Below are 53,437 nucleotides of genomic sequence, written 5' to 3'. Positions count from 1 at the left end.
GAAGTAACGTGTAAACTTTGGAACCGCCGTATACCGAACGGTATGTACGGTGGTGTGGGAGGTCGGCTACTCAATTAATGATTAGCCTCCTACCCGATTAAAATATCTTTTTATTTGTCTATGATTTTAGACTTTCTTGAACCCGCTCCTAATGGAGCAGGTTTCACTTGGAATTTTTACATTTTGCGGAAACTCAAATGCTTTGCAGGGTGGCCTTTTTCTTACTTGCATACTATAATTTTACTCTAACAGTTTTTAATTCACCTCTAATGTAAATTCTTGCCTCGCCCCAATCAAATTCACATACATCTCCATAATCATATTCAGCTTTTATATAGGCCTCAGCCCCCTTGTTTAATAAATCTCTTATTGTATTACAAACAGTTGTATAACTGATATCATATCCCTGTTGTTCCAAAGCCTCATATATATCAATTTTTTTCTTTTGCTGCTTTGCCTGTCCAATAGCCCTCTTTTTTTCATTCTCATTCAAGTAGAATTTAATCTTCTCAATTATTTCATCTGTTAATTTATATTTTTTTCTATTAGAAATATCATATTTTGGTGTTTGGACAATATCATCTATCAACTCTCTTTCATCAAGGAGTTCGTTCCCATCACTGTTTGTCAAGGAGTTTCTGGCTTCTAAATATTTCCCCACATATTTTCTAATTGTTTTTCTATCAATTCCTGTATCCTTTGCAATTTGTCTTTGCGATTTCCCTTCAAGGAAAGCGGCGATTATTATTTCTTGCTTTTGATACAATTTAATCATCCCCCATGTCCTCCTCCTATGTATGTACATAAGAAGAGTTTACTTTTAAGTGGAGGAGTTTTCAATTAAAATTGTGGGGCACTTTTAGATTAACATAAACAATTGTGCCACTATTATTCATTTTTTAAAACTTATTATAAAAGTTATAAAAATATGGTTGATGTGCTATAATAATAATCGCAGACAAAATAGGGATCACCTTTCTTCTTTATAATTTATTATCAATGATTGGAGGAAAAAAATGGACTTAAAATCAATTAGCGATAATGTTTCAAAAGCAATTGAAGAGCTGTTTTCTATAGCCCCTGTAAAACCCGGCCAGATTCTTGTTATAGGCTGCAGCACAAGCGAGATTATGGGCGGGAGAATAGGTAAATATTCCAGCATGGAAGCTGCAGAAGCTGTTGTGGAAGGTATAGCAAATGTCATACCAAAATATGATGTCAGACTTGCCGCTCAGTGCTGCGAACATCTGAATCGCGCACTGGTTGTAGAGGAAAAAGTAGCGGAACAATATAATTTAGAAGTAGTCACAGTAAAACCTGTAATGCATGCCGGAGGCGCTTTTGCAACTACGGTTTTCGAGAAAATGGAGCACCCTGCGGTAGTGGAATACATAAAAGGACACTTCGGTCTCGATATAGGCGATACATTGATAGGAATGCACATAAAGCATGTAGCTGTTCCGGTAAGACTCAGCATTAATAAAATAGGACAAGCCAATCTTGTAGCGGCTCGTTACCGCCCTAAGCTCATCGGCGGTGCTCGGGCGGTAATCCCTGAGACGTGGGATAAAACAGGTCAAAAATAAAAAATTTCATAGGGCAATACTTTTAACAAAATCACCGGTTTCAATATTGATAAGGGATAGATTTGATTTTTCAAAAATAGCAAAAGATGGTATGCCGTCTTTTGGCAGCGCACAAGAACCCGGATTTAAAAGTATAAGCCCTTCTTTTTTTTCTAAAACTTTTACATGAGTATGCCCGGTTATTAAAATATCAATTTTCCATTTTTTAGCAAGAGAAACAAGTTCCTCTTCTGTGCTCTGGTGACCATGTGTAACAAGAATTTTACAGCCATCAATTATCAGCAGGGCATAAGGAGACTGAATCGGTACTGAAAGCACAACCTGATCAATGGGTGCATCACAGTTACCTGCTGCTGCAATAAATGGCACATCTATCTTATTTATAGCCTTTGCAAGCTCTGAAGGATTGTAAGCTGGCGGCAAGGGATTTCTCGGACCGTGATACAGTATATCTCCCGCATGAATAATATAGTCATATGGTTTTGCTATTTCCAAAACTTTATTAAAAGCATCTAAGCTTCCGTGGGTATCGCTTAATATTGCAATTCTCACTCTAGACCCCTCCTGTCAAATTTTAAAGTTATAATCTTATTTTACATCTACCTTAAAAAAATCTTTTTGTCAATCATATACTGAAAAAAATCCAAAAGAATTTTTTGAATAGCCGGGGAATATAAAGTATAATGGAAGCAATTCGAAATCAATAATAAAGGGGAACATGAAATGAAACTTGGAGTATGTCAGATGTCTGTTTCTGAAAAACTTGAGGTTAACAAGAATAAAATCATCAGCTTCATAAAAGAAGCCTCTGATCAAAATATGGATTTTATTGGTTTTCCGGAAATGGCGCTTACCGGTTATACGCCGGAAATTTTATCAGATAAAAATTTAAATGAATTGGTACAAAATGCCTCAGATGAAATTAGAAAAACCTGCAAAACGTCAAAAGTTGGAGTCGCAGTAGGACATCCTTATACTAAAGAAGGCAAACTTTACAACAGTGTATCTGTATTTTTACCCAATGGGATAGTATATAGCTATGACAAAAAATATCCTACAAAAGCAGAACTGGAATATTTTGAAGTAGGTAAAAAAGATCCTCTTTTCTTTACATACCAAAACAAAACAATTGGCATTATGATATGCAGAGACCAAAACTATCCAAATCTTGCCAAAGAACTTAAAAATAAGGGAGTGGAATTTATATATATTCTATCAGCTCATTTTTATAATCCTAAAGAGGCCCGCTGGAAGTTGGAAAAAAATAGGGCGATTCCTATAACAAGAGCGGTTGAAAACCAAGTTCATGTCCTGCTTTCAAATTTTGTAGGTTCACATCTTGGGATGGTAAGTTTGGGAAATAGCCTGATTGTTGATCCGGAAGGGGCGGTGGTGGTTTCGACTGGAGAAAGCGAAGAAACCTTAATTTCAATTTCGGTTTTACTATAAACTTCAAGTATTATGTACACATGCTTAATTAGCGTTCCGATATTAAGATTCCATGGTAAAATATATTCAGCAGAATAGTCTATGGTGCACGCATATCCCTTGCGGTAGGGATACAGGTAGTAACTTTTGCTGCAGTTATAGGAGTGATATTAGGGGGGATTAGCGGATATTTTGGCCCTAAAGGAATTGGAATATGTGGAGGCCGCAAAAGCGATTGGCAATCCGCTGAATGGGGTGCTATGATTTCAACCGGCCGTCAGCATATATTAAGTCATTGGTGGTATCCCACTTTTCCGGGTATAGCAATCCTTATAACGGTTTTAGGTTTTAATCTTATAGGAGACGGACTTAGAGATTTTTTAGATCCCAAAACAAAAAAATAATTTAAGATAAAAGTTACGTTATTTTGTAATTATTTTGGTTAGGTCTTGACAGATTCAACTGAAAATTGTTAAAATGAAAATGTCAGATGTCAGACTTTTAATAGAGGAGGGTGTTGCTCACATAATCCAAATACATATCTTGTAAGCAGTTTACAAAAAAATAATAGGGGGAGTTTGCGTGAAGATTCGCAAGTTGTTAGCTTTAAGCTTGGTTTTTCTACTGGTTTTAGGTCTTGTGACAGGGTGCGGTCAAAGTTCTGAGCCGCCAAAGGAAGAAGAAAAGTCAGGAGGCGAAGAATCCAAGGAAAAGAAAATCAAGGTAGGTTTGGTATATGATATCGGCGGTCGTGGTGATCTTTCGTTTAATGATAGTGCTTATGCCGGCCTAAAAAGAGCTGAAGAGGAGTTTGGTATTGAAGTTACTGATTTGGAACCTTCAAGCGGCGGCGAAGATCGTGAACAGCTTTTGAGGCTTTTGGCTGAGGACGGATATGATTTAATTTTTGGTGTTGGCTTTATGTTCACAGATCACATCGCAAAAGTTGCCGAAGAATTCCCTGATGTAAAATTTGGCTTAATCGATGGCGCTGTAGAGGATATTGATAGCAATTCTAATATTACGTGCCTATTATTCAAAGAACATGAAGGCTCATTTTTAGTCGGCGCAGCAGCAGCCCTAAAGTCCAAGAACGGTAAAGTGGGTTTTATTGGCGGTATGAAGTCGCCTCTTATTGAGCGATTTGAGTATGGCTATCTTGCAGGAGCGAAATACATAAATCCCGATATCGAAACATTTTCGGATTATGTGGGAACTACCGGAGAAGCTTTTAAAGATCCGGTAAAGGCTAAAGAGTTGGCGTTAAAGCAAATTAAATCCGGCGCTGACGTAATTTATCATGCTTCAGGAGCTTCAGGCGTGGGCATGCTTGAAGCAGCAGCAGCTAATAAAATACTGGCTATCGGCGTAGACTCGGATCAGTCTTTAACTGCAACAGATGAGCAAAAACCTTACATATTGACAAGTATGCTGAAACGGGTAGATAATTCAGTTTATTTTACGATAAAAGACTTTATCGAAGGCAAATTTCAAGGCGGATATAGAATATTTGGATTAAGCGATGATGGTGTAGGTTATGCAGTTAATGAATACAATAAAGATCTTATCAGCGATATACAGCCAAAGTTAGAAGAGCTTAAAGAAAAAGTTGTAAATGGCGAAATAAAGGTACCCGCAGACAAAACTGAATATGAAGAATTTTTAAAAACTTTAAAGTAAAATTTATAGGCGGGGCGACGCTGGTTTAGTCACCCCGCTGTTTTTTAAGAGAACCCCAAAGGAGGGAGAAATCTTGGAGAAAGCCGTCGTTTTAAAAAACATAACTAAAACCTTCCCTGGAATTGTAGCAAACGATAAAGTAAATCTAGAAGTACAAAAAGGAGAAATCCATGCAATTGTCGGAGAAAACGGTGCAGGTAAAAGCACCTTAATGAAAATTTTGACAGGTCTTTATCAGCCCGACGAAGGCGAGATCTATATCTTTGGGAAAAAAGAAAAAATTTCTTCACCAAATAAAGCCATTGAACTTAAAATTGGAATGGTTCACCAGCACTTCATGCTAATTGACCGTTTTACTGTTTTAGAAAATATTATCCTGGGAGCCGAAAAAAAGAAAGGAATTGCAATTGATAAAAAGACCTGTAGAGAAATCATTAAAAAGCTTATAGACTTATATAATTTTAACCTTGATCTAGATGCCAAAATAGAGGATATCTCTGTAGGACATGCTCAGCGTGTAGAGATAATTAAGGTACTATACAGAGGCGCGGATATATTAGTGCTGGATGAACCAACAGCAGTGTTGGCTCCACAAGAAGTCGAGGAGCTTTTTGTAAATCTGCGCAGGCTAAAAGAAGAAGGCAAGACCATCATTTTTATTAGCCACAAACTTGATGAAGTACTTAATATAGCTGATAATATAACGGTTCTGCGCAGGGGTCAAGTAATCGGGACTGTTTGTACAGACTCAGTTACAAAAGAAGAACTGGCTAAAATGATGGTAGGAAAACCTGTTTTGATGAAGCTTGATAAAGAACCCATACAAAAGAGCGATGTCAAGCTATTGCTAAAAAATATCACGATAGAGAAGAACAAAGGAAATAGCGGGAAAAACCCGCTAAACCATATTTCACTTGAAATTCGAGGTGGAGAAATTTACGGTATTGCGGGAGTAGAAGGTAATGGCCAAAAAGAACTGGCTGAAGTAATTATCGGCCTTAGACAAGATTATCAAGGAGAAATAAAGGTTTGCGGCAAGTCGATTTATGGTTTGTCAATAAAGCAGGTAAGGGATTCAGGATTAGCATTTATCCCAGAAGATCGACATCGCCAAGGGCTAATTTTGCCTATGAAAGTTTGGGAAAACAATATATTAGGTTTTCATAGAAAAAAAAGGTTCACTAAAGGGGTATTTCTCGATATTAAAGAGGCAGAAGAATTTACGTTAAATAATGTTAAGGACTTTTCTATAATGGTAAGTTCGATTCATCAAGAAATTGAAGGGCTTTCCGGGGGAAATCAGCAAAAGATAATTTTAAGCAGAGAACTTTCCCAAGAACCGGAAGTTATTTTAGCTGCCCAACCCACCAGAGGCCTGGACATAGGCGCTATGGAATTTGTGCATAGACAGCTTTTAAAAAAACGTCAGGAAGGCAAAGCTATTCTTCTAATATCAGCTGATTTGGAAGAGGTTTTGTCGCTTTCGGACAGAGTCGGCATAATTTTCGAAGGCGAGATTGTAGCTGAGTTTGAACCGGAAGAAAAGACATTAGAAGATATCGGGGTATATATGCTTGGAGCACATAAGAAAGCAGGTGAAAGCGCATGAAAAAAGACCACAATTATAAAATACTGGCTTTAAAAATACTTGCGCCCATTATAGCTATGATTTTAGCGACACTCATCAGTTCACTAATCATTTTAGCTATTGATAAAAACCCGCTTCAAGTATTCTATACTATGTTCAAGTTCAGTTTTAGCCGTATCGACAGTGTAGCAATTATCTTTTTTAATGCAACACCCTTGATATTTTCTGCTTTAGCTGTATCTATAGGGTTTAAAATGGGGCTCTTTAATATAGGCATCGAAGGACAATATCTAATAGGAACTTTTTTAGCTGCATTAGTCGGTTTTTCATTTAAAGGGCTGCCTGCCGTAATCCATTTGCCGCTGGTGATTCTCGCAGGTATTATCGGAGGCATGATGTGGTCTTTTATTCCAATTTTTCTCAAAGTGAAGCGCGGCGTTCATGAAGTAATAAGCACGATAATGCTCAACTATGTGGCCTATTCACTAATACATTACCTCATCGCTGATGTGTTCAAGGATAAACAGCAGTCAACTATTGAAGGATTAGGCAGCGTACTTGTAAGAACACCTAAGCTTCCGGAAAGTGCTCTTATACCAAAAATGCATGGGTTTTTGTCTATTTTTGGCATACAATTACCGAAACATGTATATCTTAATTGGTTTTTTCCCATTGGTATTTTGCTGGCAATTGGAATTTATTACTTAATTATACGCACCCCTTTTGGCTATGAACTGCGTGCAGTTGGTCATAATCCCGAAGCTTCTAAAATTGCAGGAATTAAACCCAATTCAGTTTACTTAAAAGGTTTTTTGCTAAGCGGAGCTGTTGCAGGTTTAGTTGGGTTATCTGACCTTTTGGGATACTTTAAATATATGGATATGGATTTTCCTCAAGGGTATGGATTTGACGGTATAGCAGTAGCGTTAATAGCCCAAAACAACCCCTTTGGAATTATAGCATCGGCAACACTTTTTGGATTTTTGAAACGCGGTTCAGAGGGGATACAAGCCCTTTTAAAAGTTCCTATGGACACGATCGTAATTTTACAATCGCTTATGATTATATTCATCGTGGTTATAACTAAAATTATAAATGATTACATAAAGCGTTTAGAAAAAAAGGAGGCGGCATAAATGTTTACAGCCGAGCTTCTATCGTCAAGCCTTAGAATGGCTGTTCCTATATTACTTACGGCTATTGGTGCCGTCTATACTGAAAGATCAGGTATAGTAAATATAGGTCTTGAAGGGATGATGATCGTAGGTTCGTTTTGGGCAAGCGTAGGAGCGTACTTCTACGGTCCTTTTGCCGGGATACTCTTTGCCATGGCGGCAGGAGCGTTTCTAGCTTTGATACATTCCGTAACAACAGTAACTTTTGGTGTCAACCAGGTAGTAAGCGGTGTTGCACTGAATATTTTAGCATATGGCGCTTCCAGGTTTTTAAGTTTAATGATATTTGGCAAAGCTACTACTTCCCACCATGTAACAGGATTTAATACCATAGATGTCCCTTTATTGTCCAAGATACCTTTTATAAAACTATTATTTACAGATATATCACCTGTCGTGCTGCTGGCACTAATTTTAGTACCGATATCAAAGTATATTATTGATAACACGGTATTTGGTTTACGGTTGCGGTCAGTAGGAGAAAATCCTTTGGCTGCAGATACTTTGGGAATAAACGTATTTGCAATGAGATACGCCGGAGTAATTATAAGCGGGATGCTGGCAGGAATAGCAGGAGCATACCTTACAATGGAGCACACAGGCATGTATGTCGAAGGCATGACCCAAGGCAAAGGTTATATAGCCATGGCTGCTATGATATTCGGAAATTGGACGCCAACCGGGGCATTTTGGGCTTCACTGCTTTTTGGTTTTGCAGAAGCTATAAGTCTGAGAGCCGGGGAGGGCAGTATTATTCCATATCAATTCATAAAAATGATTCCATATTTACTGACACTAGCGGTTTTGACCGGCATAGTGAAGAAAGCCACACCTCCGGCGGCTAGCGGTGAACCCTATGATCGAAGAACGGGATAAGGAGATTGATAAAACAATGAAAATAAACATAATAAAATTAATGTCTACACTTCATGGCGAAGAAAATGTCATAAATAGCTTAAGACCCACTATGAATTTTTTAGAAGATAATTTTGATGTAAACTATCAATGCCAAGACAGCTCAGAAGAAATTACAGTGGTTTGGGTTATGACCGGTGGAGTGGAAGGAAAATTTAAAGAAATATATCCATGGCTCAAAAAACCAATAATTCTATTGGCTGAAGACATAAACAATTCGCTGCCTGCGGCTCTAGAAATATTGGCATATGTACGTGAACAAAACGAAAAAGCCTATATTTTACACGGCAACTTTGACGAGATAAAACGAGACTTGGAAAAATTTTGTCTTATGCAAGATGCCGTAAAGAGAATAGAAAATGCTCGGATAGCTAGCATTGGCGGACCTTCTGACTGGCTTATAGCAAGCCATGTGGATTTTCATAAAGCTGCCGATAGATGGGGCTGCAAGTTTATCTATATTCCCATAGAAGATTTACTAAAATCAATCAAGGAAATCGAATGCGAAACCTGTGATGATTATTTTAACAAACCTGCTGAAACGGTTGGAATTTCGAAAAAAGATGTACAGGAGTCCGCCAAGATCTATTATGCTTTAAAAAAGCTTGTGAGAGAAAAGAACATTACAGCCTTAACATTAAAATGCTTTGATCTTTTAGACCCTTTTAAAAACACAGGGTGTCTGCCTCTTGCCCGCTTAAACGATGAGGGAATTATCGCCGGATGCGAGGGAGATATGCCATCGCTGGTTACTATGTTTTTAGCATATATTCTTACAGGCAAACCTTCTTTTATGGCAAATCCCTCTAAAATTGATATAAAGGCAAATACTATTTTATTGGCACATTGCACAGTACCTGCCAGCATTGTAGAAGAATATTCTTTAAAAACCCATTTTGAATCAGGCATCGGCGTAGCAGTAGCAGGTAAGTTTGCAAAGCAGCCTGTAACCTTAGTTAAACTGGGCGGTAAAAACCTGGATAAGCTTTATGTTGCCGAAGGTTCAATTGTAGGTAATACCGATGATGAGAATAGATGTAGGACGCAGATAAAAGTTCAGGTGGAATATGGTTTAGATTCCTTGCTGGAAAACCCGCTAGGAAACCATCTGATTATAGTGCCCGGCAAAGTTGAAAAGCTATTTAGAGATTTTATGAGTTATATGGAAATAAAGCAATAAGCGTACGTAAGGAAGTGCAAATATGGTTTCTGTGTCTAGATATGAAATAGTTGTAAAAAAAATAAAGGAAATGATAGAAGCCGGTGAACTCTTACAAGGTAAAAAATTGCCTTCGGAAATCGAAATGGCAAAAAGGTTAAATGTCAGCAGAGCCACCTTAAGAGAAGCCTATAGGATATTGGAAGATGAAGGCATAATAAACCGGTATCATGGCATAGGTACCTTTATTGCCAAAACCCCCATCATAAAAAGTGGTATGGAAGAGTTGATAAGCATAACAAAGCTTATTGAAAAACAGGGTATGAAGCCCGGCACAAAAGATAAAGCAATATCATTATTGCAACCAAGCGAAAAAGAAGCAGCAATGTTAAAGCTTTCGCCAAACGAAAAGATATATCGCATTGAGAGAGTAAGAACCGCTGACGGACAACCGGTTTTGCTTTGTATTGATAGAATTCCGGAGAAGTATATCCATGGTGATTTTAAATTTGATGAAGAGTCCCTTTTCGAGTATCTTCATAGGGATTTAGGTATCTTTATATCTTATGCTATATCGGATGTAATACCTGTAAAGGCGCAAGTAGCTGATGTTTATAGAAAATTAAAGATGAAGTCGAAATCAAGTGTTGCCTTGCTCCTAGAACAACTTCATTATGATGATAAGGACGATCCTATATTTTACTCGTCAAACTATTTTTCATCTGAAAAGTTCCGATTTTATATTGTCAGAAAGCGAATTTAATGATATTTGGAGGTGAGTAACTATATGCCGCTGGATAAAAAAGAACTAGTCAAAAAAGCCTTATCTGCCATGGAAAATGCATATGTGCCTTATTCTAAGTTTCCCGTGGGAGCTTGCGCGGCTACTGCAGACGGGGAAACGATCTTAGGCTGCAATATTGAAAATGCATCATATGGGCTTACCGTATGTGCTGAAAGAGTAACGCTTTTTAAGGCTTATTCAGAAGGAAAAAAGAATATAGTGGCCTTAGCTGTCGCTGCAAATGTAGATGAACCGGTTTCTCCTTGCGGAGCCTGCAGACAGGTTATAGCTGAGCTTGCACCTTCTGCTGTTATTTATCTTTCAAATAAAGACGGCTCCAAAATAAAAACAATGACCGTAGAGGAACTTTTACCTTATGCATTTCGTCTGTGATTTTTGGCGTAAAATCAGCTTAATAAGTAGTGCAGGAAATTAAATAAATTTTTGGATGGGCGGTGATATCGTGTTTTTTATGACAGATATTATTGAAAAAAAGAAGCGGGGATTAAAACTTTCAAAAGAGGAGATACAGTTTGTAATTGACGGCTATGTAAACGGCAGCATTCCTGATTATCAGATATCGGCTCTGCTTATGGCAATTTATTTTAAAGGAATGGACGAAGATGAGACAACAAATCTTACTATGGCTATGGCTTACTCAGGTGAGACAGTAGATTTATCTGAAATCAAAGGCATTAAAGTGGATAAACATTCTACAGGAGGTATTGCAGACACCACTACGTTGGTTTTAGTTCCCCTTGCTTCTTCTGTAGGAGTAAAGATCGCAAAAATGTCCGGACGAGGTTTAGGACATACGGGAGGCACTATAGATAAGCTGGAATCAATTCCCGGATTTTGCTGCGAACTGGATGCAAAAACTTTTATCAATTCAGTAAACACCATTGGCGCTGCAATAACAGGCCAATCAAAGAACCTGGTGCCGGCAGACAAAATGCTTTATGCACTAAGGGATGTAACAGCAACAGTAGATTCCATGCCTCTTATAGCAAGCTCAATAATGAGTAAAAAAATTGCCGGTGGTGCCGATAAAATAATCTTAGATGTAAAGTTTGGCAGCGGTGCCTTTATGAAAACCTTTGAAGATGCCTTAGAGCTCGGACGTCTAATGGTAAAGATAGGAAATAGAGCAGAAAGAGAAACTATAGCCTATATTACTGATATGGAGCAGCCTCTAGGCCTTGCTATCGGCAACGCCATAGAGGTTATAGAAGCAATAGAGGTGTTGAAAGGAAGCGGACATCCGGATCTTCTTACACTTTGCCTTGAGTTTGCTGCAGAAATGATGCGAATGGCTGAAATTGAAAGCGATAAATCAAAGGCCGTGGCAAAACTAAAAGATAGCATAGACACAGGAAAAGCACTTGAAAAATTTAGTGAGATAATAAAAAACCAGGGAGGAAATCCGAAAGTTATCCAGGATTATTCACTGTTTCCTCAAGCTAAATATGAACTTGAAGTTACCGCAGCACAAGACGGCTACGTAAGCAAAATCGATGGAGTGCGTTTAGGCACTACAGCCATGAAACTTGGAGCAGGCAGGCAAAAAAAGGATGATGTGATAGATCCGGCAGTGGGTATTTGGATATATAAAAAAGTGGGAGATGGAGTAAATAAGGGCGAAGCCTTTGCAAAAATTTTAGCAAATGACAGAGCAAAACTTGACTGGGCGAAGGATGAAGTAAAAGAAGCCTTTGAATTTGACTTAAAGCCTACTGAAAAAAGGAAGGTTATTTGGGCGAAGATAACAGGAGATAAAATAGCGAAGTTTTAAAAAGGGATGGTCATCATGATAAAAAAAGTTACTATGATAGTGCTTGACAGTGTAGGTGTTGGAGAAATGCCGGATGCTGCAAAATATGGAGATGAGGGAAGCAACACGCTGGGAAATACAGCACGGGCTGTAGGCGGGCTTAATATGCCTAACATGCAAAAGCTGGGCATTGGAAATATTATAGATGTGATGGGAGTGCCGCCGGTAAAAAAGCCTCTTGGCGCATATGGAAAGGCAGCCGAAAAATCTCCCGGCAAAGATACTACTACAGGACATTGGGAGCTTGCGGGAGTCGTCCTGGAAAGGCCGTTTCCTGTATATCCTAATGGCTTTCCTCCGGAAATAATAGAAGAATTTGAAAAAAGAACAGGCACTAAAGTCTTAGGCAACAAGCCGGCCTCAGGCACGCAAATAATCCAAGAGCTGGGAGATGAGCATGTAAGGACTAAGTACCCAATAGTATATACTTCGGCTGATTCTGTATTTCAGATAGCAGCTCACGAAGATATAATTCCACTTGAAAGACTTTATGAGATGTGCAGAATTGCCAGAGAGATACTTCAGGGAGAACACGCAGTGGCAAGAGTAATAGCACGTCCATTCACCGGTACATCGGGAAATTACGTAAGAACATATAACAGAGCTGATTTTTCACTAAAACCCCCTTACGAGACCCTCCTTGACAAGGTTTTGGCTGCCGGGATGGAAGTTATCGGCGTCGGCAAAATTTGGGATATTTTTGCAGGACAGGGTATAACTAAGTCGATTCATACAAATGGGAATACAGATGGGATAAATAAAACTATTTTAGCTATGAATGAGCTTGACCGGGGACTAGTATTTACAAATCTTGTGGATTACGACATGCTTTACGGACACAGAAACGATCCTGTAGGATATGCAAAAGCCTTAGAAGAATTTGATGCCCGTCTTCCTGAAATAATTTCAAAACTTAAAGAAGAAGATGTGCTGATAATTACCGCGGACCATGGATGTGATCCAACCACTGAAAGCACTGACCATTCAAGGGAATATATTCCCGTCCTGATTTATGGAAGCAAGATAAAGCCGGCAGTAAACCTTAACACTTTGCCGTGCTTTTCTGATGTGGGCCAAACGGTAGCCGATTTTCTCGGCTGCGAAAAGCTAAGGAATGGCAAAAGTCTTAAAGAGCTTATAACATATAGTTTATGATAATCGGAGGAATGTTACATGTCTTATAGAGAAGAAGTAATGCAGGCTGTAGACCACATCAAAAATAAGATAGATACACAACCAAAAATTGGCATAGTTTTGGGCAGCGGATTAGGAGAAGTTGTTGAAGGAATAGAAAATAAGACAGTAATACCTTATTCAAATATTCCCGGATTTCCTGTTTCAACAGTAAAAGGGCATGCGGGAAATCTGGTTTTTGGAAAATTAGAAGGTAAAGATGTAGCAGCAATGCAGGGCAGATTTCATTTTTATGAGGGACACCCCATATCAAAAGTGGTTTTTGGAGTTAGGGTGATGGGTCTTCTGGGGATCAACACATTGATTGTGACAAATGCTGCAGGAGGAATTAATACATCCCTTAAACCCGGAGATTTAATGGTTATAAAAGATCATATTAATTTTGCAGGAGAAAATCCGGCTATAGGAGAGGAAATTCCGGAGTTCGGACCTAGATTTTTCGATATGACTTATGCTTACGACCCTGAGCTTATAGAAACGGCAAAGAGAGTTTATGAAAAAAATAAGGTTGCTTATAAGGAAGGGGTATATGCATTTCTGAAAGGTCCAAGCTATGAAACACCTGCAGAAATAAAGATGCTGTCAACGATTGGCGCCGATGCTGTAGGCATGTCGACAGTACCGGAAGTCATAGCAGCAAGGCAAATGAATATAAAGGTTTTTGGAGTTTCTTGCATTACAAATATGGCTGCAGGAATTTCAAAAAATAAGCTGTCACATCAGGAAGTAATAGAAACATCAGAGAGAGTAAAGAAAGATTTCATAAAAATAATAAGCGGCGTAGTAGCTGAAATGTAGCAGATCCTTTAATTGCACAAAGCCTTTTAAAATGATAAAATGGGGTTGGCTCAATCGAAGCCTGGAGGTGATATTTATGGAAAATGTAATTATAGTAACTGATAGTTCATCTGACCTTCCGGAAGGTATTATCAAAGATTATCCTATAAAAGTTTTGCCAATGCCTGTTTCTTTAAAAGACGATCCGACAAAAGATATTTCGAATTTAAGTCTCAAAGAGTTTTATGATTCTATTAGAAGAGGAGAAATTGTGCCTACTACATCGCAAGTTACAGTTCCGGTTTATATGCAGTGTTTCAAAGAGTATTTAAGCCAAGGGAAGACACCTTTAGTGTTGGGCCTTTCTTCAAAACTTACAAGTAGTTATGAATCTGCCCTTCTTGCAAAAGAAAACTTGAAGGCAGACGAGATAATTATCATAGATACAAAGTGTGCAAGCCTGGGACTTGGATTGGTTGTTTTAAAGGCTGCTCAAATGGCAAAAGAAGGCAAAACAGCCCAAGAAATAGCTCAGGTAATAGAACCTTATGCATTACATATGGAACATATATTTACAGTAGATTCCTTGGAATACCTAAAGCGCGGAGGAAGGATTTCTGCTACTCAGGCCTTTGTAGGAGGCCTTCTTAATGTAAAGCCGGTTTTGCATTTTGTAGACGGAGCGATTCTTCCACTAGAAAACGTGCGAGGACGGAAAAATGTAGTAAAGAAAATGATAGAAATTATGGCACAGCGAGCTAAAAACCCTCAAGATCAGGTAATTGGGATAAGTCATGCGGATAATGAGGAACTTGCGCTAGAACTTAAAGAAGCGGTTATCAAAGAATTTGGAGTAAAAAATATAATAATGTCATGGATAGGACCTGTAATAGGCTCTCACGCAGGCCCTGGTACTGTCGCACTCTTTTTTCAGAATGCATAAATGAGGGCGCAAAAGCGATACAATAAGAATTTGCGTATACAATATAAATATTGAATTCTAATATGCAGTATACTGTATAGATAAATCAAAAGTATTGTGATATAATACTTTTGTTTGTAATAATCGGGCTTCAAAAACTGTGTGGCTGAGAATAATTATAAATCTGAAGTTAAATGTGCAAAATGTCACAAGCAGCATCTATTAAGAAACCCGCAGGGAATCCAGCGAAGTATCTGGAACCTCTATACAAAGAGCGACCACTAGTGGCATTGAGCAGGCCGGTAATGCATAGGTCAGACGAACTAAAGTTCGTGGCCTAGAATTACGAAGCTCGGTATTTCAATGCCGAGTAGTTCACGAGCCTTTACAATATATTAGACAAACTTTAAGCAATAAGCAAAAGGAGAGGAAAAATTAATGGCAAAAGTTATGAAATCCATGGATGGCAATAATGCCGCTGCTCATGTTGCATATGCCTTTACTGAAGTAGCTGCAATTTATCCAATCACGCCGTCTTCACCTATGGCGGAATATGTGGATGATTGGGCGGCCCATGGAAGAAAAAACATTTTTGGTCAGGAAGTCAAGGTAATAGAGATGCAATCTGAGGCAGGTGCCGCAGGAACAGTTCATGGCTCTCTCACCGCAGGCGCGCTTACCACAACATTTACAGCATCTCAAGGATTGCTGCTTATGATTCCTAATATGTACAAAATCGCCGGCGAGCTGTTACCGGGTGTATTTCATGTAACAGCTAGAGCTGTGGCAGGTCATGCCTTATCTATTTTTGGAGATCATTCAGATGTTATGGCTTGTAGGCAAACCGGATTTGCGATGCTGGCATCAGGCAGTGTTCAGGAAACAATGGATTTAGCAGGCGTAGCGCATCTTGCAGCCATCAAAGGAAGTGTACCATTTGTTCATTTCTTTGACGGGTTTAGGACATCCCACGAGATTCAAAAAATTGAAGTTCTGGATTATGAAGATCTTGCAAAATTAGTAGACTATGAGGCAGTGAAAAAGTTTAAGAAAAGAGCATTAAATCCAGAAAACCCCGTAGCCAGGGGCACTGCTCAAAATCCTGATATATTCTTCCAAGCAAAGGAAGCTGCAAATCCATATTATTTGGCTATTCCACAAGTAGTAGAAGAATACATGAATGAAATTAATAAACTTACAGGCCGCAACTATGGTTTGTTTAACTACTACGGGCATCCCGAAGCTGAAAGAGTAATAGTTGCAATGGGTTCTGTATGTGAAACTATTGAGGAAACCATAGACTACCTCATGTCACAAGGCGAGAAAGTAGGAGTTTTAAAGGTTCATTTATTTAGACCTTTTTCAATAGAGCATTTCCTGTCTCAAATGCCTAAAACGGTTAAGAAGATAGCTGTTCTAGACAGAACAAAGGAGCCTGGAGCCCTAGGCGAGCCCTTATATCAGGATGTGTGTACAGCTTATATAGCTGATGATAACCGACCCACGATTGTAGGTGGCCGCTACGGTTTAGGTTCAAAGGATACAACGCCCACACAGATTAAAGCTGTTTACGACAATCTAAAAGCTGATGAACCGAAAAACCACTTTACTATTGGTATAGTAGATGATGTGACAAATACATCTCTTCCTTTAGGAGAATATATTGATACAGTTCCGGAAGGGACTACCTGTTGCAAATTTTGGGGTTTAGGCTCAGATGGAACTGTAGGAGCAAATAAGAGCGCTATTAAAATTATTGGCGACAACACCGATATGTATGCTCAGGCTTATTTTTCCTATGACTCCAAAAAATCCGGCGGAGTAACAATTTCACACTTGCGTTTTGGCCATAAGCCTATCCGTTCAACATATTTGATTGACAAAGCTGATTTTGTTGCATGTCATAATCCTGCTTATGTAGGCAAATATGATATTCTTTCAGGCTTAAAAGACGGCGGCACTTTTCTATTAAACTGCCAGTGGTCTAAAGAAGAACTTGATAAAAAACTTCCTGCATCTGTAAAAAATTATCTTGCAAAACATAACATTAACTTCTATATAATCAATGCCGTGGATATCGCTCAGGAAATAGGCCTTGGCGGAAGAATAAATATGATAATGCAGGCGGCATTTTTCAAACTTACAAACATTATCCCAATCGAAGAAGCTGTGAAGCACCTCAAAGAGGCCATAGTAAAATCATACGGTCATAAGGGCGAAAAAATAGTAAATATGAACTACCTGGCTGTTGACAAAGGTATTGAAGCACTTGTAAAAGTTGAAGTACCTGCTTCTTGGGCTGATGCAGTTGACGAAGAGTCAAAGGTAGAGGCCGATGTTCCGGACTTTATCAAAAACGTAGCTGATGTTATGAATCGCCAGGAAGGCGACAAGCTTCCGGTAAGTGCTTTTGTCGGACGCGAGGATGGCACTTTTCCAGTAGGCACTACAAAATACGAAAAACGCGGCATAGCAGTAAATGTTCCTGAATGGCAGCCTGAATCATGTATTCAGTGTAATCAATGCGCATTTGTATGCCCTCATGCTGTAATAAGACCTTTCTTATTAAATGAAGAAGAAGTAAAAAATGCACCTGAGGGATTTGTATCTAAGAAGGCAATAGGCAAAGGATTGGAAGGTCTGAACTTTAGAGTTCAGATAAGCCCGTTAGACTGCACCGGATGCGGCGTATGTGCGAATACATGTCCATCAAAAGAAAAATCCCTAATTATGAAGCCTTTAGAGAGCCAGACACATCAAATACCTTATTGGGATTATGCAATGAGTCTTTCTGAAAAAGAAAATCCTTTAAAAATAGAGACAGTAAAAGGCAGTCAGTTTGAACAGCCACTTCTCGAGTTTTCAGGCGCATGCGCAGGCTGCGGCGAAACTCCTTATGCGCGCTTAGTAACTCAGCTATTTGGCGACAGGATGATGATTGCAAATGCTACCGGATGCTCATCTATTTGGGGCGGCAGCGCACCATCTATCCCATATTGTGCAAATAGAGAAGGGTATGGTCCTTCATGGGCAAATTCTTTGTTTGAGGATAATGCGGAATTTGGCCTCGGCATGTATCTTGCGGTGAAGCAAACACGTGAGAAGCTCGCTTTGCTGATGAAAGAAGCAATGGAGTTTGATATACCATCAGAACTAAAAGATGCTTTTAAGTTGTGGCTTGATAACATGAATGACGCCCGCGCAACTAAACAAGCAGCGCTTACGATCATTCCGACACTTGAAAAGTATAAGACAAATGACGAAAAAATCAACAAAGTTCTGGCTGAGATTTTAGATAAAAAAGAATATCTAGTGAAAAAATCACAGTGGATATTTGGTGGAGACGGCTGGGCATATGATATTGGTTTTGGAGGTCTTGACCATGTACTGGCCTCAGGCGAAGACGTAAATGTTCTGGTATTCGATACAGAGGTTTATTCCAACACAGGCGGCCAATCCTCAAAGTCCACTCCTACTGCAGCGGTAGCTCAATTTGCAGCAGCAGGCAAAAATATCAAGAAGAAAGACTTGGGACGCATAGCCATGACTTACGGATATGTGTATGTTGCTCAGGTGGCTATGGGCGCCAACCAAAGTCAATTAATAAAGGCATTAATTGAGGCAGAAAGTTATCCGGGGCCATCCTTGATTATCGCATATGCACCATGCATAAATCATGGCATAAAAGCCGGAATGGGAGCCAGCCAGCTTCGTGAAAAGCAAGCTGTAGAAGCAGGTTACTGGCACTTATACAGATACAATCCGCTACTTAAGGAACAGGGTAAAAATCCATTTATCCTAGATTCAAAAGAGCCTACGGCAAACTTTAGAGAATTTTTAATGGGTGAAGTTCGCTACACATCTTTGCTCACTGCTTTTCCGGAAAGAGCAGAAAAACTCTTTGAAAAAGCAGAACAAGATGCAAGAGAGCGTTATGAAATCTATAGGAAGCTTGCAGAGGGTTAATAAAACAAAAGCCGGCGTTAAAAGTAACGCCGGCTTTTGCATATGGGGAATTTTATTTACACTTCAAGATTAATATTGAATTTCTACTGTTTTTGTTGTTTGATTCCAGCTTACTTTTGCCCCCAAAGCCTCACTTATAAATCTTACCGGAACCATTGTCCTGCTATTTTGTATAATGGCAGAAGTATCAAAGGTTACAGTTTTACCATTAACATCTGCTTTGCTTTCACCGATTTTAAGCTTTATAGTCTTATCGTCTTTGCAGATTATAACCATTCTATTGTCATTATCCCATTCGACCTGAGCTCCAAGGCTCTCAGATACAAATCTTACAGGCACCATGGTTCTGTTGTCTTGATTTACATAAGGAAGCTCATCGGGAAAAACTACTTCTTTTCCATTTACGACAACCGATATGTCAGTAATTATAATCGGGAAGCTCTTAGATATATTTCCGACTTTCACCTCAATTGTTGCCGTTCCGGGATCTACTGCTTTAAAAGCCAATGTTTTTGTATCAAAACCTACCGGTTTTGAATAAGATACTTTCCAATCGCATGTGTATGGGTAGCCAAGAAGCATTTTGCTGCCTGCAGGGCTTACTCCATAGATTTTAAGGTTAGTTGCTGTACCTGCTTTTACAGTAACTGTTTCAGATACGATTTGATCAACAATTGGAATTACCTGGTAATTTACAGCTTGATCAGAAACATTAAAAACTACAGTTGCAGGTTCTGGCGAATTTATAGAGGGGATGGAGACAAAATGCACGCCATCTTCTGCTCTACTGCTAAAAGGTGCTGCTCCGGCCCCGCCTATAACCCATACGCTGGAACCAGATGATTTTGCATGGGAAATCAAGATCTTTTTAAGCAAGTCGCCCTCCAATGTGTCTGAAAAATTCTCAGGCATTCTATCCAATACCACAAAAAGGGCCTTTGATTTATCCAGAGAAGCCAAATCTTTTTGCAAATTTATCCATTGGTTGTAGTCTGTTAATCGAAGACTGCCTTTTGTAGCGTCTAAAAGCATGAAATTTGCACCTTTTTCGGATGAAACAGCATAACCCTTGCCAGTCATCTTATAGTTCCTAAAATCCTTTAATTGGCTGCTTAATGAGCCGTTGTCAGCCCAAGGTTGCCCTACTACAAGAGTAAGTGACGCATTTGAGTTATTTATTATTTTAGCGGCAGCAGACATTGTCCTTGTATAGCTTTCCTGGTCGGGATTCACCAAAGGCTTTGCTCCTACTGCGCCAAATGTAAATCCACTTCCTTTTTGATTTGCCGTATCAGTCCAAACAGTAGGTTGAGGCAGCAAAGATTCGTTGTAATTTCCCGCAATCAAAGCCGTAAGGTCATCGAAATAAACGGCTCCTTTAATGCTTGCTTCGGGATCTGTTTCTACAACATAAATTGTTTTGAGTGTAAAAGGCTGTTTGCCAGACGGCAAGGTTACCTCGATTTGTTTCCAACCATCCCAGTCTACGCTTCGCGCAAGGTCTAAAATAGTTTCTTTACCGGAAGCATCATTTACAGAGACCCTCAGCCATTCACCTTGATTATCGCCATATACCCAAAGAGAAATTTTACTTGTATTTAAAGGCAGTGCCTTGCCGCTATTTCCAAAGGAAAGGTATGCGGCTCTTGTAGCATTTCCTGCTGTAAAATCATAATCGAGCCTGCCGGATGCCTGTCCTGAATATACTGGTTCCGGTGCCGAAACGATACTAAATGCTCCTTTTACATCAGCGGGATACGATGTAAAATTTTTGCCATTTAAGGTTTCAAAATTATCTACTACTTGACTGTAATATCCTACTTGAACAAGAGCTCCTGCAGTAAGCCCTGAAAATTCTCCTATTACAGCACCACTTGCCGGAGTCTGACCTGCGGTAAATTCTAAACCGCTCATTGAACCGATATCACCGACAATTTTCCATTTTATGTCCGATGGGTCAAGTAAAGCCTTAAAACCTTCTGCATCAATTACAGATACCCGAAATGTGGTTTTTGCACCTGGATTTACCTGAACCTTTGAAGGCTCTATAGCAAGCGTTACACCGTCTTTTAAAACCCTTATATCAGAAGACGCCTGAATATCGCCAAAGCTTGCGGTTACTTTTCCTGTTCCACTTTTTTCTGCGACAAATACATTACCTTCAAAGTGGCCGATATCATTTGACACACTCCATACTACTTTACTTGAATCAAAATCTACCAGATTGTAGTTTTTATCATATGCTTGAGCTTGAAATGTCATATGCCCGCTTTTTGCAATGTTAAAAGATGAAGATGCAATGTTAAGCCCATAAATTTGACCTACAGGTTCTCTTGCAAAAATAGCCACGGCATTTGTGATAAGTCTTTGAACGCCTTCAGACACACTGTTTAGCACCTGCGTTTGAGTTTGGCAAAAAGGCCTTGCCACCATAGTTGATGATCCGCCGCCATCAAGGTTTAATGCGTTGTAGGCTCCAAGATTGAGCATAAGTTGCGCTAATTCCTGCTGAGTCATTCCTCGGCTTTGTGCCTGACGACCATCTACTACAACCATTATCATTGTCTTTTTATCTGCAGTAAAACCTATTGCCGTTCGAGGATGGGTTCCTGCTATATTATGGGCAAAAGTCTGCGGGATAGCGCCATTGTCTACTAAAACAGCTCCCCCGCCCAAAGCCATTTTTAAATTTGAAATATCCGGCGCAATCGAAAGCTCGAGTTCTACCGGGTCGCCTATTTGGAAATGACCCTTCATAAAAGCTGCACCCTCGCCCCATGCCATAAGCACAAGCCCGTCTTTTGGAATTTCAGCGGTTTGACCTTCCGAGATATTTATGATTGTATTGTCTTTCACTGTTAAAAAAGTTAAATTAGGGGCGCCGTTTCCCGGTTTAGGCGTTGATTGTCCAAACTCGGGAGTGTATACAAAAATGTGATTGTAGCTATCTCGTATTTTGTTCACGCCATCCACAAAGTAGTAGCTACGATCAGGTGCTATAAGCTTACCGGAAAAAGTCATCGTTAGTATCTGGGGAATTTTGTCATAAGTCATGGCAATTGATGACATTCCCTGCAAATTTAACGGTGTGGAAATTAATTTTCCGTTACTGATTTGAGGCCCTATAGGTGCGGAAGGTGTGGCCATAATGAAAAAGTCTCCGTTGATTCCGGCTATGGCGCCGTTATCCTGTACCATCTTATTTAGTGGCGCTCGCTGCGAAAGGCCGTTACTTCCTATGATTGTGTCGATATCAACATTATCAGATGTAAGATCTGCTCTTAAAATATGAATTTTTTGCCAGCCCTGTGAAGTAAAAATAGTCTGCTCTTCATAAGTTACGCCTCCTGTTACCGGGAAGCCTTGACTTTCCTGATATAAAAGGATCTCCTGGCCGAATGCCGGCGTTAAAAAAGATGTAAAAATGAGGATAGCAACAAGTAGTGGAATAAGATGATCTTTCCAATGATTTTTAAACTTATGTAACATTTCTTTCCCTCCGTGTGTATTTGTTAAAAATAGATTGCATAAAAAGCGCTAAACTATCCCTCCTTGTTTCTGATCCCCCGTAATTGCAGATAATCTTCTACAAGTTTTTTCTGCAATTATATACATTATATATCAGACGTGCAAAAATGAGAAATGTTCCATCTACTGCAAAACTCTGGTAATCTCAATTTGACTATTGTATAATAGTGTAAATTCTATTTTTTGTAGAATAAAATACTTAAGTAAAAGCTATCAAAAACGATAATTAAAAACCCGGAGGCGTATAAATATGATTGGGAAATTTAAAGATTTTGCTCCCAAAATAAGCAAAACTTGTTTTATTGCTCCCAGCGCTGATGTAATAGGCGATGTTTCTATCGGAGAAAAGTCCAGCGTTTGGCATGGGGCAGTCCTAAGAGGCGATGTGAACAAAATCGAAATAGGATCCTTTACTAATATACAGGACAGATGCATAGTTCATGTAGCCGAAAAATACCCAACGATAATAGGAAATAACGTTACAATAGGACATGGCGCAATCGTCCATGGATGCACTATAAAAGATGGCGCATTTATAGGCATGGGCGCTATTGTTCTTGATGGAGCCGTTATAGGAGAAGGGGCACTAATCGGTGCGGGAGCTTTAGTGACCGAAGGAAAAGAAATACCTGCTAATTCTTTAGCTATGGGAGTGCCCGCAAAAGTAGTGCGGCACTTGACTGAAGATTATACCAAAATGATCGAAGACCGGGCGGTAGAATATGCTGAACTTGCCCAAGAATATATGAAATAAAATTCTAATATCTATAAATCTGTTAATGTGCCTAAAGCTTATGCATTGCAAGGATTCCACAGGATAAGATGTGTTGACCTCATACGGTAGGATAAATATAATCGAAATATAGTAAGTCCGTCTCATGAAGACAAACATTAGTAAATGCTTTTATATAAAAAACGAATTTAAAAATAATTTTTATCCGGGAGGTCAATTGTTATGAAAAAATATTCTGTGGGTGTTGTAGGCGCCATGGGAGCTGTTGGCACAGAGATGTTGAAAACCTTGGAGCAGAGAGATTTTCCCATCGAAAAAATTAAACCCCTTGATATTGAGGAAAACCGCGGCAAAAAAGTTACCTATAAAGGCGAAGAGGTAGAAGTTGAAGTAGCTGAAAAAGGGGCATTTAAGGATTTGGATATAGCTCTTTTTTCTGCAGGAGAAGGGGCAAGCCAAAATCTTGCTCCTGTAGCGGTTTCTGAAGGCTGTATAGTTATAGACAACAGCAATGCCTTTAGAATGGATCCTAAAGTTCCCCTTGTAATTCCGGAAGTCAATCCCGAAGATGTTACTTGGCATAACGGGATTATTGCCAATCCTAATTGCTCAACTATTCAGATGCTTGTTGCCTTAAAGCCAATTCATGACAAGTATACAATAAAAAGAATCGTGGTTTCGACTTATCAGGCCGTATCAGGCAGCGGATTGCCAGGGATAATGGAACTGGAAGAGCAAGTTAAAGCATACTTAGAACATAAAGAAATAAAGCCAAAGGTTTACCCTCATCAAATAGCTTTTAACGCCCTTCCTCATATTGATACTTTTTTAGACAATGCTTATACTAAAGAAGAAATGAAAATGGTAAATGAAACACACAAAATGTTTCACAACAACGATATTAAAATAAGCCCGACGGCGGTTAGAGTTCCGGTGATACGCTGCCATTCGGAATCTATAAATGTGGAAACACAAAAGCCTATTGATGCAGAAGATGTAAGAGAACTTTTAAATCATGCACCCGGTGTTAAGGTATTAGACGACATTTCCTCTAATACCTACCCTTTAGCTGCGGAACTTGCAGGCACGGATGAAGTTTATGTCGGCAGGATACGTCAAGATTTTTCCGTAGAAAACGGAATTAACATGTGGGTTGTAGCAGATAATTTAAGAAAAGGAGCGGCGCTAAATGCTGTTCAGATTGCAGAGACTTTAATTAAATATAGCATAATTTAATGTAACAAAGGAGGGCAACTATATGGCCATTATCGTACAAAAATTTGGGGGAACCTCTGTTAAATCCCCTGAAAACCGCAGGGCTGCTTTGGGCCATATCGCTAAAGCAAAAAATATGGGATACGATGTAGTGGTTGTAGTATCCGCAATGGGAAGAATGGGAGATCCTTATGCTACAGATACATTAATAGATCTTTTAAAAACCGAAGCGGGAGGAGAGGTTTCTCCAAAGAAAAAAGATCTTATTATGGCATGCGGCGAAATTATTTCAACTGCGGTTATGGCTTCATATATAGAATCACAAGGCTTTAAAACCGAGGCAATGACGGGATTTCAGGCAGGTATTTTAACGACTGCGGATTTCGGTAATGCCGAGATAATAAAAGTTGATCCAAAGCCAATTAAAGAGAAACTTAGAGAAGGCAATATAGTCGTTGTAGCAGGATTTCAGGGTCAGACAGAAAAAGGAGAAATCACAACTTTAGGCAGGGGCGGAAGTGATACATCTGCAGCGGCATTAGGAGGATATCTCGAGGCAGAACTGGTGGAAATATATACTGATGTGCCCGGAATAGCCGTTACCGATCCGCGAATTGTTCCGGAAGCTCCTTTTATCTCGAAAATATCCTATGATGAAGTTATTGCAATGGCTGATAATGGCGCAAAAGTTATTCATCCCAGGGCTGTAAAAGCTGCAAAAAAATTTAATACTCCCTTAAAAGTCAAATCTACTTTTGAAGAAGACGGCGGCACTATAATCGGACCTGCAGAGAGCGATTTAACTATTTCAGGTATACCCCTTCAAAGAAATCTTGTGGAGGCTAAATTTAGCAGAGCGGATAAATATAATGACAAAGAAACTGAAAAACTACTTAAGCTCAGCTGCGACGGTTCCGTCTATTTAGACAGCACAGGGGCAAGCATAGTATTAATTGACGGTGAACAGGAAAAGTCGGCTAAAATACTTGCAGAAGAGCTTAAGAGCAATGCGGAATTTTATCATGATATAGCTAAAGTTTCTGTTGTTTACAAGTCAACCGTTGATTCAAGAATGTTAAATAAAGAGATTACCGAACTGTTTTTAGAAAATAATATACCTGTTGTTATTCATCAAAGCCTAAATAATTGCAGCAAGTTTATAATAAATGATAAGGATGCAACAAAAGCAGTAGATATTATTTTCCATAGATATTTCTAATAAACCTTTAAAAAACTGCCATTTATCAATGCGATAGTGGCAGTTTTTCTTTGCTATAAATAAAAAGATAATTGCAAAAAAAGGATAATAGGATTTTATGTCGAATATAATATGCTAAATGTTTCTAAAAAGAATACAAATGTATTTATATGGCGGACAAAATAATTAATATGTTTTTAACAGAAAAATTTCATAAAACTATTGATTTTTGCCAATTATTATATTAAGATATTTCCTATATTATCTGATGAGCAGTTACACTCATCAGATAATATAAAGTAAATATACATTAAAAGCACAAGGAGTGGTAGAAAATGAAGAAAAAGTACAATGTGGCCATAGTCGGAGCTACTGGAGCAGTAGGACAAACCATGCTGCAAATTTTAGAAGAGAGAAACTTTCCTGTAAACAACATTCTTCCCTTAGCTTCCTCTAGATCTAATGGAAATGTCATAAAGTTTTGTGGAAAAGAAGTAAAAGTCCAGGAAGCCTCCCCTTCTTCTTTTAGTGGGATTGATATAGCACTTTTTTCTGCCGGAAAAAGTGTAAGCACAGAGCTTGCTCCGGAAGCTGTAAAACACGGAGCTGTTGTAATAGACAACAGCAACGCATTTAGATTAGACAATGAAGTGCCACTTGTAGTTCCGGAAGTCAACCCTGAAGACCTTAGGGGACACAAGGGCATAATTGCAAATCCGAACTGTTCTACAATCCAAATGGTTGTTGTTTTAAAACCAATTCATGATGTGGCAAAGGTTAAAAGAGTTGTTGTTTCAACATATCAAGCCGTATCAGGTACAGGGCTTGAGGCAATAGAAGAATTAAAAACCCAATCAAAAGCTATTTTAGAAGGAGAAAAAGCTATTAAAAATGAAGTGTATCCTTATCAGATAGCATTTAACACATTGCCTCATATTGATGTTTTTGATGATACAGGCTACAGCCTTGAAGAGTGGAAAATGGTGCATGAAACCAGAAAGATTCTAGATGATACTATCGCGGTGACTGCTACCACTGTAAGGGTGCCGGTAATGAATTGCCATTCGGAGGCAGTTAATGTAGAAACATATGAAAAAATTTCTGTGGAAAAGGTCAGAGAAATACTTGCGAAAGCACCTGGTGTAAAAGTGGAAGATGCGCCAAAAGAACTAAAATACCCCATGCCAATATATGTTTCAGGAAAAGACGATGTATATGTAGGCAGAATTAGAGAAGACTTTAGCATAGATTGCGGTTTAAATCTTTGGATAGTAGGAGACAACCTGCGAAAAGGCGCAGCCTTAAATGCAGTGCAAATTGCTGAAACTATGATAAAAGACAATTTAATATGACAAAGGTTCCCCTAAAAAGCAAGGTAATAAGTTATATCCTTGCTTTTTAATTTTTCCGTAAACTTTTCAATTGGCACGCTTTATGCTATAATAATATCGATTCCGCATATTGGGATAATTTATTAAATGAAATAAAGTATTTTAATTATATTATAAAAAGAGGATTAATAATTACTTTTATAGAATAGATATGTTAGATAGAAAAATATATTCTTGTTTTTAGGTGGGTTTTGCATTATTTTGGGGGTATAAAAATGCAAATGAATTTCGGATTGAAGTTGTCGCAGACTCAAAAACTGGTTATGACGCCTGAACTTAGACAGGCCACAACGATCCTGCAGCTTTCCACACTTGAGCTGGATCAATATATAGAAGATCAGCTCCTGGAAAATCCACTGCTGGATGTTGGGGAAGACGATCCTAAAGTTGACGAAGTCGAAGATAAAACTGAAGAGAAAGAAGATAGTAATACTGATGACAGCATTGACTGGGACGAATATTTTCAGGATGAGGCCAACAGCACTCCTATAAGAGTTCAGCGCGAGCAAAAAGAAGAAGGGGTAGGGTATGAAAATTTTGTATCCTCTACGCCAACTCTACAAGACCACCTTATGATGCAGCTTCATGTTTCTTCTGTATCTAAAACTATCCTCAAGATCGGTGAATTCCTAATAGGCAACATAGATAAAAACGGCTATCTTTCAATAACAACAAAAGAAGTTGCAAAGATTTTGAAAGTAGATGAAGATGAGGTAGAAGAAGCCCTGAAAATCATCCAAACTTTTGATCCTGCCGGAGTTGGTGCACGAAATCTAACAGAATGTCTACTTATTCAGATTGATCAAAGAGGTATCGATGCACCGAAAATAAAAGAGTTGGTAATAAATCATCTTACAGACCTTGCTGAAGCTCGTTTTTCAAAAATTGCAGAGTCCCTTAACATTAGTGTAAGCGAGGTCCAAGACTTAAAAGATATATTAGTTACCTTAGATCCGAAACCCGGAAGAAATTTTGCATCACTTAACGATGTGTGCTATATAGTCCCTGATGCTGTTGTTGAAAAAATTGGAGATGAGTATCTTGTAATAATGAATGATACAATTTCACCCAGACTTTCGATAAATTCTTATTATCGCTCCCTTTTAAGCTCTGAAGACAAAGAATCAAATATTTCAAAGTTTTTGTCAAGCCGACTGGATTCGGCAATGTGGCTTATAAAAAGCATTGAACAAAGACGTGTGACGCTTCATAAAGTTATACAATCTATCGTAGAAGTTCAGAAAGATTTTTTAGAAAATGGACTTATATATCTTAAACCTCTTACAATGAAGGAAATAGCCGATAAAGTGGGAGTTCATGAATCTACAGTCTCAAGGGCAATTAGCGGAAAATATGTCCAGACTCCCAGGGGAGTATTTGAACTAAAGTTTTTCTTTCAAAGCGGCCTTGATAATGAAAACGGTACTTCTACTTCATCTGAGAGCATAAAAAAGATGATTCAAGAAATAATCGATACTGAAGATCCTTACAACCCCTTGAGCGACCAAAAAATTGCTGATATACTAAAAGACAAAGGCATTTCAATATCCCGCAGAACAGTTTCCAAATACAGGGAAGAAGCCGGTATTCTCTCGTCGGCAAAAAGAAAAAGATATTAAATTAAATTTTTATTCATAGCAGGATTTTAAGGGTTTTTGTTGAATAAGATTACAGAGTTGATTATATATGTTTATAGGCTGTTTTTGTTTACAACAAAAACCTTTTTTTGGACTTTTCGGGACGATAAATATATATAAGGGACATAAAATGACCCTTATATTACTTTAAAATATAAATATAAATTACAAGGAGGAGTTTTTAATGTCAATAAAAGTAGGTATAAATGGATTTGGCCGTATAGGCAGAAATGCTTTAAAAGCTGCAATTGCGAAACACCCTGAAATCGATGTGGTGGCAATCAACGATCTTTATGACACAAAGACATTGGCACATCTTTTAAAATACGATTCAGTATTTGGTCCTTTTAACGGCACTGTTGAAGCCAAGGAATCCTCAATAGTTGTAAATGGAAAAGAAATCAAAGTTTTTGCAGAAAAAGACTTAAGAAACATACCCTGGGGAGAAGTTGGCGCAGACATAGTAATAGAGTCTACCGGCCTTTTCACATCAAAGGATAAGGCGATAGGCCATATTGAATCAGGCAAGGCAAAGAAGGTTATTATAAGTGCTCCTGCAAAAGATGAAGACATCACAATAGTTTTGGGAGTAAATGAAGAAAAATACAATCCAAAGGAACATCATGTAATCTCAAATGCTTCGTGCACAACTAACTGTCTTGCACCGGTTGCAAAAGTCTTATTAGATAACTTTGGTATTGAAAAAGGTCTTATGAATACAGTCCACTCTTATACCAACGATCAGAGAATCCTTGATCTTCCACACAAAGACCTTCGTAGAGCAAGAGCTGCTGCTTTAAATATAATACCTACAACAACAGGTGCCGCTAAAGCAGTTGCTTTGGTAATTCCTGAGCTAAAAGGAAAACTTAACGGCTTTGCTCTTAGAGTGCCTACACCTACAGTATCCATTGTAGACCTTACCTGTCAGCTTTCCAAGAGCGCTACTGCAGAACAAATAAATGAAGCACTAAAAAATGCAGCAGAAGGCAGGATGAAGGGAATTCTCGGATATACAGAAGAGCCTGTGGTGTCGATGGACTTTAAGGGATGCGACCTTTCATCGATTGTTGATGGTCTATCTACAATGGTAATCGAAGACGATTTGGTAAAAGTTGTTGCATGGTATGACAACGAATGGGGCTATTCAAACAGAGTTATGGATCTTGCTGCATATATAGCAAGCAAAGGATTTTAAGTTATAAAAAGGTGGTGGCTGGAAATTCTTGCTTTCTTTAAAGAGGGATTTTCAGCCATTTGCTTGTATATTATTTAAGGAGAACATTAAATGGAAGAATTGGTGAAACTACTTCAGCAAGTAGCTCCTGAAATATCGCTTGCCATTGAAAATCGTTACACTATACTGCGCAATATATATTTTAACCAGCCCATAGGTCGAAGAGCACTCTCATTAATTCTTTCATTATCTGAAAGGCAGCTCAGAACAGAGGTAAAACGCCTGGAGACGCAAGGGCTAATAAAGGTTAGTCCTAAAGGAATGGAACTTACACCGGCCGGCGAAAACATCATCTTTAAATTGGAGCATTTTATATATCATTTAAGAGGTCTAAATCCCATAGCCCAGCGAATAAAAGAGCAATTTAACTGCAGCTATGTTTCCATAGTTCCGGGAGACTCAGATGAAGATGAAACAGTAAAAATGCAGCTTGGCAAAGAAGCAGCCTGCTATTTAAAAAAGGTTATAAATAGCGGCGATGTTATTGCAGTAACAGGTGGTACTACTATGGCACAGATACCCCCTGCAATGGAAGAAGTGCCGGGCGTAGAAAATATTACTGTGGTTCCCGGAAGGGGCGGCCTTGGAGAGAAAGTAGAAATTGAGTCAAATACCATAGCGGCAGAGCTTGCAAAAAAGCTTAAAGCTCAATACAAGCTGCTCTACGTTCCTGATAATCTGAGTCCTGAAACTATGGAATCTGTAATAAATGAGCCCGGCATACGAGAAATATTAAAAATCGTGCGCAGCGCCGATATACTTTTACATGGCATTGGCGGCGCAGAAGAAATAGGACGCAGACGAGGTCTTTCGGAAGATGAAATAAAAAAAATAAAAGAAAAAGGTGCAGTAGCTGAAGCCTTTGGTTTTTATTTTAATAAAAACGGACAAGTTGTCCATATGACCAGCAGTGTAGGCCTTACAATAGGAGACTTAAAAAACATTCGTATTGTAATCGCAATAGCAGGAGGAAAAAATAAGGCTCCGGCAATTCAAGCGTTTTTAAAATACCATAGCCCTACTGTTTTAATTACGGATGAAGGAGCAGCAAGAAAATTATTAGAGCTTGAAGGAGGTAAAGAAGATGAATAAAAAGACAATAGAAGATTTTGATGTTGAAAATAAAAGGGTGCTCGTTAGAGTCGACTTTAACGTACCCCTTGATGATGCAGGAAATATAACTGACGATACCCGTATAAGAGCTGCGATTCCCACGATAAATTATCTTATCGACAAGGGTGCAAAGGTTATTCTAATGTCCCACCTTGGCAGGCCGAAGGGTAAGCCGAACCCAAAATACAGTCTGGCACCTGTTGCAAAAAGACTTTCAGAGCTACTTAATAAAGAGGTTATTTTGGCGCCGGATTGCGTAGGCGAAGAAGTAGAAAAAATCGTATCCCAAATGAAATCAAAAGATGTATTACTCTTAGAAAATGTCAGATTTCATGAAGAAGAAGAAAAAAATGATATTGAATTTGCTAAAAAGCTTGCGAAACTAGGCGACATATTCATAAATGATGCTTTTGGCACAGCCCACAGAGCCCATGCTTCCACGGCAGGCATTGCAAAATTTCTACCCGCAGGCGCAGGATACTTAATGCAAAAAGAAATTGAAATAATGGGCAGCGCCCTTGAAAATCCCCAAAGACCCTTTGTAGCAATTTTAGGCGGCGCAAAAGTGGGAGACAAAATTGGTGTAATAAAAAATCTTTTAAATAAAGTTGATGCACTTTTAATCGGCGGTGGAATGGCATTTACATTTCTTAAAAGTCAAGGATATGAGATTGGAAAATCACTTTTAGAGGAAGATAAGATAGAGCTGGCGGCCTCACTTCTAAAAGAAGCCCAAGAGAAAAACGTAAAATTGCTGCTTCCGGAAGATGTGGTAGTAACTTCCGAGATAAAAGAAGGCTTGCCTTATGAAACAGTTTCAGTAAAGAATATACCGTCGGATAAAATCGGTGTTGATATAGGAGAAAAGACAAGAGAGAAATTTACTGAAATTATCAAAGGAGCAAAAACGGTAGTTTGGAACGGTCCCATGGGTGTATTTGAAATAAAACCATATGATGCCGGAACCTTAGCTATTGCAAAAGCCATGGCTGAATCGGAAGCCATAACTATAGTAGGAGGCGGAGATTCAGTGGCGGCAGTAGAACAACTGGGTCTTGCAAACTCTATGACCCATGTTTCCACAGGCGGAGGCGCATCTTTGGAATTTCTTGAGGGTAAAGAACTGCCGGGAGTAGCCGCACTTAACGATAAATAAATCGGAGGTATTGATTATGTCAAGAAAACCGTTAATCGCTGGAAATTGGAAGATGAATAATACAAGAAAAGATACTATTGACTTCCTTGACAATTTTCTGCCGAAGGTGAGAAACATTACATCAGATATAGTTATCTGCCCACCGTTTACAAGCCTTTTTACAGCGGCAGAAAAACTTACAGATACAAATGTAAAGCTTGGGGCGCAAAATATGCATTGGGAAGAAAATGGCGCCTTTACCGGTGAAATTTCGCCATTAATGTTAAAAGAAGTTCCATGTGAGTATGTTATCATAGGCCACTCAGAACGACGCCAGTATTTTGCAGAAACTGATGAAACTGTCAATAAAAAAATAAAGTCAGCTTTAAAGCACGGCCTTTTGCCGATTGTATGCGTGGGAGAAACCCTAAGCCAACGTGAAGAAGGAATTACTATGGCATGGGTGACTTCTCAAGTCGAAAAAGCACTAAAGGATATTCCTTCATCTGAAGTTGGAAAAATAGTGTTTGCTTATGAACCGATATGGGCTATAGGCACCGGCAAGACCGCATCATCAAAAGATGCTGAAGAAGTAATTAAAGCTATAAGGGAAAAAATTGGGGAATTGTATTCTAAAAACGTCGCAGAAAATATCAGAATCCTTTATGGCGGCAGTGTCAAGCCAGATAACATAAAAGAGCTTATGAACGAAGCTGATATTGATGGAGCCCTAGTTGGCGGAGCAAGTCTTGATCCAGAAAGTTTTTATAGAATCTGTGCTTTTAATCTGTAGCAGGAGTTGAATAAAGTGCCAAAAAAACCACTTATGTTGATGATTTTAGATGGCTGGGGACTAAATCCTAAAAAAGAAGGAAACGCAATATTAAACGCTAATACACCTAATTATAATCGATTAATTGCAAACTATCCCAACACTTCACTAGAGGCGTCAGGGCTTGCTGTTGGCTTACCTGAAGGCCAAATGGGAAATTCTGAAGTCGGCCATCTTAATATGGGTGCGGGAAGAGTAGTATATCAAGATTTTACACGGATAAGCCAGGATATTAAAACGGGAGATTTTTTTAAAAATCCGGCACTGACTGCAGCTATGGACAATGCGCTTACTAATGGCAAAAAACTTCATCTTATGGGACTTTTGTCCGATGGCGGAGTTCATAGTCATATAGAACACCTGAAAGCCCTCTTAGAGATGGCAAAACAAAAGGGCCTCTCCCAAGTCTATATTCATGCCTTTTTAGATGGTAGAGATGTGCCGCCTGCCAATGCCCTAAAATACATTAACGAAATCGAAGATTATATGAAAAGAATCGGCATAGGGAAAATTGCCACCATATCAGGTCGCTATTATGCAATGGACAGAGACAAAAGATGGGATAGAACTCAAAAAGCCTATGAAGCTATGGTTTTAGGCGAAGGAATAAAGGCACATAGTGCGACTGAAGCCGTTGAAAAAAGCTATGAACGTAATGAAACAGATGAATTCGTAAAGCCTACGGTTATAGTAAATGAAACCGATAAACCGATTGCAACTGTCGAGCCTGGAGATTCAATTATTTTCTTTAATTTTAGACCTGATAGAGCACGACAAATAACTTATGCATTCTGCAGCGAGGAATTTCAAGGATTTGAGCGAAAAAAAGGGTATTTTCCAGTTTTCTTTGTTTGCATGACGGAATATGATGCAACAATAAAAAATGTTATGATTGCATACGGCCCTGAGTCAATGGACAACATCTTGGCTGAAGTTTTAGAACGAGCCGGTATCAGACAGCTTAGAATTGCCGAAACAGAAAAATATGCCCATGTTACATTTTTCTTCAACGGCGGAAGGGAAAAGGCTTATCAAGGAGAAGATAGAATTCTTATCCCATCGCCTAAGGTGGCTACATATGATCTAAAGCCGGAAATGAGTGCCTATGAAGTAGCTGATACTGTTATAAAAAAGATTTTGGAAGATATTTACGACGTTATAGTTTTAAACTTCGCAAATCCAGATATGGTAGGTCATACAGGCATTCTTGAAGCTGCTGTGAAAGCGGTGGAAACAGTGGACAAATGCGTTGGCATGGTAGCTGATGTGATAGCCGAAAAAGAAGGAACACTTATAGTTACAGCAGACCATGGTAATGCTGAGCAAATGCTAAATTACGAAACAGGAGAACCATATACTGCACATACATGCAATCCAGTTCCATTTATTCTTGTATCTCCTGATAAAGACAAGTACAAGCTTACCAATGGAAAACTAGCTGATATAGCACCCACTATGTTAGAGCTTTTAGGTATTGCCCAGCCCAAAGAAATGACTGGAAAATCTTTAATATTACATTAAACTAAGGAAGGTGAATTTTATTATGTCAACAATATTAGACGTATTTGCAAGAGAAATTTTAGATTCAAGAGGCAATCCAACTGTAGAAGTCGAAGTGGTATTGGAAGATGGGACAATTGGAAGAGCCGCAGTACCTTCAGGAGCTTCCACCGGCCAGTTTGAAGCAGTGGAGCTTAGAGATAATGACAAAAATCGCTTTGGTGGAAAAGGCGTCTTGAAGGCGGTCCAAAACGTGAATGAAATAATCGCCCCTGAACTTTGCGGCATGGACGCCCTGGATCAGGTAGCGATTGATAAACTTCTGATTGAACTTGACGGAACCCCAAACAAGGAGCATCTTGGCGCTAATGCAATCTTAGGCGTTTCACTTGCAGTAGCTCACGCTGCAGCCGAATTTTTACAAGTCGGTTTATATAAATACATCGGCGGTGCAAATCCCAAAGTTTTGCCGGTACCAATGATGAATATATTAAACGGTGGGAAACATGCAGACAATAATGTGGATTTACAAGAATTTATGATTATGCCGGTAGGGGCTAAAAGTTTTGCTCAGGCTCTTCAGATGGGAGCAGAAACTTTCCATGCACTAAAAAAGGTATTAGGAGAAAGAGGACTTTCAACTGCTGTTGGTGATGAAGGTGGTTTTGCCCCGAACCTTGCATCAAATGAAGAAGCTATAAAATTTATAGTTGAGGCTATTGAAAAAGCCGGTTATACCCCTGGGAAAGATATCTATATAGCCCTTGACGCAGCATCTTCTGAGTTCTATAATGATGGCAAATATGAGCTTAAAGGCGAAAATCTTGAATACGATGCAGCAAATCTTGTAAATTACTACTCGCGTTTAGTTGAAAAATATCCTATAATATCTATTGAGGATGGTATGGCAGAAGAAGACTGGGAAGGCTGGAAATTGCTGACAGATGCTCTTGGCAATAAAGTTCAGCTTGTAGGCGATGATCTTTTTGTGACCAATACAAATCGACTAAAACGCGGAATTGAACAAGGCGTGGCAAATTCAATCTTAATAAAACTGAATCAGATAGGCACACTTACCGAAACACTAGATGCTATTTCAATGGCCGAGAGAGCAAAATATACAGCTATAGTATCTCATCGCTCCGGCGAAACTGAAGATACCACAATAGCGGACCTGGTAGTTGCAACAAATGCCGGTCAGATTAAAACAGGCGCTCCCTCAAGAACTGATAGAGTAGCTAAGTACAACCAGCTTTTAAGAATTGAAGAAGAGCTCGGCGATACAGCGGTGTATCTCGGAATTGACGCATTTTACAATATCAAGCGATAAATATTATTTCATATAAAGCAAACAGCAAAGATAAGAGCAGCATATATAAGATTAAATTAGCCGGAGCTTTCCGGCTAATTTAATAATAATTGGACCATATTACCAGATTTACATTTTACTAAATGAATAGTAAAGCATAATCTGTAAAAATGATAATAATAGTATATCACATTTATATGTAAAAGAGTTGTCTTTTAAAAAACCGTGTGTTATAATCATTAATATTGATTTGGGAGGGGGTAATGATATGGAGCTTTTTCTTACGATCATTTATTTAGCCATATGCGTTGGCCTAATTGCTTTAGTTTTACTCCAATCCGGAAAGTCTGCAGGCTTGGCTGGGAGTATTGCTGGAGGAGCCGAAAAATTGTTTGGCAAGAAAAAAGGAATTGATGATAAGCTAGCTAGATATACGGAGATTTTTGCTTTTGTGTTTTTAGCCATGTCGGTTATAATGATTGTATTTTTGAGGTAGTGCCTGTTTTACAATCTTTAACAACATTGGAGGTAGTTGCACGATGGAAAATCTGGTGATATGGGCTATAATAATGGGAATTGTTGCTTTGATTTTTGTTCTAGTTCTTGCTCTTAGAATAGTTAAGAACCCTGCAGGTAACGAGAAAATGCAGGAAATCTCAAAAGCAATTCAAGAAGGCGCAATGGCTTTTCTTTTGAGGGAGTATAGGGTTTTGATAGTTTTTGTTGCAGCTATGTTCTGCATAATAGGCTTTTTAATCGGTTGGCAGACAGCCATATGTTATGTTTGCGGCAGCATCGCGTCGGTTTTAGCCGGTTTTATAGGTATGAATGTTGCTACTAAGGCAAATGTCAGAACAGCCCATGCTGCCCAGGAAAGCCAAAACAAGGCCTTGGGGATAGCATTTTCAGGCGGGGCGGTTATGGGTATGTCAGTTGTAGGATTGGGTCTTTTGGGATTAGGCATAATGTACTGCCTTTTTGGAAATCCTGCGGATGTTAAAAGTTTCGACGTAATTAACGGTTTTGCCTTGGGCGCAAGCTCGATTGCATTGTTTGCAAGGGTTGGCGGAGGAATATATACTAAAGCTGCCGACGTGGGAGCTGACTTAGTAGGAAAGGTTGAAGCAGGCATTCCTGAAGATGATCCTAGAAATCCAGCTGTTATAGCAGATAATGTGGGCGATAATGTAGGCGATGTAGCAGGAATGGGAGCTGATCTTTTTGAATCTTATGTAGGCTCAATTGTTTCAGGAATGGCTATAGGAGCTGTGGCAGTATCCAATGTAACAGGTCAGGCTTTTGGCATAAAGGGAATTGTTTTTCCCCTTGTGCTTGCTGCGGCGGGAATTTTAAGTGCAATTATAGGGGTATTTTTTGTAAATTTAGCAAGCGGCGCCAATCCTCAAAAAGCTCTTACAAATGGGACTTTTATAAGCGCAATCGCATCAATGATTTTCACCTATTTTTTAAGCAAGATGATTTTAGGAGAACTGAATGCATTTTTTGCAGCAGCGTCAGGTATAGTTGTCGGCAGTGTTATTGGTATCGTTACCGAATATTATACTTCATCTGACTACCCTCCTGTGAAAGAAATTGCAAAATCTTCGCAGACTGGTGCTGCAACAAATATCATATCAGGTCTTGCAGTGGGAATGAAATCAACAGCACTCCCGGTACTGTTCATCGTGGCTTCTATTCTTATTTCATACAAATTTTCAGGACTCTATGGTATAGCATTGGCAGCTATAGGGATGCTATCGACCACAGGAATGACTGTGGCAGTTGATGCATATGGTCCTATTGCAGACAATGCCGGTGGAATAGCTGAAATGGCGGAACTTCCGGAAGATGTTCGCAAAATCACCGATAAACTTGACTCTGTAGGCAATACTACAGCTGCGATAGGAAAGGGATTTGCGATAGGGTCCGCTGCGCTTACCGCTCTTGCTTTGTTTTCGGCTTATACTACCGCAGTTGGATTGGATAATGGAATAAACTTATTAGACGCAAGCGTTATTGCAGGTCTTTTAATCGGAGCAATGCTTCCATTCTTATTCGCGTCCATGGCAATGGAAGCTGTAGGCAAAGCGGCGTTTCAGATGATAGAGGAAGTTAGACGGCAATTTAGAGAAATTCCGGGCATTATGGAAGAAAAAGCAAAACCGGATTATGCAAGGTGCGTGGATATAAGTACGGCAGCTGCCATAAGAGAGATGGTTTTACCTGGCCTTATGGCGGTAATAGCGCCACTGCTTGTAGGGTATGTGCTTGGAGCCGAGGCACTTGGAGGCCTTGTGGCAGGCGCACTGCTGACAGGTGTTATGCTTGCTATTCAGATGTCTAACTCTGGTGGCGCATGGGATAATGCCAAGAAATTTATTGAGGCAGGAAATTTTGGCGGAAAAGGCACGCCTACGCATGCCGCCGCAGTTGTTGGTGATACAGTAGGCGATCCGTTTAAAGATACAGCAGGTCCTTCTATGAATATTTTAATAAAACTAATGACGATTGTAGCTCTCGTATTTGCGCCATTATTTATTTAAACTACTTATTTTAAAACCATCCACTTCACCTGTGGATGGTTTTAAAATTATACAAAATTTAATCCTATACTTATGAGAAAAAAAGGTATAAAATAAATTAGAAATTTTAAAGTCAAGCGGTCTACACGAGGTGACATACTACGAACTTGATAACAAGACTTAAGTTATCATTTCCGGCGCTTACCCACCGGAACTTTCGACTTTTTTGGCTCGGCCAGTGCATATCATTGATAGGCACATGGATGCAAAATATTGGGCAGGCATGGCTTATCCTCAAGCTTACAAACTCTCCCTTCCTTTTAGGTTTTATAACAACATTACAAACCTTACCTGTGTTATTCCTGGCGCTTTTTGCAGGTGTATACGTTGATAGATTCCCTAAAAGAAAACTAGTTATATTTACTCAAATAGGACTAATGATTGTTGCATTTACTCTTTCGATTCTTACATTTTCCGGCAAAGCGCAGTATTGGCACATAGCCATCACGGCTTTAATTCTAGGAGCACTAAACAGCATAGACAATCCCGCAAGGCAGGCTCTAATGATAGAGCTTGTAGGCAAGGATGATTTATTAAATGCGATAGCTCTAAATTCATCTGTATTCAACCTGGCTCGTATAATTGGTCCTGCAGTCGCTGGCATACTTATAGGGTATTTAGGCATAGGATTATGCTTTTTGTTAAACGGAATATCATATATCGCTGTTATAACAGGTTTACTGTTAATGGATGTAAAAGAAAAAAGGCAAGACAGCAGAACTAATGCAACTGTTATTCACGATATGACAGAAGGAGTCAAATATGTATTTAAGACACCAAATATCTATGTTCCAATGCTCCTTATGCTCCTTATAAACGTATTTACGATGAATTTTAATGTGCTTGTTCCTGTCTTTACCAAGATAGACTTGGGAATGGAAGCATCTCAGTATGGAACCCTTATGGCAGCTATGGGAATTGGCGCTCTGACAGGTGCTTTGACACTTGCTGCAACAGCAGGCTCAGAACCTAAAATGGGAATCCTATTCCTTGGAGCAGCCGGCCTTTCACTATTTCAAGGAATTCTAGGCATGATGCATAATTATTATCTTTCAATGGTTTTTCTGGCACTTACAGGATTTTTCATGATAACATTTACTGCATCTTGCAACTCAATTATTCAAATAAATTCAGAGGATTATATAAGAGGACGTGTTATGAGCTTTTACACATTAGTGTTTTCGGGTATGACAACCGTCGGTTCTATGTATGCAGGCACATTATCCGAACACTATGGTGCCGGTATGACATTTTTGATATCAGGGATAATCGGGCTTGCTTCAGCTATAATCATATATTTTTGGAGCAAAAAGAAAAATATAAAGGTCGAAGAACTATAGCAAACTTCTCTTTAAGAATTTGTCAAGACCCTTACAAAAACCGTATTTAAGATAAAAAGTCGTTTTCAGCTCCGAGTAGCAGTCAGCATTTGCTGGCAATTTGCCACAATAAGGATATTTTAAAAAGGGCTTGAACCCTAACTTTTACACCAAATCCCTTAAAAAACCAGCCTGAACCTCATACATATCAAAGGTTTCAGGTTTTTTGTTTTAATCCTAAAGTTGTTGTGCAATAACCTATCTTTTAGTGTAAGATATAATCTTCTTTATATGTCCTCGGGTAAATTCTTTATTATCCAATTTTTTAAAGCCTCCCTAACTGGAATAAAACTTGCATTTACGATAGAATGTATATAGCGACATATTATGTTAATTGGTGGTGGATACGGTGGGGGCTTTCAGGCTGCGGATTGAGTTCGAAGATAGAACCGGCATGGTTTATGATACCAGCAGGATTATAGCAAAGTATAATATTAGTATTTTGGCATTGGAAGTTTTACCAAATCTAATGTACTTTGAGCTGGAATGTGAAAATGAAGAAATAAAAAAGAAGATAATGCTTGATCTTGCGCCAATTCCCAACATAAAAAAGGTTGAAGAAGTAAGATGTACTGTGCCTGATGCGCCAAAAGACGATCCCTTCAGTTCTATTTTAGGAGAAAGCAGCGCGCTAAAGAAAGCGATTTTCAGGGCAAGACTTGCGGCTGAGGGAAGCAGCACTATTTTGATTCTAGGTGAGAGCGGAACAGGTAAGGAACTTTTTGCAAAAGCTATTCATCTTGCAAGTCCGAGGAACAAATTCTCATTTTATCCTGTAAATTGTGCAGCGCTACCTGATACACTATTGGAAAGCGAGCTGTTCGGCTATGAAGAGGGCGCCTTTAGCGGAGCCAAAAAAGGCGGCAAGGCGGGCTTGCTTGAAATAGCAGATAAAGGAACTGTGTTTCTGGATGAAGTAGGCGATCTTTCTTTAAGCACTCAGGCAAAATTGCTCAGAGTCATACAAGAAATGAAAATCAGGAGAATAGGCGGTTATAAAGAAAAGCCAATTAATGTAAGAATAATTGCAGCAACTAATCGAAACTTAGAAAAGATGGTTCAAAAAGGTGAGTTTCGAGAAGATCTTTATTATCGCTTAAATGTTGTTCCCATTACAATACCATCTCTTAGAGAGCGTAGAGCGGATATTCCCCTTCTTGCCGAATATTTTCTTTCAAGATATGTCAATTCTCTCGGGAAACCGCCTAAAACCCTTACAGCAAAAGCAATGGCGTTTCTTGTAAATTATGATTGGCCCGGCAATGTAAGAGAGCTGCAAAACTTGATAGAAAGAGCCGTAAATCTTACGCCTGGAAGAATAATCGACATAGACAACCTCCACTTTGAAGGACATAATGAGCTTGAATTACCGGAAATGGAGGATGTGCCCCTTAAAACAATCGTCGAACAGCTTGAGAGCAAAGTAATAAGTGAAGCCTTATCTAAACATGGCTCTATTAGAAAAGCGTCTAAAGCTTTAGGGATATCACACCCTGCCTTGATTAAAAAGATGAAGAAATATAATATTGAATAATGCTGATTTTGCGACATATGGTAACTTAAGTTACCATATTTTTTTACAAATAACTAAATAACTTCTGAAATTTGGGATTAAATCGTTCCTTTTGAATTAACTTTGCTAATTCCTGTATAATCAGGTAACAAAAACTACCGCCCGAAACTAATATATGGTAACTTAAGTTACCATATATTTTTATATAAACGATTTTAAAAAAACGGTTTTTATAATAAACCTCAGAAAACTGCACTAGAACAGCAATTTAGAGCATCGTCAAGCACATTATAATATTACGGAACTTTTAAAACTTTATGGCATGTTTTTTGCAAGTTAAATATATAAGCAAGGCATTTTAAATATCAATAAGGGGGTCTCATAATGTCTAGCAGTCAATTTAAAGGATTATATTTTGGTATACCGAAAGAAATAATGAATGGAGAAAGGCGAGTAGCTGCCATTCCCGAAACGGTAAAAAAACTAACTGATGGTGGCGCTAAAGTTTTTGTCGAAAAGGGAGCGGGAGTCGGGTCGTATTTTGCTGATGCCGAATATGAGAAAGTTGGAGCAGTTATCATCGAGGATATACAACAATTATATACCGAATCAGATATAATACTAAAAGTTAAAGAGCCATTATTTAACGAAGAGTTGGGTGTGCATGAAGTGGATTTAATGCACGAAGGACAGGTTTTGATAACATTTCTCCATCCGGCAGCTCCTTCCAATCATGAAATGGTAAAAAAACTTATGGAGAAAAGAGTCATTAGTTTAACGCTTGACGGCATTCCCCGAATCTCTAGAGCACAGTCTATGGATGCCCTGACATCGATGAGCACAGTGGCAGGTTATAAAAGTGTTTTGATGGCAGCTGACCGCCTGCCTAAGTTTATTCCTATGATAGGTACGGCTGTTGGCATGATACAACCTTCAACGGTCATGGTAATTGGAACAGGTGTAGCCGGATTGCAGGCGATAGCAACGGCTAAACGGCTTGGAGCAGTAGTCTATGCTGCCGATATCAGACCAGAGGCGGCGGAACATGCAAAAAGCCTAGGTGCAAAAATTGTAGAAACAGGTGTTCCGGCTGACGTTGCTATAGGTGAAGGCGGATATGCTCAGTCCTTGCCAAAGGAATGGATTTTAAAAGAGCAAGAATCTATAAAGGATTATGTCATAAAATCTGATATCTTAATATTAACAGCATTAGTCCCTGGAAGATTAGCTCCGGTCTTAGTTACAGAAGAAATGGTAAAACAGATGAAACCAGGATCTGCTATTGTGGATGTTGCCATTGATCAGGGAGGAAATTGTGAGCTGACTAAAGGGGGAGAACTTATAGTTCAATATAGTGTAAGCATAGATGGAACAAAAAATATCCCGGGAATGGTGCCTATAAGTTCAACATGGATGTTCGCTCATAATATATATAATTTTATTGCATCGTTTGTCAAAGACGGCAAAATAATAATAGATACAGATGATGAAATTATAGCTTCGAGTTTAGTGACTAAGGACGGGAATTTGTATCATGTCGGGGCACGTGAAGTTCTTGCAATATAGAAAGGGTGAGGCAAATTGAAGGAACTATTTCTTATAACTGTCTTTGTGGTTGCCGGCATCCTGGGATATAAAGTTATCAAAGAAGTCCCTTCCCTGCTTCATACTCCCCTGATGTCAGGTACAAATGCAATATCAGGTGTAACGATACTTGGATCGTTGGTTTCGACAGCGTTTGCTGTATCGCTATCGAGTAAATTGCTTGGATTTATTGCCATAGTACTTGCAGCGATCAACCTTATAGGAGGGTTTCTTGTTACCGACAGAATGCTAAAAATGTTTAAAAGTTAAAGAGAGGTGTGCCTATGATAGGAACTTACGAAGTTATTTCTGTTGTTTTATCAGCTCTGGTTCTTCTAGGAATTAAATTGATGAGCTCACCCAAAACTGCAGTTCTAGGCAACAGGATAGGGGCAATAGCTATGTTTGCCGCTATTATAGTTGTGCTTATATATAATGGCATCATAGACATGCCTCTTTTATGGATTGCGATTCTCCTTGGAGGGGTTATTGGCTACGCAATTGCTAAAAGGGTTAAGATGATTGAGATGCCTCAAATGGTAGCCCTTTTAAACGGTCTTGGAGGGGGAGCTTCTGCCCTAGTTGCGCTTGTAGAAATTTATGAAAAGTACCCCTATATGACAACTTTTTCCAGAATCACAAGCCAGTTGGCATTAGCAGTAGGAGCAATAACGTTAAGTGGAAGCCTGGTGGCAGCAGCAAAACTTGCGCGAAAAATATCCCAAAAACCTATAATTCTTAAAAAGCACAATGAAATCTCAAATAGTATCTTATTAGCTGTTGCTGTATTTATAATCCTTGCTTTATTTTCGAATGCAGCAAATTCCGGAACTTTTTCTATTGTTACTGCTTTACTTTCATTAACCTACGGTGTATTCTTTGCTATTAGGGTCGGCGGCGCTGACATGCCGATTACAATATCGCTTTTAAATTCTCTGTCAGGACTTGCAGGAGCTATTTGCGGCTTTACGATAGGGGATCCGCTTTTAGTAGCAGTCGGAGCCATTGTAGGTGCTTCCGGCTTGATACTTACACAGATTATGTGTAGCGCCATGAATAGATCGCTGGTCGATATTTTAAAGGGATCACAATTAAATAACTCAGCACAAGCAAAGAAATTTGAAGGGAAAATAGCAGCTGTAAAAAGAAATGAAGAATCGCCTGAACATAAAAAAACTCCTGCACAACTTTTAAAAGAAGCAAAAAAGGTCATAATTGTTCCGGGCTATGGAATGGCTATAGCGCAAGCACAAAGCTATGTAAAAGAATTATATGACTTATTGGAGTCCCAAGGCAAGGAAGTAAAGTTTGCTATACATCCGGTGGCAGGCCGTATGCCCGGCCATATGAATGTGCTTTTAGCAGAAGTGGATGTGCCTTACGAAAAATTATGCGAGATGGATACTATAAACCCGGAATTTGCCGAAACAGATGTAGTGCTTGTGGTCGGAGCGTGTGATGTAATAAATCCTGCAGCCAACACCGCTGAGGGCACCCCTATATATGGAATGCCGGTGTTAGAAGTAGATAAGGCAAAAAGTGTTATCGTGTGTAATTTAGATACAAAGCCAGGCTATTCAGGAGTTGACAATTCCCTATATGAATTACCTCATGTGCATTTACTGCTTGGCGATGCTTCGGAAACACTTAAAAAACTAATCAAGAGCATAGAGCAAGAAGAAGCTGTATTAAGTTCGAAAAATAATATTTAAGAAATGTCTATAAAAGAGCTGTTGCACTGCAAGGAAAATAATCTTGCAAAGCGACAGCTCTTTTTGTATCTTACTATAGTCATACAGAAAACTAGACAAAGAATCCCTCCAAAAATCTTTTGCTGCGTTCAGGATGACAAATAGCTTACATAATAAAAGGTTGGCAAGTGTTTTCAACCTCTGAATAACAGTGAATGTAGATTGGCAAAATGAAACAAAACTACAAAAAAATTTATAAATCATGAAGGAATAATGCAAAATGTGTCGAATAATATATACGAGAGGTGAAATTATGGCAGGAGAAATAGAAAAGATTAAAGCGATATATAACAATTTAACCCCTTCCGAGAAAAAGATAGCCACATATATTTTAGAACATCCTCTGGAAATTTCGGATTTACCAATAGCAGAGCTTGCAGCTAAATGCAAGACTAGCGAGGCTAGTGTTGTAAGGTTTTGTCGAACATTGGGGTGCAAGGGTTACCAGGATCTGAAAATAAAAGTTTCTGCAGATATAGCGTTTAAAACCAGGAAAATACAGGGTGTGGTTAATATCGACGATGATTTGGACTCTATTATTACCAAGATTTCAAAAAATAACATGCAAGCAATTGAAAGCACAATGGATGTACTCAGTCGAGATGAAGTAAACAAAGCAGTTGAGGCTATCATGAGAGCTGAAAGGCTTGATATTTATGGTATTGGTGCTTCGGCTATAGTAGCTCAAGACGCCTTGCATAAGTTTATGAGGATAAATAAAGCGTGTACTGCTTATCTGGATAACCATATGCAACTTACATCAGCAGCAAATCTTACAAGCGAAGATGTAGCCATAGGAATATCATATTCAGGTCAAACCATTGATACCGTAGAAGCCTTAAGACTTGCAAAAGAAGCGAAAGCCACAACAATTTGTATTACAAAATTCGGAAACTCACCTATCACCGAAGTTTCCGATATAAAGCTATTTGTCGCATCTAGCGAAGCGCTGTTTAGAAGTGGAGCTATGGCATCGCGAATGGCTCAACTTAATGTTATTGATATTATTTTTTCTGCTGTAGCTTGCAAAAAATACGATGATATAAGTAAATACCTGGAAAATACAAGCAAAGCCGTATCTTTTAGAAAATATTAGTTTTTGACTTAAGTTAAACGAAAGGAATGTTAAATAATGAGCGAAGTCAAAAGAGTAGTCAGTATTGGTGCTCATTCATTAGATGCTGAGCTTTTGGGAGGACCGCTGATAATCAAATATGTTAAAAATGGAGCAAAATGCACTCTGCTCCACGTTACCCAGGGGAGATTGGAAGACCCTCAAGCCACAGAAGAAGAAAAACAGGCTTATCTTAAGGACCTTTTGAAGCAAAACCGGAGAGCTGCCGAAAGACTGGGAGCAGATTATCTTTGGTTAGGTTATGTATCCAGTAATATGCCCGGTATTGAAGAATTTGCCAAAAGATTGGAGAAATACTTTGTTGATGAAAAAGTCGACCTAGTTATTACTCATTGGAGAGGTTCAATGCACAGAAGGCATATTGAAACATATGATGCAGCCACATTAGCTGTGAAGAATATGAGGGAAAAAGGAAGTCAGATAAGACTGGTGTACGGAGAAACCTTTGAGGATTTAGTCGGGTTTATTCCTCAGGCATATTTTCAACTGGATGATGATGAGAAAGAACAATGGTTTAGCGCTCTTAATGAATACGATGTATTCAAGGGTAAAGTGAATGACTTTCCTTATATACCTTACTATACCAACAATGGAAGGATACGGCAAATAGAGTCTAACTCTTCAAAATTTACTGTCTGCTATATGTATGCCAGCCTTATTGAGAACAAATTATGGTGATTTAATTGCATAAGTAAAAATTAACATTTATGAATCCGATGATTTCGCAATAGATATGTATTAATAAATATTATGTAGAAAGAAAGGAGACTAAGAGTGGGGAAACTTTATATAAGGGTTGATGATAGACTTATTCACGGACAGACAGTAGTTGCATGGTGCCCAACCTTAGGGATACAGGAAATAATTGCCGTAGATGATGAGAGCGTTAAGAATCCGATGCTTAAATCCATAATGACCATGGGAGTTCCATCAAAATACAAAACTAATATTGTTTCAACTGAAGAGGCTAAAGAACTGTTAAGAAAAGATTCCGATAAAAATAAGTTGCTTATCGTCAAACAGCCTTCAAAGCTGAAAGAATTAGAAGAGAGTGTTTTATGTTGTGAGCAAATTATACTGGGTAATTTGGCAAAACGCGCGGACACAATTTATAAAGTAAGTGGAGCTACCGGGATATTTTACTTAAGCGAAAGTGATGTAGCCTTGCTAGATTCCATTGCGGCAAAGAACATCAAAATTACATTCCAGCAGCTGCCCAGCACTACAGAAACTAGTTGGTCCTCATTTAGGCAATCAATAAAATAAATATATACAAGGAGGAAAACGATGAGTACATTACAAATTATTTTGATTTCCCTTTTCATCTATCTAGGATCTATTGGTTCTATTATAGGCAATACCTTGGGCTGGTATACCCTTGGCAGGCCATTAGTTGCTTCCTTTGTTGTCGGAGTTATATTAGGTGATGTTAATACAGCAATGATAGTTGGCATACCATTGCAGATTATGTATATGGGCAATGTGACACCCGGCGGGGCGGTTGCGTGGGATTTGTCTTACGCAACATATATTGGTACAGCAGCAGCCATTGTTTTTGGAAAAGGAATGGGCGCAACGGAAGTTATTGGGCTAGCTGTTGTCTTTGCCGGAATAGGTGGTCTTGTCGGACAGATTATGTGGAACATCTCATATGCTGCATGCCTTCCGCTTAACAGAATTGCATATAAGTATGCGGAAGCTGGCGAAACAAGAAAAATGTTTATTCCTAATCTTGTGCTGGGACAGCTTATCGGTTTTGCAGTTCGTTTTATTCCTGCTGTATTGCTTTTGACTTCTATGACGGCTGCTTCTGAGCAAGCTGATTTTGTTTCGCTAATTCCAGCTTGGTTAACCACGGGCCTTTCTGTATTTGGAGGAATGATGGCTGCACTTGGAATGGGAATTATTCTATCTTTTTTATTGAAAGAGAAATATCATATTGCTATTTACTTGGCCGGTTTTATTCTTGTAACGTATTTTAACTTAAATACTATGGCTGTAACAGTGGTAGCCTTAATCATAACAATACTTTATTATTATTCATCGTCTAAGAAAGTCGAGGTGGAGTAAGAAATGGAAAAGAAAATCAGTGAGAAAACCTTAAAAAAGTCATTTTTAAACTGGTTCTTTTGGAATGGATGTTCACAACAGGCAGAAAGCATGCTAGGGATGGCTTTTGGCCAATCTATGGCTCCGGTTATTGAGGAATTGTATGATACAAAGGAAGAAAGAAGCGAGGCTCTCAAGAGACACATTACACTCTATAACTCTGAATCCCAGGTTGGTTCGATAGTTAATGGTATAGTATGCGGACTGGAAGAGGCCAATGCCAACAAAGCATGCACACCCGAACTTATTAGCAGTGTGAAAGTAGCTCTTATTGGCCCTACATCAGCCATAGGAGACTCTCTATGGGTTGCTACAATAATACCTATCCTTCTTACAATAGCGCTTTCGATATCTCAGGCATCTTCAAATATTCCTTGGATCGGTTCTCTGCTTTACATGATTGTCTATCCGGTGGGAACGTTTTTTCTCAGCTGGTATTTGTTTAAATTAGGATATAAATCAGGAATTGAAGGTATGCAGACATTTATGGCCGACGGAACTCTTGACAAACTCACCAATGCCATGACCGTTCTTGGATTAATTGTTGTAGGAGCTCTTACGGCTTCTTTTGTAAATATGCCTCTGCCTATTCAAATCGTAAGAGACATCTATGATGCTACAACTAATACCGTGATACCCGATCAGGTTATATTCAATGCAGATAATATAGTAAATAGTATTTTTCCTAAGCTTTTGCCATTATCCCTGACGCTTGTAGTTTATTATCTTTATTCTAAGAAAAAATGGTCTCCGCTTAAACTGATGGGATTGATTCTTGCCTTAGCGGCTGTTCTTACTGCATTAGGCTACTGGACAGGCTTTTATGCATAAGATGCATCAAAAATATTTATTAGCAATGAATGAAGTCGAACCAATCTTTGAAAAATGCAGAAGGAGAAAAAGAAATGATTAACATCATTATTATAGGTCACGGAGGATATGCCGAAGGAATAAAAAAGAACCTTAGTATGCTTTCTGGAGTACCTAATTATATGCACTTTCTTGACCTTGACCCCGAAAGCGATTTAGATACTTTGGAAACCAATCTTGATGAACTTTTGGAAAAGATCGGAGATGAAGAGATACTTTTCTCTTGTGACCTTTTCGGTGCATCTCCCTTTAGAGTGGCAGCCATGAAGTGTATGGCCAATCCCGAAAGATACATGCTGGTAACCGGCATCAATACCATGGCTTATATAGAATTAGCTATGCCTTCGGAACTTGATTTGAAAGAATTGGCAAAAAGAAGTGTAGAGACTACAAAGGATTCTGTGAAAATATTTCCAGAAGGATAAAAGGACTAAAGTTACAACAAGGAGGCTTCAATGAGAATTATTAATTATGAACAAAAATATGAGCAAGATGTTATAACTCTTTGGAACAAAGTATTGAAAGCAGACACCCTGACTGCATTAAAATTCAGAAAGCAGGTAATTTTTGATGATAATTTTGATTCCAACTTGTGTTATGTAGCATTGGAAGATGAACAAGTCATTGGATTTCTGTTGGCAATGAAACGAAAATTCCCATATCTTGAAAGGGGCCTAGAACCCACCAGGGGTTGGGTAAATGTTATTTTTGTTGATGAAAATTATCAAGGGAGAGGTATTGGAGGAAAACTTCTCACAAAAGCAGAGGATGCACTTAAGGAACTAGGCTGCAAGACAATTACTTTAGGCGCATACAGTCCGAGTTATTTCTTTCCGGGTCTAGATGAAGAAAACTATCCATCTTCCATATCCTTTTTTGAAAAACACGACTATAAAAGTGGAGAGATGAATTTCTCTATGAAGAAAGACCTTCATGGTTATACTATCAGTGAAGAGACCATGGGAAAATATAGAGAAGCTCAAAAACAAGGATTTTCCATTATTAATTTTGATTACAGTTATGCACTTGACTTACTTGAATTTACAAAAAAAGAGTTTGGCGGAGGATGGAAAAGGAATGCACTTATAAGCATGCAGAACAACCTTGCAGAAGACTGCATTCTTCTGGTGTTGGATAAAGATAAAAATATTTGCGGTTTCTGTATGAGAATGATTGACGGAAATCCAATGAGATTTGGACCGATTGGAATAAGTGAAAAGGTTAGAAACTATGGTTTAGGAGGAATCCTGTTTGACTTTATGCAGGCGGAGATGACGAAAAGAGGAATTTATCATCTTTATTTTGTCTCCACAGATGTCCCGGGAAGACGATTTTATGAACGGCATGGTGTTCAGGTATTCAGAACATTTATAGATTATGATAAAGCTCTATAAAATAGAAGAAATCTTAAGGCAATGCTCGCATACGCTGACTTGGCGACCATAGACAGTAATCAATAGATATTCTGGTGAACTTCAAATAATATTAAAAGATTTGCCGGCCGATAAAAGAGTCAATGCAGTGGGTAAGATTCCAAAAGATAAGCACATATTAGCTGTCGAAATAGAATCGGGTAAAAAATTTCGATTTAGAAAGGAACTCAAGTAATGAATCTTTCAGAACTTATCACTGAAGAAAGAAATCTTGATACATTAGATATAGATATATTAGATACCAAAACCATGCTGAAAAAAATAAACGATCAGGATAAAACAGTACCTTTTGCAGTAGAAAAAGAAATACCACATATAGCAGAAGCCGTTGAAAGTATAGCACAACGGTTAAAAAAAGGTGGGAGGTTAATTTATATAGGCGCAGGAACGAGTGGAAGACTAGGGATTTTAGACGCTTCTGAATGTCCCCCCACTTACGGGGTGTCTTGCGAGATGGTACAGGGTATAATTGCTGGCGGCGATACAGCTATACGTCGTGCGGCCGAGGGAGCAGAAGATAATTTTGAAGCAGGAGAAACAGATCTAAAGGCAAAGAATCTTACCTCAAAGGATACAGTGGTAGGTTTGGCAGCCAGCGGCAGAACTCCATATGTTTTAGGTGCTTTGAGATTCTCAAACAATAAAGGGGCACTAACTATAGGCGTATGTTGCACTAATAATAGTCCCATGCAGCAATACTCAGATATTATGATAACACCGATTGTAGGACCTGAAGCGATTATGGGTTCTACCCGTATGAAAGCAGGAACAGCCCAGAAACTTGTGCTCAACATGATTTCTACCGGTGTTATGATTAAATTAGGTAAGGTCTATAGCAATCTTATGGTGGATGTCCGGGCAACCAATGAAAAGCTGCTGGAAAGAGCAAAACGAATTGTAAAGATTGCTACAGGTGCTTCGGATATTGAAGTAGAAAGAACTTTAAGTGAAACAGATTATGATGTGAAATTGGCTATTATTATGCTTTTGACCCAAAGCGATAAGGATACAGCCCACAAGCTGCTAAAGGACAATGACGGCCATATAAGGCAGGCGTTGGGAGGGTTAGCTAAGCAAGAGGGCGCTTTGGATTAATTCTTATATCCTTTAACGGCCACCCGGATATTAAAAAAATAGAAATACAGGAGCAAGAATAAAAGTCAGGGACAAACCTTGACTTTATTTTTTTTATAAGTTACTATGTATCTAATGTATTAATACTCATAGTACACTATATACATAATGCCGTTGGAGGTGAAAAATTGATTTATATTGATGTAACCAGCAGCACGCCTATTTATGCGCAAATTGTAAACAATATAAAAGAAGGTATATTGAAGGGCTTATTTGAACCGGGGGAAAAGCTGCCATCTATTAGAGATATGGCTAAAATGATGACTTTAAACCCAAACACTGTTCAAAAGGCATATAAAGAATTAGAGAGAGAAGGGGTAATAGTTACAATTCAAGGGAAAGGGACATTTATCTCAAAAGAATATAAACCAAAAAAAGACAGTAGCAAAATGGAAGAACTAAAAAAAACGTTTAGAAAGGGCATCATTGAAGCCTTGTATATGGGGTTTAGCAAAGAAGAGCTTATGGCTTTCATTCAAGGATTAGCTGAGGAAATGGAGGAGAGAGCATAAAAATGATTGAAGTTAAAAATTTAGATAAATCTTTAGGAGGAACAAAGATCCTAGATGACATAAACCTTAGGATAAAAAGCGGTTCGATATATGGTTTGATAGGACCTAATGGGGCAGGCAAAACAACCTTGATAAAAAACTTAGTAGATATATATAAACCGGAAAAAGGTGAAGTTCTAATCTCGGGCGAGAACATCAAAGATAATACTAATATAAAGTCCAGAATAGGCTATGTATCGGATTATCAGTATTTCTATCCCTCCTTTAAAATCGGTGAGATAGTCGAGTTTTATAAGGATACTTACCCGTTTTGGAATGATAAAAGATATATTCAATTAATGAAACTTTTCAAACTCGACGGCAATAAAAAAATCAAATATTTATCAAAAGGCATGAAAACGCAGCTTGCCATACTTTTGAGCTTATCTATAATGCCCAATATACTTATATTGGACGAACCCACATCGGGCTTAGATCCTGTTGTTAAACAAAAGGTTTTAAACTTAATTGTCGACGAAGTAAGCGCAAATGAAACTACTGTTTTGATTTCAAGCCATAATTTGGGGCAATTGGAGCAAATTTGCGACCATATTGGCATTATCCATGAAGGTAAGATGTTGTTGGAAGATAGTGTTGAAAACCTTAAAAGTAATGTGAGAAAGATTCAAGTTGCGTTTAAAGGTGAGTTTCCGGAAGAGATAAAGAGCAATGAACATATACTAAAAATAGAAACCATCGGCAAAATACATCAAATAGTAGTGAAGGATAATCTTGATGCGGTAATAGATGCGATCAAAAAATGCAATCCTATTTTATTAGAAACGATAGATATGTCTCTTGAAGAGATTTTTATATACAAGATGGGAGTTGAAGGCTATGACTTTACAGACATTGCCCTTTAATAAGGCTTTGCTGAAAAAGGACTGGAAAATGACTAAATGGCTGTGCTTTGCGGTAGCAGGCATATTATTTTTTACAATGACTTTAGGTGTGATAAATACATACAACAATTATCAAAGAACAATTCAAGAAATGGAAAAACACCCGGAATGGTATGCGGGCTTTGATATAGATGGATACAAAGCCGAGTTAAAGAATCTTTTGCAAGATAAATTTAAACAACTATCAGGTATGGAAGCAATGTTAGTAGTTTTTACACCCATGGCAGCTGCGGCGCTTCTATTTGGAGAGGAAAAGCGAAAAAAGACATTCGAAATACTTGCGACTATGCCATTTAGCCGTACAGAAATATTTTTTAATAAAGCCGTAATAGCTTTTGCAAATGTAATTTTGCCGTTTTTAATAAATGCAGCGATAATGGTAGCAGCTCTATGGCTTTCCAAGGGCTTAAGGGATTTTTACTCAGCAGGTATGGTAATGTCCTGGTTTGGAGCAGATGCCTTTAGATTATTTATTGTATTGAGTTTCTCACTGCTTTTTGCAAGTTTGACAGGTACTTCAATATCCCAGTTGGTTTTGACTATTATATTTTTCATATTCCCCATAGGTTTTACAGGATTGCTGTATATGAATATGGCGATGTGGGGATATCGCATAGCTGTAATTGACGAGTTTTTAAATATTTTTGGGTCATATACTATG

The 53,437-nt window shown here is 38.7% G+C and carries 46 protein-coding genes and 2 pseudogenes; 45 read left to right on the top strand and 3 right to left on the bottom strand.

Annotation, left to right across the window (positions count from 1 at the left end):
• Positions 1-241: 241 nt before the first annotated feature.
• Positions 242-775 (bottom strand): annotated as a pseudogene (locus BUE08_RS08455) (IS21 family transposase); the annotation flags it as partial.
• A gap of 241 nt (positions 776-1,016) precedes the next feature.
• On the opposite strand from BUE08_RS08455, the gene BUE08_RS08450 reads away from it, so the two are divergent.
• A complete protein-coding gene (locus BUE08_RS08450; RefSeq protein WP_286680725.1) occupies positions 1,017-1,586 on the top strand; it encodes a TIGR01440 family protein in 570 nt (189 codons plus the stop codon).
• Positions 1,587-1,592: 6 nt separating this feature from the next.
• Here BUE08_RS08450 and yfcE read toward each other — a convergent pair whose 3' ends face one another.
• Complete coding sequence (gene yfcE, locus BUE08_RS08445; protein ID WP_286680724.1) at positions 1,593-2,138, bottom strand: phosphodiesterase; 546 nt, start codon at positions 2,136-2,138, stop codon at positions 1,593-1,595.
• 171 nt (positions 2,139-2,309) lie between these two features.
• On the opposite strand from yfcE, the gene BUE08_RS08440 reads away from it, so the two are divergent.
• The 14 genes and pseudogenes from BUE08_RS08440 (at position 2,310) to nifJ (ending at position 19,005) form a co-directional block, all read left to right on the top strand.
• Positions 2,310-3,035 (top strand): carbon-nitrogen hydrolase family protein, encoded by a 726-nt coding sequence (locus BUE08_RS08440; protein ID WP_286680723.1) that lies wholly within the window; start codon positions 2,310-2,312, stop codon positions 3,033-3,035.
• Between the two features lie 221 nt (positions 3,036-3,256).
• A pseudogene (locus BUE08_RS08435) lies at positions 3,257-3,418 on the top strand (D,D-dipeptide ABC transporter permease); the annotation flags it as partial.
• Positions 3,419-3,596: 178 nt separating this feature from the next.
• Positions 3,597-4,694, top strand: a complete 1,098-nt coding sequence (locus BUE08_RS08430; RefSeq protein WP_286680721.1) for a BMP family lipoprotein — start codon at positions 3,597-3,599, stop codon at positions 4,692-4,694.
• Positions 4,695-4,767: 73 nt separating this feature from the next.
• Positions 4,768-6,303, top strand: coding sequence for an ABC transporter ATP-binding protein (locus BUE08_RS08425; RefSeq protein ID WP_213997144.1), 1,536 nt, complete (start codon positions 4,768-4,770; stop codon positions 6,301-6,303).
• Positions 6,300-7,418 carry an ABC transporter permease gene (locus BUE08_RS08420; protein WP_286680720.1) on the top strand — a complete coding sequence of 373 codons (1,119 nt, stop codon included), beginning with the start codon at positions 6,300-6,302 and terminating at the stop codon, positions 7,416-7,418. The genes BUE08_RS08425 and BUE08_RS08420 overlap by 4 nt, the downstream gene beginning before the upstream one ends.
• Entirely contained in the window at positions 7,419-8,333 is a 915-nt protein-coding gene (locus BUE08_RS08415; RefSeq protein WP_286680719.1) for an ABC transporter permease, read from the top strand.
• Positions 8,314-9,552: an L-arabinose isomerase family protein gene (locus BUE08_RS08410; protein ID WP_286680728.1), complete on the top strand. Its 1,239-nt coding sequence runs from the start codon at positions 8,314-8,316 to the stop codon at positions 9,550-9,552. The genes BUE08_RS08415 and BUE08_RS08410 overlap by 20 nt, the downstream gene beginning before the upstream one ends.
• 22 nt (positions 9,553-9,574) lie before the next feature.
• Positions 9,575-10,294 carry a GntR family transcriptional regulator gene (locus tag BUE08_RS08405; protein ID WP_286680718.1) on the top strand — a complete coding sequence of 240 codons (720 nt, stop codon included), beginning with the start codon at positions 9,575-9,577 and terminating at the stop codon, positions 10,292-10,294.
• A gap of 30 nt (positions 10,295-10,324) precedes the next feature.
• Positions 10,325-10,708, top strand: coding sequence for a cytidine deaminase (locus BUE08_RS08400; RefSeq protein WP_353682110.1), 384 nt, complete (start codon positions 10,325-10,327; stop codon positions 10,706-10,708).
• Positions 10,709-10,787: 79 nt separating this feature from the next.
• A complete protein-coding gene (locus BUE08_RS08395; protein WP_286680727.1) occupies positions 10,788-12,107 on the top strand; it encodes a pyrimidine-nucleoside phosphorylase in 1,320 nt (439 codons plus the stop codon).
• A 15-nt stretch (positions 12,108-12,122) separates the two neighbouring features.
• Positions 12,123-13,301: a phosphopentomutase gene (locus tag BUE08_RS08390; RefSeq protein ID WP_281743011.1), complete on the top strand. Its 1,179-nt coding sequence runs from the start codon at positions 12,123-12,125 to the stop codon at positions 13,299-13,301.
• Positions 13,302-13,319: 18 nt separating this feature from the next.
• A complete protein-coding gene (locus BUE08_RS08385) occupies positions 13,320-14,138 on the top strand; it encodes a purine-nucleoside phosphorylase (protein WP_281743009.1) in 819 nt (272 codons plus the stop codon).
• Positions 14,139-14,214: 76 nt separating this feature from the next.
• Complete coding sequence (locus tag BUE08_RS08380) at positions 14,215-15,060, top strand: DegV family protein (RefSeq protein ID WP_059032548.1); 846 nt, start codon at positions 14,215-14,217, stop codon at positions 15,058-15,060.
• 417 nt (positions 15,061-15,477) lie between these two features.
• A complete protein-coding gene (gene nifJ, locus BUE08_RS08375; RefSeq protein WP_213951343.1) occupies positions 15,478-19,005 on the top strand; it encodes a pyruvate:ferredoxin (flavodoxin) oxidoreductase in 3,528 nt (1,175 codons plus the stop codon).
• A gap of 69 nt (positions 19,006-19,074) precedes the next feature.
• Here nifJ and BUE08_RS08370 read toward each other — a convergent pair whose 3' ends face one another.
• Positions 19,075-22,494: a stalk domain-containing protein gene (locus tag BUE08_RS08370; protein WP_281795882.1), complete on the bottom strand. Its 3,420-nt coding sequence runs from the start codon at positions 22,492-22,494 to the stop codon at positions 19,075-19,077.
• A 289-nt stretch (positions 22,495-22,783) separates the two neighbouring features.
• Here BUE08_RS08370 and BUE08_RS08365 point away from each other — a divergent pair, with 289 nt between their 5' ends.
• The 30 genes from BUE08_RS08365 to BUE08_RS08225 all read left to right on the top strand — a co-directional run.
• Positions 22,784-23,287, top strand: coding sequence for a gamma carbonic anhydrase family protein (locus BUE08_RS08365; RefSeq protein WP_273039269.1), 504 nt, complete (start codon positions 22,784-22,786; stop codon positions 23,285-23,287).
• Positions 23,288-23,488: 201 nt separating this feature from the next.
• The gene (locus BUE08_RS08360; protein WP_213995996.1) at positions 23,489-24,502 is read left to right on the top strand and encodes an aspartate-semialdehyde dehydrogenase; all 1,014 of its coding nucleotides are present in this window, start codon (positions 23,489-23,491) and stop codon (positions 24,500-24,502) included.
• Positions 24,503-24,524: 22 nt separating this feature from the next.
• Positions 24,525-25,700 (top strand): aspartate kinase, encoded by a 1,176-nt coding sequence (locus tag BUE08_RS08355; protein ID WP_281743001.1) that lies wholly within the window; start codon positions 24,525-24,527, stop codon positions 25,698-25,700.
• Positions 25,701-26,014: 314 nt separating this feature from the next.
• Positions 26,015-27,031: an aspartate-semialdehyde dehydrogenase gene (locus BUE08_RS08350; protein ID WP_059032542.1), complete on the top strand. Its 1,017-nt coding sequence runs from the start codon at positions 26,015-26,017 to the stop codon at positions 27,029-27,031.
• A 254-nt stretch (positions 27,032-27,285) separates the two neighbouring features.
• Positions 27,286-28,689 carry an RNA polymerase factor sigma-54 gene (rpoN, locus tag BUE08_RS08345; RefSeq protein ID WP_286680716.1) on the top strand — a complete coding sequence of 468 codons (1,404 nt, stop codon included), beginning with the start codon at positions 27,286-27,288 and terminating at the stop codon, positions 28,687-28,689.
• Positions 28,690-28,891: 202 nt separating this feature from the next.
• Positions 28,892-29,905 (top strand): type I glyceraldehyde-3-phosphate dehydrogenase, encoded by a 1,014-nt coding sequence (gap, locus tag BUE08_RS08340; RefSeq protein ID WP_059032540.1) that lies wholly within the window; start codon positions 28,892-28,894, stop codon positions 29,903-29,905.
• Between the two features lie 90 nt (positions 29,906-29,995).
• Positions 29,996-31,036, top strand: a complete 1,041-nt coding sequence (locus BUE08_RS08335) for a sugar-binding transcriptional regulator (RefSeq protein WP_213997356.1) — start codon at positions 29,996-29,998, stop codon at positions 31,034-31,036.
• The gene (locus tag BUE08_RS08330; protein WP_059032538.1) at positions 31,029-32,213 is read left to right on the top strand and encodes a phosphoglycerate kinase; all 1,185 of its coding nucleotides are present in this window, start codon (positions 31,029-31,031) and stop codon (positions 32,211-32,213) included. Before BUE08_RS08335 ends, BUE08_RS08330 begins: the two co-directional genes overlap by 8 nt.
• Before the next feature lie 16 nt (positions 32,214-32,229).
• A complete protein-coding gene (tpiA, locus tag BUE08_RS08325; protein ID WP_213997355.1) occupies positions 32,230-32,985 on the top strand; it encodes a triose-phosphate isomerase in 756 nt (251 codons plus the stop codon).
• A 15-nt stretch (positions 32,986-33,000) separates the two neighbouring features.
• A complete protein-coding gene (gpmI, locus tag BUE08_RS08320) occupies positions 33,001-34,545 on the top strand; it encodes a 2,3-bisphosphoglycerate-independent phosphoglycerate mutase (RefSeq protein WP_213951333.1) in 1,545 nt (514 codons plus the stop codon).
• Positions 34,546-34,567: 22 nt separating this feature from the next.
• Entirely contained in the window at positions 34,568-35,854 is a 1,287-nt protein-coding gene (gene eno / locus BUE08_RS08315; RefSeq protein ID WP_059032535.1) for a phosphopyruvate hydratase, read from the top strand.
• A 247-nt stretch (positions 35,855-36,101) separates the two neighbouring features.
• On the top strand, positions 36,102-36,329 hold the full coding sequence (secG, locus tag BUE08_RS08310) for a preprotein translocase subunit SecG (RefSeq protein ID WP_059032534.1): 228 nt from the start codon (positions 36,102-36,104) through the stop codon (positions 36,327-36,329).
• Positions 36,330-36,372: 43 nt separating this feature from the next.
• Entirely contained in the window at positions 36,373-38,376 is a 2,004-nt protein-coding gene (locus tag BUE08_RS08305) for a sodium-translocating pyrophosphatase (RefSeq protein ID WP_059032533.1), read from the top strand.
• Positions 38,377-38,522: 146 nt separating this feature from the next.
• Positions 38,523-39,755: an MFS transporter gene (locus tag BUE08_RS08300; protein ID WP_281795868.1), complete on the top strand. Its 1,233-nt coding sequence runs from the start codon at positions 38,523-38,525 to the stop codon at positions 39,753-39,755.
• Positions 39,756-40,143: 388 nt separating this feature from the next.
• Positions 40,144-41,328, top strand: a complete 1,185-nt coding sequence (locus tag BUE08_RS08295; RefSeq protein WP_238142646.1) for a sigma 54-interacting transcriptional regulator — start codon at positions 40,144-40,146, stop codon at positions 41,326-41,328.
• Between the two features lie 363 nt (positions 41,329-41,691).
• On the top strand, positions 41,692-42,873 hold the full coding sequence (locus BUE08_RS08290; protein WP_059032526.1) for an NAD(P) transhydrogenase subunit alpha: 1,182 nt from the start codon (positions 41,692-41,694) through the stop codon (positions 42,871-42,873).
• Between the two features lie 15 nt (positions 42,874-42,888).
• Positions 42,889-43,161 carry an NAD(P) transhydrogenase subunit alpha part 2 gene (locus BUE08_RS08285; RefSeq protein WP_059032525.1) on the top strand — a complete coding sequence of 91 codons (273 nt, stop codon included), beginning with the start codon at positions 42,889-42,891 and terminating at the stop codon, positions 43,159-43,161.
• A gap of 14 nt (positions 43,162-43,175) precedes the next feature.
• Positions 43,176-44,603, top strand: a complete 1,428-nt coding sequence (locus BUE08_RS08280) for an NAD(P)(+) transhydrogenase (Re/Si-specific) subunit beta (protein ID WP_286680715.1) — start codon at positions 43,176-43,178, stop codon at positions 44,601-44,603.
• A gap of 292 nt (positions 44,604-44,895) precedes the next feature.
• Positions 44,896-45,738 carry a MurR/RpiR family transcriptional regulator gene (locus BUE08_RS08275; protein WP_281795852.1) on the top strand — a complete coding sequence of 281 codons (843 nt, stop codon included), beginning with the start codon at positions 44,896-44,898 and terminating at the stop codon, positions 45,736-45,738.
• Between the two features lie 36 nt (positions 45,739-45,774).
• Positions 45,775-46,455 (top strand): PIG-L deacetylase family protein, encoded by a 681-nt coding sequence (locus BUE08_RS08270; RefSeq protein WP_281795850.1) that lies wholly within the window; start codon positions 45,775-45,777, stop codon positions 46,453-46,455.
• 96 nt (positions 46,456-46,551) lie between these two features.
• Positions 46,552-47,043 (top strand): PTS sugar transporter subunit IIB, encoded by a 492-nt coding sequence (locus BUE08_RS08265; protein WP_213951324.1) that lies wholly within the window; start codon positions 46,552-46,554, stop codon positions 47,041-47,043.
• Between the two features lie 21 nt (positions 47,044-47,064).
• Entirely contained in the window at positions 47,065-47,847 is a 783-nt protein-coding gene (locus BUE08_RS08260) for a PTS mannose/fructose/sorbose/N-acetylgalactosamine transporter subunit IIC (protein WP_286680714.1), read from the top strand.
• Positions 47,848-47,850: 3 nt separating this feature from the next.
• Entirely contained in the window at positions 47,851-48,717 is an 867-nt protein-coding gene (locus BUE08_RS08255; protein ID WP_286680713.1) for a PTS system mannose/fructose/sorbose family transporter subunit IID, read from the top strand.
• 74 nt (positions 48,718-48,791) lie between these two features.
• Positions 48,792-49,181, top strand: a complete 390-nt coding sequence (locus tag BUE08_RS08250; protein WP_213951321.1) for a PTS sugar transporter subunit IIA — start codon at positions 48,792-48,794, stop codon at positions 49,179-49,181.
• Positions 49,182-49,211: 30 nt separating this feature from the next.
• Complete coding sequence (locus tag BUE08_RS08245) at positions 49,212-50,150, top strand: GNAT family N-acetyltransferase (RefSeq protein WP_286680712.1); 939 nt, start codon at positions 49,212-49,214, stop codon at positions 50,148-50,150.
• A 58-nt stretch (positions 50,151-50,208) separates the two neighbouring features.
• Entirely contained in the window at positions 50,209-50,364 is a 156-nt protein-coding gene (locus tag BUE08_RS10955; protein WP_353682109.1) for a phospho-sugar glycosidase domain-containing protein, read from the top strand.
• A complete protein-coding gene (gene murQ / locus BUE08_RS08240) occupies positions 50,364-51,284 on the top strand; it encodes an N-acetylmuramic acid 6-phosphate etherase (RefSeq protein ID WP_286680711.1) in 921 nt (306 codons plus the stop codon). Before BUE08_RS10955 ends, murQ begins: the two co-directional genes overlap by 1 nt.
• Positions 51,285-51,451: 167 nt before the next feature.
• Positions 51,452-51,835, top strand: coding sequence for a GntR family transcriptional regulator (locus BUE08_RS08235; RefSeq protein ID WP_059032523.1), 384 nt, complete (start codon positions 51,452-51,454; stop codon positions 51,833-51,835).
• Between the two features lie 2 nt (positions 51,836-51,837).
• Positions 51,838-52,737, top strand: a complete 900-nt coding sequence (locus tag BUE08_RS08230; protein WP_059032522.1) for an ABC transporter ATP-binding protein — start codon at positions 51,838-51,840, stop codon at positions 52,735-52,737.
• Positions 52,712-53,437 (top strand): ABC transporter permease (locus BUE08_RS08225; protein ID WP_286680710.1); only part of this gene is annotated, 726 nt, incomplete at its 3' end. The genes BUE08_RS08230 and BUE08_RS08225, both read left to right, overlap by 26 nt.

The organism is Tepidanaerobacter sp. EBM-49, from assembly GCF_001896645.1.
In the GTDB taxonomy this organism is placed as follows: Bacteria; Bacillota; Thermosediminibacteria; order Thermosediminibacterales; family Tepidanaerobacteraceae; genus Tepidanaerobacter; species Tepidanaerobacter syntrophicus.
This window is presented reverse-complemented; position numbering and strand designations above follow the sequence as displayed.

Coding starts and splice junctions, on each gene's coding strand:
- BUE08_RS08440 (WP_286680723.1), top strand. CDS start 2,310: ATGAAACTTGGAGTATGTCAGATGTCTGTTTCTGAAAAACTTGAGGTT.
- BUE08_RS08365 (WP_273039269.1), top strand. CDS start 22,784: ATGATTGGGAAATTTAAAGATTTTGCTCCCAAAATAAGCAAAACTTGT.
- BUE08_RS08390 (WP_281743011.1), top strand. CDS start 12,123: ATGATAAAAAAAGTTACTATGATAGTGCTTGACAGTGTAGGTGTTGGA.
- BUE08_RS08230 (WP_059032522.1), top strand. CDS start 51,838: ATGATTGAAGTTAAAAATTTAGATAAATCTTTAGGAGGAACAAAGATC.
- murQ (WP_286680711.1), top strand. CDS start 50,364: ATGAATCTTTCAGAACTTATCACTGAAGAAAGAAATCTTGATACATTA.
- BUE08_RS08395 (WP_286680727.1), top strand. CDS start 10,788: ATGACAGATATTATTGAAAAAAAGAAGCGGGGATTAAAACTTTCAAAA.
- BUE08_RS08260 (WP_286680714.1), top strand. CDS start 47,065: ATGAGTACATTACAAATTATTTTGATTTCCCTTTTCATCTATCTAGGA.
- BUE08_RS08245 (WP_286680712.1), top strand. CDS start 49,212: ATGAGAATTATTAATTATGAACAAAAATATGAGCAAGATGTTATAACT.
- BUE08_RS08370 (WP_281795882.1), bottom strand. CDS start 22,494: ATGTTACATAAGTTTAAAAATCATTGGAAAGATCATCTTATTCCACTA.
- BUE08_RS08360 (WP_213995996.1), top strand. CDS start 23,489: ATGAAAAAATATTCTGTGGGTGTTGTAGGCGCCATGGGAGCTGTTGGC.
- BUE08_RS08380 (WP_059032548.1), top strand. CDS start 14,215: ATGGAAAATGTAATTATAGTAACTGATAGTTCATCTGACCTTCCGGAA.
- BUE08_RS08335 (WP_213997356.1), top strand. CDS start 29,996: ATGGAAGAATTGGTGAAACTACTTCAGCAAGTAGCTCCTGAAATATCG.
- BUE08_RS08405 (WP_286680718.1), top strand. CDS start 9,575: ATGGTTTCTGTGTCTAGATATGAAATAGTTGTAAAAAAAATAAAGGAA.
- BUE08_RS08350 (WP_059032542.1), top strand. CDS start 26,015: ATGAAGAAAAAGTACAATGTGGCCATAGTCGGAGCTACTGGAGCAGTA.
- BUE08_RS08415 (WP_286680719.1), top strand. CDS start 7,419: ATGTTTACAGCCGAGCTTCTATCGTCAAGCCTTAGAATGGCTGTTCCT.
- gap (WP_059032540.1), top strand. CDS start 28,892: ATGTCAATAAAAGTAGGTATAAATGGATTTGGCCGTATAGGCAGAAAT.
- BUE08_RS08250 (WP_213951321.1), top strand. CDS start 48,792: ATGATTAACATCATTATTATAGGTCACGGAGGATATGCCGAAGGAATA.
- BUE08_RS08450 (WP_286680725.1), top strand. CDS start 1,017: ATGGACTTAAAATCAATTAGCGATAATGTTTCAAAAGCAATTGAAGAG.
- BUE08_RS08270 (WP_281795850.1), top strand. CDS start 45,775: ATGAGCGAAGTCAAAAGAGTAGTCAGTATTGGTGCTCATTCATTAGAT.
- BUE08_RS08275 (WP_281795852.1), top strand. CDS start 44,896: ATGGCAGGAGAAATAGAAAAGATTAAAGCGATATATAACAATTTAACC.
- BUE08_RS08420 (WP_286680720.1), top strand. CDS start 6,300: ATGAAAAAAGACCACAATTATAAAATACTGGCTTTAAAAATACTTGCG.
- BUE08_RS08385 (WP_281743009.1), top strand. CDS start 13,320: ATGTCTTATAGAGAAGAAGTAATGCAGGCTGTAGACCACATCAAAAAT.
- secG (WP_059032534.1), top strand. CDS start 36,102: ATGGAGCTTTTTCTTACGATCATTTATTTAGCCATATGCGTTGGCCTA.
- BUE08_RS08255 (WP_286680713.1), top strand. CDS start 47,851: ATGGAAAAGAAAATCAGTGAGAAAACCTTAAAAAAGTCATTTTTAAAC.
- BUE08_RS08410 (WP_286680728.1), top strand. CDS start 8,314: ATGATCGAAGAACGGGATAAGGAGATTGATAAAACAATGAAAATAAAC.
- tpiA (WP_213997355.1), top strand. CDS start 32,230: ATGTCAAGAAAACCGTTAATCGCTGGAAATTGGAAGATGAATAATACA.
- BUE08_RS08305 (WP_059032533.1), top strand. CDS start 36,373: ATGGAAAATCTGGTGATATGGGCTATAATAATGGGAATTGTTGCTTTG.
- BUE08_RS08290 (WP_059032526.1), top strand. CDS start 41,692: ATGTCTAGCAGTCAATTTAAAGGATTATATTTTGGTATACCGAAAGAA.
- rpoN (WP_286680716.1), top strand. CDS start 27,286: ATGCAAATGAATTTCGGATTGAAGTTGTCGCAGACTCAAAAACTGGTT.
- BUE08_RS08280 (WP_286680715.1), top strand. CDS start 43,176: ATGATAGGAACTTACGAAGTTATTTCTGTTGTTTTATCAGCTCTGGTT.
- BUE08_RS08330 (WP_059032538.1), top strand. CDS start 31,029: ATGAATAAAAAGACAATAGAAGATTTTGATGTTGAAAATAAAAGGGTG.
- BUE08_RS08355 (WP_281743001.1), top strand. CDS start 24,525: ATGGCCATTATCGTACAAAAATTTGGGGGAACCTCTGTTAAATCCCCT.
- eno (WP_059032535.1), top strand. CDS start 34,568: ATGTCAACAATATTAGACGTATTTGCAAGAGAAATTTTAGATTCAAGA.
- nifJ (WP_213951343.1), top strand. CDS start 15,478: ATGGCAAAAGTTATGAAATCCATGGATGGCAATAATGCCGCTGCTCAT.